Source organism: Streptomyces sp. NPDC029014 (assembly GCF_055564695.1).
This window is the reverse complement of record NZ_JBVHVT010000013.1, coordinates 73,651-129,546: the sequence shown is the minus strand read 5'-3', so window position 1 is coordinate 129,546 and position 55,896 is coordinate 73,651. Positions and strand designations below refer to the sequence as shown.

Sequence of the window (55,896 nt, the reverse complement as noted above, 5' to 3'; positions counted from 1 at the left end):
TGGCCCGCTCCAGCGCCGGGGCGAACCCCAGCACCTCCAGCATCAGCTCGATGCCGGGCCGGAAGCTCGCACCGAGCAGCAGCGCCCCGTAGCCGATGCCGCCCGCGCCGCCCGCGCCCGGCGAAGCCGCCAGCTCGGCGGCCTTCGGGCCGATCGCCTGCTCCAGTACCAGCGCGTAGTGCGCCAGCGCCGCGTCCAGCGCCGCCACGTCCTGCGGGGACGCGCCCTTCTGCGGGCCGTACACCGCCGCGCAGCCCTTCGGGCCCGTCAGCGGGTTGTCCACGTCGCTGGCCAGGACGAAGTCCACCTCCGCGAAGCGCGCGTCGACGCCGGACAGGTCCGCCGTGGCCAGCCGGGCCAGCGCGCCGCCGCCCGGGCCGACCGGTGCGCCGTCCGCGTCCAGGAACACCGCGCCGAGGGCGGCCAGCATGCCCGCGCCGCCGTCGGTGGTGGCGCTGCCGCCCACGCCGAAGACGATGGTGCGCGCACCCGCGTCCAGCGCGGCCTTCAGCACCTCGCCCGAGCCGTACGTCGTCGCCGTCAGCGGGGCGAAGACGCCCGGCGGCAGCAGCTGCAGCCCGGAGGCCTCCGCCATCTCGACCACGGCGGTGCCGTCGCGCAGCGCGAAGGCGGCCGTGACCTGCTCGCCGAGGGGCCCGGTGACCCGTACCTCCCGGCGCTCGAACCCGGCCGCGACGGCGGCCGCGACCGTGCCGTCGCCGCCGTCCGCGACGGGGAGGGTCTCGACCTCCACGCCCGGTACGGCCTCGCGGAGCCCGGCCGTCACCCGCTCGGCGACCTGAACGGCCGTGAGCGAGCCCTTGAATTTGTCCGCGGCGATGAGCACGCGCGCGGCACCAGTTACTGCTCCGTCCGTCACCTTGCTATCCCTTGCTTTCGAACGTGCAGTCGCGCCCCCATGAGCCTATCCGGAGGATCCTCTAATGCCCATGGGTGGCCTGCGCCACACCAGGCGCGCCACGCCCGTAAACGGGGACATTCACTCCCGTGTCGGACCGGCCGGCCGTGCTCCGACCCCGCGGAACCCGTCCCCCGCCACCGCCGTGATCCAGCCCACTCCGGCGCTCGATAGGGTGGCCGGGTGACCACCACGGATGACTACGCCACCTACATCGCGAGCCTGCCCCGGGTCCTGGCCGGCTCGGCCGCCCTCTTCCGGGACGTGCACGGACGGGTGCTGATCGTCGAGCCCAACTACCGTGAGGGCTGGGCGCTGCCGGGCGGGACCATCGAGTCCGACCGGGGCGAGTCCCCGCGGGCCGCCGCCCGCCGCGAGACCGCCGAGGAGATCGGCCTCGACGTGCCGCTGGGCCGGCTGCTCGCCGTGGACTGGACGCTCGGCCCGGGCCGGCCGCCGCTGGTCGCCTACCTCTACGACGGTGGTGTCCTCGACGAGGCGCAGCTCGCCGCGGTCCGGCTGCAGGAGGAGGAGCTGCTCTCCTGGCGCCTCGTCGAGCCCGCCGAGCTCCCCGCGCACCTCCTCGGCTCCCTCGGCCTGCGCGCCGTGGAGGCCTGCCGGGTCCTGGCGTCCGGCGAGGGCACCGTGGAGCTGGAGAACGGCCGTCGTCCCGACGCCTCCTGACACCGGGTCGGTGACACGGGGCTTACCCAGAGCAGGACACAATCATCTGATGATCACGATGTACGCCTGGCCGAGTACGGCCGACGGGCCGGACGCCCTGCCCATGGTCCACTTCACCACCGACAGCCAGGAGGGCGGCGAGGTCACCCCCGACGGGACGCCGGTGTGGCTGTTCGACAGCGCGATACGCGAGGGCGGCTGGGCCCTGTTCACCGACTTCGACGGCTGGGCCACCCCGGCCGAGGGCTGGCGGGCCCTCTACCGCCGCGAGGACGACCTGCTCGCCGTCTCCGGCCCCGGCCCCTGCGAGGGCTGGTACCAGGGCAACCTCGGGGCGGACACCGCCTGGGTGGAGGCGGCCGCCGCCCGGCAGAGCGTGGTCCTGCTCGCCGCCCCCGTCCAGCACCCCTCGCTGTTCCCGTACGCGGTCGAGGCGGGAGCCGCCTTCGCACTGCTGGTGCCCCTGGCCGTGGTCTAGCGCCGAGGCCGGCAACCCCTTCCGACCGCAGCACTGGCCGACCCCGCCAGCACTGGCCGACCCCGCCGCCGCGCGGATCACCCGCGGATCAGAACAGGCCCTGCGGCTCCGGCGCGGCGGTCGCCCCGCCGGACTCGAACTCCAGCAGGCGGACCTTGCGGTCGACGCCGCCGCCGTAGCCGGTCATGCCGCCCGAGGCGCCGATGACGCGGTGGCAGGGGACGATGATGCCGATCGGGTTCTTGCCGTTGGCCAGGCCCACGGCCCGCGAGGCGTTCGGCTTGCCGAGCCTGGCCGCGAGCTCCCCGTACGACCAGGTCTGCCCGTACGGGATCCGTACCAGCTGGTCCCAGACGCTGCGCTGGAAGTCGGTGCCCTCCAGGCGCATCGGCAGGTCGAACTCGGTGAGATCCCCCGCGAAGTACGCGGCGAGCTGCCGCGCCACCTCCGGGAACGGCTCCTCGGTGGCGGCGACCCGCTCCCCGAAGGACTCCTCGGCGGGGCGGTGCCGCTGCCCGGTCATGTACAGGCCGCCGAGGACCCCGTCGGTGGCGACGAGCGTGAGCTGGCCGTACGGGCTGTCGACGACGGTGTGCTGCTTGATGTGCGTCATGGTGCTGCGTGCTCCTCAGACGGGGAGGTGGTTGATCGGGTGGTCGTAGGTGGCCCACAGGTACTGGACGGCGTACGCGCGCCAGGGCCGCCAGCCGGCCGCACGGGCGGTCAGCGCCCCGGGGGTGGCCGGCAGCCCGAGCTCCGCGGCGGCCTTCCGCAGCCCCAGGTCGGACGGCAGGAAGGCGTCGGGGTCGCCCAGCGCCCGCATGGCGATGACCTCGGTGGTCCAGGGGCCGAAGCCGGGCAGGGCGGTGAGCCGGGCGCGGGCGGCCTCCCAGTCGCTGTCGACGCCGAGCGCCAGCGAGCCGTCGGCCAGGGCCCCGACCAGGGTCGTGAGGGTGGTGCGGCGGCTGCGCGGCAGGGCGAGCCGCTCCGGGTCCAGGGCGGCCAGCGCCTCGGGCGAGGGGAAGAGGTGGGTGAGCCCGCCCTCGGGGTCGGGGTCGGCCACGGGCTCGCCGTACGCGGTGACCAGCCGGGCGGCGTGCGTCCGGGCCGCCGCGGTGGACACCTGCTGGCCGAGGACCGCCCGTACGGCGAACTCGGCCGCGTCGACGGTCCGCGGGACCCGGCGCCCCGGGGCCTTGTCCACGAGCGGGGCGAGCAGCGGGTCGGAGCGCAGCTGCCCGTCCACCGCCTCGGGGTCGGCGTCGAGGTCCAGCAGCCAGCGGCAGCGGCTGATGGCGAGGGTGAGGTCGCGCAGGTCGGTGAGGGCCAGCTGGCAGCCGATGTGGTCGGGCTGCGGGGTCAGGGCGACGACCCCCGTGCCGTAGGGGAGCCGCAGGGTCCGGCGGTAGGCGCCGGCCCGCCACTCCTCGACGCCGGGGACGGCGGTGGCGGCGAGGTGGCCGAAGAGGTTGTCGGGGTTGAGCGGGGCCCGGTAGGGCAGCCGCAGGCTGATCGACCCGGGGATCCGCGGCTGCGACGGGCAGCCCCGGCGGCCGGCGGCCCGGGCGCGCAGCTCGCCGGGGGCGAGGGCGTACACCTCGCGCACGGTCTCGTTGAAGGTCCGGATCGAGGAGAATCCGGCGGCGAACGCCACGTCGCCCATCGGCAGGCCCGAGGTCTCGATCAGCAGCCGGGCGGTCTGCGCCCGCTGGGCCCGGGCGAGGGCGAGCGGCCCGGCCCCGAGCTCGGCGTTCAGCTGCCGCTCGACCTGCCGGGTGGAGTACCCGAGCCGCGTCGCGAGCCCCGGTACGCCCTCGCGGTCCACGACACCGTCCCGGATGAGCCGCATGGCCCGGGCGACGGCGTCGGCGCGGGCGTTCCACTCCGGGGAGCCGGGGGAGCTGTCGGGCCGGCACCGCTTGCAGGCCCGGTACCCGGCCTGCTGGCAGGCGGCGGCACTGGGCAGGAAGGTCATGTTCTCGACCTTCGGGGGCACGGCGGGGCAGCTGGGCCGGCAGTAGATCCCGGTGGTCCGGACGGCGGTGAAGAACCACCCGTCGAACCGGGCGTCCTTCGACTGCACGGCCCGCACGCAACGCTCGGTGTCGGTGTACATGGCTCCAGCATTCCGGCCCACGGCCACCCGGGCTGGCGGTTTTCCGACATCAACCTTACGCCGCCGCCCCCGGGGCCCCGTCCTCCCGCCCGGCCCGGGCAACGCGAAGGCCCCGGGTCGGGGACCCGGGGCCTTCGTCGCAGGAGCGGGGGCAGCGCTACGGCAGCTGGGCCGCCCGCGCCTCGCGCCGGTTGTGGCGGAACGTGTTCGCCCGGCGGGTGGTCGCGAACAGCGGGATGGTGGCCGCGAGCGCGATCTGCAGGGCGCAGCCGGTCTGGAGCAGCAGCTGGCCGCCGGGGGCGTCGAACGCCCAGGCCGCCAGCAGGCCCATCGCCGAGACGATCCAGCTGAGCATCGCCACCGCGAGGACGCCCCGCGGCTTGGGGTACTCGACCCGGCTCACCATCAGCCAGGCCACCCCGATGATCGCCAGCAGCGTCGGGACGAACGGCAGCTCCAGCAGCACGACCGAGACGACCGTGAGCGCACCGAAGGGGCTCGGCATGCCCTGGAACATGCCGTCCTTCATCGTCACGCAGCTGAACCTGGCGAGCCGCAGCACCACGGCCAGCAGCACCACGATGGCCGCGAGCGCGGACACCTTCTGGTGGGCGTCGTCGGCGACCATGCCGTAGACCAGCACGAAGTACGCCGGCGCGAGGCCGAAGCTGATCAGGTCGGACAGGTTGTCCAGCTCGGCGCCCATGGGGGAGCTGCGCAGCTTGCGGGCCACGATGCCGTCGAAGAGGTCGAAGACCGCCGCGAGCAGCATCAGTATCACCGCGGTCGCCGCGCTGTGCCGGGCCATGCCGGACTCGCCGCTGCCGGTGAGGTGCGGGATGAGGATCCCGGTGGTGGTGAAGTACACCGCCATGAATCCGCAGGTCGCGTTACCGAGGGTGAGGGTGTCCGCTATCGACAGCCGCAGCGAGAGCGGCATGTCGTCTTCGGCGGGCTCCTCCTCCGCGGCCTCGGGCACCCATCCACCCGACGGTGTGGTGGGAGTTTCAGGGTCAGTCACGGTCAATTCGGGTCACCCCCGCGGTGGTGGCCTGACCGACCTCGACCGCGACCTCGACGCCCTCGGGGAGGTAGATGTCGACGCGGGAGCCGAAGCGGATCAGACCGATGCGTTCGCCCTGCTCCACCTTGGTACCGGCCGGCAGGTACGGGACGATGCGGCGCGCGACGGCACCGGCGATCTGCACCATCTCGATGTCGCCGAGCTCGGTGTCGAAGTGCCAGACGACGCGCTCGTTGTTCTCGCTCTCCTTGTTGAAGGCCGGGACGAACCCGCCGGGGACGTGCTCCACGGACGTGATCGTGCCCGCCAGCGGCGCGCGGTTGACGTGGACGTTCAGCGGGCTCATGAAGATCGCGACGCGGGTGCGCCCGTCCTTCCACGGCATGATGCTCTGCACCACACCGTCGGCGGGCGAGATGACGCGGCCCTGGGCGATCTCCCGCTCGGGGTCGCGGAAGAACCACAGCATGCCCGCGGCGAGCGCGGTGGCGGGCACGGCCGCGGCGGCCCAGCGTCCGGACTTGCGGGCCCGGGCGAGGCTGAGCGCCGCGGTGGCGACGGTCGGCAGAAGCCACGGCGATGCTCCGCGCGCGAGGCGTACGCCCAGGAGGCTGTCGCGAGGTGCAGAGGTTTGGCTGTGGGGCATGGATGACCTTCGTAGCGGTGGGTTGCCGCGCCGCAAACAGGGGGACGGGACGGCGGCTTTACTGGAATGCTATCGGTTGCGCGCGACAACTGGGCAAGCCAGAAGACGAGTCGATGCCCGTCAGCCAGTCACTGCAAGTGATTCTTTTGCGGCGAACCCTTGGAGGATTCGCCGCAAAAGGGACCTTCAGCCCTGGAGTCGGTACTCCTCGAGCAGGCGTCGCCCGATGATCATTTTCTGGATCTCGGCGGTACCTTCACCGATCAGCAGCATGGGAGCCTCGCGGTAGAGGCGCTCGATCTCGTACTCCTTCGAGAAACCGTAACCGCCGTGGATACGGAACGCGTCCTCCACCACCTCCTTGCAGTACTCGGAGGCGAGGTACTTCGCCATCCCTGCTTCGAGGTCGTTTCGTTCCCCGGAGTCCTTTTTGCGTGCTGCGTTGACCATCATGGCATGGGCCGCCTCGACCTTGGTAGCCATCTCGGCCAGCTTGAACTGGATGGCCTGGTGCTGGGCGATCGGCTTGCCGAAAGTGTGACGTTGCTGGGCATAAGAGACGCCGAGCTCGAACGCACGCTGCGCAACGCCGCAGCCACGGGCCGCCACGTTCACGCGGCCGACCTCGACGCCGTCCATCATTTGGTAAAACCCTCGGCCGGTGACCCCGCCCAGGACCCGATTGGCCGGAATGCGCAGTCCGTCCATGATGAGCTCGGTCGTGTCGACGCCCTTGTAGCCCATCTTGTCGATCTTGCCCGGGATGGTCAGGCCCGGCCGGACCTCGCCGAAGCCCGGCTCCTTCTCCACCAGGAAGGTCGTCATCGACTTGTGCGGGGCCGTTCCCTCGGGGTGTCCTTCGTCACTCCGGCACAGCACGGCCACCAGCGTCGAGGTGCCGCCGTTCGTCAGCCACATCTTCTGGCCGTTCAGGACGTACTCGTCGCCGTCCTCGACCGCCTTGGACGTGATCGCCGACACATCGGAGCCCAGCCCCGGCTCCGACATCGAGAACGCGCCGCGGACCTCGCCCAGCGCCATCCGCGGGAGGAAGTGGTCCTTCTGCTCCTGCGTGCCGTGCTGCTTGAGCATGTACGCGACGATGAAGTGGGTGTTGATGATGCCCGAGACGGACATCCAGCCGCGCGCTATCTCCTCCACGCACAGCGCGTAGGTGAGCAGCGACTCACCGAGACCGCCGTACTCCTCCGGGATCATCAGCCCGAAGAGGCCGAGCTCCTTGAGCCCGTCCACGATCTGCTGCGGGTACTCGTCGCGGTGCTCCAGCTCGGTCGCGACCGGGATGATCTCCTTGTCCACGAACTCGCGGACGGTCTTGAGGATCTCCTGCTGGACGTCGGTCAGCCCGGCGGTCTGGGCGAGTCGTGCCATGGCTACTTCCCCTGTTCCTTCACGTTTCTAGTTGGACACCGTGGGCCGGCCGGGCTGCTCGCCGCCGCGCTCCTTGATGTACGTCTCGGTCGGGACCATCACCTTGCGCCGGAAGACGCAGACGAGGGTGCCGTCCTGCTTGTAGCCCTTGGTCTCGACGTAGACGATCCCGCGGTCGCTCTTCGACTTCGACGGGGTCTTGTCCAGGACCGTGGTCTCGCCGTAGATCGTGTCGCCGTGGAACGTCGGGGCGACGTGCCGCAGGGACTCGATCTCCAGGTTGGCGATGGCCTTGCCGGAGACGTCCGGCACGGACATGCCGAGGAGCAGCGAGTAGATGTAGTTGCCCACCACCACGTTCTTGCCGAAGTCGGTGGTGTTCTCCGCGTAGTTCACGTCCATGTGGAGCGGGTGGTGGTTCATGGTCAGCAGGCAGAAGAGGTGGTCGTCGTACTCGGTGACCGTCTTCCCGGGCCAGTGCTTGTAGACCGCCCCGACCTCGAACTCTTCGTAGGTGCGTCCGAACTGCATGACCTCAGGCCTCCGGGATCTCGAACTTGGTGGTCCGCTGCATGCCGGCCGCCCGGCCCTTGCCCGCGATGACCAGCGCCATCTTGCGGCTGGCCTCGTCGATCATCTCGTCGCCGAGCATCGCCGAGCCCTTCTTGCCGCCCGCCTCCGAGGTGCACCACTCGTACGCGTCGAGGATCAGCTCGGCGTGGTCGTAGTCCTCCTGCGAGGGGGAGAAGACCTCGTTGGCCGCGTCGACCTGGCCCGGGTGCAGCACCCACTTGCCGTCGAAGCCCAGCGCCGCGGCGCGCCCGGCGACCTCGCGGTAGGCGTCCACGTCGCGGATCTGGAGGAAGGGGCCGTCGATCGCCTGGAGGTTGTGCGTCCGGGCCGCCATCAGGATCCGCATGAGGATGTAGTGGTAGGCGTCCGCCGGGTAGCCGGGCGGCTGCATGCCCACGACCAGCGACTTCATGTTGATCGAGGCCATGAAGTCGGCCGGGCCGAAGATGATCGTCTCCAGGCGCGGCGAGGCGGCGGCGATCTCGTCGACGTTGACCAGGCCCTTGGCGTTCTCGATCTGCGCCTCGATGCCGATCTTGCCGACCTCGAAGCCCATCGTCTTCTCGATCTGCGTCAGCAGCAGGTCCAGGGCGACGACCTGCTGGGCGTCCTGCACCTTCGGCAGCATGATGCAGTCCAGGTTCTGGCCCGCGCCCTCGACGACCGTGATGACGTCGCGGTACGTCCAGTGGGTGGTCCAGTCGTTGACGCGCACGACCCGGGTCTTGCCGGTCCAGTCGCCGTTGTTCAGCGCGTCCACGATCGTGTGGCGGGCGCCCTCCTTGGCGAGCGGGGCGCAGGCGTCCTCCAGGTCCAGGAAGACCTGGTCGGCGGGCAGCCCCTGGGCCTTCTCCAGGAAGCGGGGGTTCGAACCCGGGACGGCGAGGCAGGAGCGGCGCGGGCGCAGCCGGTTCACCGGGGACGGGGACGTGGTCATGCGGGGACCTCCAGGGGGTCGAGCTTGTTCGCTTTCCGGATCTCGTCGACGATACGGCCGATGATCTCCGTGATACCGAAGTCTTTGGGGGTGAACACGGCGGCGACGCCGGCCGCCTTCAGTTCTGCGGCGTCGGCCTGGGGAATGATGCCGCCGAGGACGACGGGTATGTCACCCGCCCCCGCCGTGCGCAGTCGCTCCAGCACCTCGGGGACGAGCGCGCTGTGCGAGCCGGACAGGATCGACAGGCCGACGCAGTGCACGTCCTCGGCCAGGGCCGCGGTGGAGATCTCCTCCGGAGTGAGCCGGATGCCCTGGTAGACCACCTCGAAGCCGGCGTCGCGGGCCCGGACGGCGATCTGCTCGGCGCCGTTGGAGTGCCCGTCCAGGCCGGGCTTGCCGACGAGCAGGCGCAGCCGGCCGCTGCCGAGGTCCTGCGCGGTCCGGCTGACCTTCTCGCGGACGAGCGCCAGCGGCGTGCCCTCCTCGGCGGTGACGGCCACCGGCGCGGAGGAGACCCCGGTCGGGGCCCGGAACTCGCCGAACACCTCGCGCAGGGCGCTCGCCCACTCGCCCGTGGTGACGCCGGCCCGGGCGCACTCCAGGGTGGCCTCCATCAGGTTCTCGGTCCCGGCGGCGGCCTGCTTCAGCCGGTCCAGGGCCTGCCCGACGGTGGGGAAGACGAACGGGTCGCCGCCGCCCTGCCGGTCCGAGGACTCCTGCCGCTCGGCGCGCCAGCGCACGATCCGCTCGACGATGGTGTCCTCCACCGCCCCGTCCACCGTCATGATCGCGGTGTCCAGGTCGGCGGTGAGCGGGTTGGGCTCGGTCTGCTCGAAGCAGTTCACGCCCACGATCTTGTCCTCGCCGGTCTCGATCCGGGCCCGGCGCTCGGCGTGCGAGGAGACCAGCTGGGACTTGAGGTAGCCGGACTCGACGGCGGCCATGGCGCCGCCCATCTCCTGGATCCGGTCGATCTCGGCGAGGCAGTCGGCGACCAGCGCGTCGACCTTGGCCTCGATGACGTGCGAGCCGGCGAAGATGTCCTCGTACTCGAGCAGGTCGCTCTCGTGGGCGAGGACCTGCTGGATGCGCAGCGACCACTGCTGGTCCCAGGGCCGGGGCAGGCCCAGGGCCTCGTTCCAGGCGGGCAGCTGCACGGCGCGGGCCCGGGCGTCCTTGGAGAGGGTGACGGCCAGCATCTCGAGGACGATGCGCTGGACGTTGTTCTCCGGCTGGGCCTCGGTCAGGCCGAGCGAGTTGACCTGGACGCCGTAGCGGAAGCGGCGCTGCTTGGCGTTCTCGATGCCGTACCGCTCGTGGGTGATCTGGTCCCAGATGCGGCCGAAGGCGCGCATCTTGCACATCTCCTCGATGAAGCGGACGCCCGCGTTCACGAAGAAGGAGATACGGGCGACCACCTCGCCGAACCGGTCCTCGGGCACCTGGCCCGAGTCGCGCACCGAGTCCAGCACGGCGATGGCGGTGGCCATCGCGTAGCTGATCTCCTGGACCGGGGTGGCCCCCGCCTCCTGCAGGTGGTAGCTGCAGATGTTGATCGGGTTCCACTTGGGGATGTGGTTGACCGTGTACGCGATCATGTCGGTCGTCAGGCGGAGCGAGGGCCCGGGCGGGAAGACGTGCGTCCCGCGCGAGAGGTACTCCTTGACGATGTCGTTCTGGGTGGTGCCCTGGAGCTTGGAGATGTCCGCGCCCTGCTCCTCGGCGGCCACCTGGTAGAGCGCCAGCAGCCACATGGCGGTGGCGTTGATCGTCATCGAGGTGTTCATCTGCTCCAGGGGGATGTCCTGGAACAGCCGCCGCATGTCGCCGAGGTGGGAGACCGGGACCCCGACCCGGCCGACCTCGCCGCGGGCGAGGACGTGGTCGGGGTCGTAGCCGGTCTGGGTCGGCAGGTCGAAGGCGACCGACAGACCCGTCTGGCCCTTGGCGAGGTTGCGGCGGTAGAGCTCGTTGGACGCCTCGGCCGTGGAGTGGCCGGCGTAGGTCCGCATGAGCCACGGACGGTCTTTCTGGCGCTCTGTCATCTCAGGCTGTCCCTTTGGCCCTTGATCGGTCCGACGACGGTTCGGGTGTTTCGGAGTTTCGGTGAGTCAGGTGGGTCAGATGTTGCGGAAGCGGTTGATGGCGTCGATGTGCTTGTCGCGCATCTCCTGGTCGCGGACGCCCAGGCCCTCCTCGGGGGCGAGGCAGAGCACGCCGACCTTGCCCTGGTGCAGGTTGCGGTGGACGTCGTACGCGGCCTGGCCGGTCTCCTCCAGGGAGTAGACCTTCGACAGGGTGGGGTGGATCTTGCCCTTGGCGATGAGGCGGTTGGCCTCCCAGGCCTCGCGGTAGTTGGCGAAGTGGGAGCCGATGATGCGCTTGAGGGACATCCACAGGTAGCGGTTGTCGTACTCGTGCATGTAGCCCGAGGTGGAGGCGCAGGTGGTGATGGTGCCGCCCTTGCGGGTGACGTAGACGGAGGCGCCGAAGGTCTCGCGGCCCGGGTGCTCGAAGACGATGTCGATGTCCTCGCCGCCGGTCAGCTCGCGGATGCGCTTGCCGAAGCGCTTCCACTCCCGCGGGTCCTGGGTGCGCTCGTCCTTCCAGAACTTGTAGCCCTCGGCGTTGCGGTCGATGACCGCCTCTGCGCCCATCTTCCGGCAGATGTCGGCCTTCTCGGGGGAGGAGACGACGCAGATCGGGTTGGCGCCGCCGGCGAGGGCGAACTGCGTGGCGTACGAGCCGAGGCCGCCGCTCGCGCCCCAGATCAGGACGTTGTCGCCCTGCTTCATGCCGGCGCCGTTGCGGGAGACCAGCTGGCGGTACGCGGTGGAGTTGACCAGGCCGGGGGAGGCGGCCTCCTCCCAGCTCAGGTGGGCCGGCTTCGGCATCAGCTGGTTCGACTTGACCAGCGCGACCTCGGCGAGGCCGCCGAAGTTGGTCTCGAAGCCCCAGATGCGCTGCTCGGGGTCGAGCATCGTGTCGTTGTGGCCGTCGGAGGACTCCAGCTCGACCGAGAGGCAGTGCGCGACGACCTCGTCGCCCGGCTGCCAGGCGTTGACGCCCGGGCCGGTGCGCAGGACCACGCCCGCGAGGTCGGAGCCGATGATGTGGTACGGCAGGTCGTGGCGCTTGGTGAGCTCGCTGACGCGGCCGTAGCGCTCCAGGAAGCCGAAGGTGGACAGCGGCTCGAAGATCGAGGTCCACACGGAGTTGTAGTTGACCGAGGAGGCCATGACGGCCACCAGGGCCTCGCCCGGGCCGAGTTCCGGCACCGGGACCTGGTCGAGGTGCAGGGACTTGCGCGGGTCCTTCTCGCGGGACGGGAGTCCGGCGAACATCTCCGTCTCGTCCTTGTGCACGGTGATCGCGCGGTACGAGTCGGGGAGCGGAAGGGCCGCGAAGTCGGCGGTGGTGGCGGCCTGGGACTGGATCGCGTCCAGGATGTCCTTCACGGTGTTGCCTCCTGGGGGTCCTCCCGGGCGGGGCCGGGGGAGAGCGCTGGATGAGGGTGCGCTGAGGGGTGCGCGGGTGCGTTCGGATACGGGAGGGGCGGTGCTGTGGTGTTGCGGTGCTGTGGTGCCGTCGGTCCGGCGGAGCGGTGGTGCGGGGCGGCGCCGGTGGTGCGGCGCGCGGTGCCTGGTGACGCAGGCGTCCGGGGCGCGTTCCGTGCCGAGTGGGCGTGGACCGCGGGGACATCCGGACGAGATTCAACGTATGGCACCCCGTGTCACTCAGCAAGGCACCGCGTGCCAAAACTTTCTCTCATTTGCCGATTGACCTGCGCAGATGAGCGATGATCGATCAGAGTTACCGGTGAGTAGGGGCAACTCGGACAAACGGAAGCGGCCGCTCCCGAGAAGGGAGCGGCCGCTGTGACGAGCGTCGCTTCGTGTGGTTCTTCGTGTGGCTCAGGACCCCGCGCCGGGTGGCTGGCTGTTGCGCAGGGCCTCTTCGATGGTCCGCATGACCTCTTCCAGCGGGGCGTCCGTCCGCGCCACCGCCACCAGCACCTCGTCCTGCGCGCGGACCGCGGCCGCCGGAGCCGCCGCCGACGGGGCGGGCGCCGAGGTCAGCGCCCGGCCCGCACCGATACCCGTACCGAAGGTCTTGCGCACGATCGCGAAGGCGTGGTCGAGCTGCGCCTCCACGTCCCCCTGGCCGCCGGACCGCAGCCAGCGCCGCAGCACGTGGTTGTGGGCCGTCACCACCGCCGAGGCGGCCACCTCGGCCAGCAGCGGGTCGTCGTTGCCGTCGTGGGGCTCGGTCTCGTCGAAGTGGGCCAGCAGGTAGCGGGTGAAGAGCCGCTCGTACCGGGCGACCGAGGCGATCTCCCGCTCCCGCAGGGCCGGTACCTCCCGGGTCAGCCGGTAGCGCTCCACCGACACCGCCGGGGAGGCGGCGTACATCTTCATCACTTCCTTGATCCCGCGGCACACCGTGTCGAGCGGGTGCTCGTGCGCCGGGGCCACGTCCAGCACGGCCTCGGCCCGGATCAGCGTGTCGTCGTGGTCGGGGAAGATCGCCTCTTCCTTGGACCGGAAGTGCCGGAAGAAGGTCCGGCGCGCCACCCCCGCGGCCGCGGCGATCTCGTCGACCGTCGTGGCCTCGTACCCCTTCGTCGCGAACAGCTCCATCGCGGCGGCGGCGAGCTCGCGGCGCATCTTCAGCCGCTGCGCGGCCGCCTTGCTGCCGGCCGCGCTCTCCGGGGCGTCGGAGGCCGCAGCGGCGCGGGGTGAGGTCTTGGCGGACTGGGACATAGAGCGAAAGTACTTCATTCGCGCCGGGGCGCGCGCCTGAGGGGGGCGGTACGGGGATGGATGCGGGGGAGGGCCCGCACTGGGCTCGGAGGGAACGGTCCGCCGTGAGGGTGCGGCAGACCCGAGCAGCCCTCCCCACGCATCCGGATCGGGGGCCCCGTGGGCCGGGGGCGGCTTACCGGCGGGCGTACTCACGGAATCCGCGGCCGGTCTTGCGGCCCAGGCAACCCGCCGCCACCAGGTGCTCCAGCAGCGGGGAGGGGGCCAGGCCGGGCTCGCGGAACTCCTTGTGGAGCACCTTCTCGATGGCCAGGGAGACGTCCAGGCCGACCACGTCGAGCAGCTCGAACGGCCCCATCGGGTAGCCGCCGCCCAGCTTCATCGCCGCGTCGATGTCGTCGAGCGTGGCGTAGTGCTGCTCCACCATCTTGATCGCGTTGTTCAGGTACGGGAAGAGCAGCGCGTTCACGATGAAGCCGGCCCGGTCACCGCAGTCGACGGGGTGCTTGCGCACCTTCGTGCAGACCGCGCGGACCGTGGCGTGCACGTCGTCCGAGGTCAGGACGGTCCGGACCACCTCGACGAGCTTCATCGCCGGCGCCGGGTTGAAGAAGTGCATGCCGATCACGTCCTGCGGGCGCGAGGTCGCGCGGGCGCATGCGATCACCGGCAGCGAGGAGGTCGTGGTGGCGAGCACCGCGCCCGGCTTGCAGACCTTGTCCAGGGTCGCGAACAGCTCCTGCTTGACCGCCAGGTCCTCGGCGACGGCCTCCACGGCCAGGTCGACCTCGGCGAACGCCTCCAGCGACCCGGCCGGGGTGATCCGCGCCAGCGTCTCGGCCGCGGCCTCCTCGGTCAGCCGGCCCTTCGACACCGCGCGGCCCAGCGACTTCCCGATGGCGGCCTTCGCCGCCTCGGCCTTCTCCGGGCTGCGGGCGGCCAGCACCACCGCGTAGCCGGCCTGCGCGAAGACCTGGGCGATGCCGCTCGCCATGGTGCCCGAGCCGGCCACGCCGACCGAGGAGACCGGGCGGCCCTCGCCGAGCCGGCCCCCCTCCAGCGGGGTCTGCGCGTCACGGACGATCTCGGAGCTGCCCGGCTCCGCGTACGTGTAGAAGCCGCGCCCGGACTTCTGCCCGGTCAGCCCGGCCTCGGCCAGGTGGCCCAGGATCGGGGCCGGGGCGTGCAGCCGGTCGCCGGAGGAGGCGTACATGGCGTCGAGGACGGTCCGCGCGGTGTCCACGCCGATCAGGTCGAGCAGGGCGAGCGGGCCCATGGGCAGACCGCAGCCGAGCCGCATCGCCGCGTCGATGTCCTCGCGGGAGGCGTACTTCGACTCGTACATCGCGGCGGCCTGGTTGAGGTAGCCGAAGAGCAGGCCGTCCGCGACGAACCCGGGGCGGTCGCCGACCGCGACCGGCTCCTTGCCCAGGTCGCGGGCGAGGGCGGTGACGGCCTCCACGGCCGGCGGGGCGGTCAGGACGCTGGAGACCACCTCGACGAGCTTCATCGCGGGCGCCGGGTTGAAGAAGTGCAGCCCGAGGACGCGCTCGGGACGCAGCGACTCGGCGGCGAGCCGGGTCACCGACAGGGCGTTGGTGCCGGTGGCGAGGATCGCGTCGGGGCGGACGATCGCGTCCAGCTCGGTGAAGACCCGGTGCTTGAGCTCGTAGTCCTCGGGGACGACCTCGATGACGAGGTCGGCGCCGGCGGCGGCCTCCAGCTCGGTGTAGGTCCGCAGCCGGGCGAGGACGCCTTCGCGCTCCTCCTCGGTGAGGCGGCCGCGGGCCACCGAGCGGGCCGTGGCGGCCGCGAGGGAGGCGGTGGCCCGGCTGGTGGCGCCCTCGCTGCTGTCGATGCCGATGACCTCGCGGCCGGCCCGGGCGAGGACCTCGGCGATGCCGGTGCCCATCGTGCCGAGGCCGACGACGGCGACGGTCTGGAGGGTGGACTGACTGGACGTGGACGGAAGGTCCATCGCGGGACTCCAGTGGATGAGGGTGACGACTGGGGGCGGCGCGCGGCGCACGACGCGCGGCCGGAAGAACGGGAAAACGGGAGACGTCCGCACAGGGCGCCGTGATCGGGCGGGGCGGAGCGGAGAGCGGCGGACCCTGTCCCGGGGCCACGCCGTGCGTGAGCGCAGTGCGCGGACGGCTGGCGGCCGCGTGCTGCGAGTGGTACCTGGCGGTACGGGTGGTGCGAGCGGTACCTGGGTACCGGACCGACTGCACGAGGCGGCTGCGTCACCAGGCCGGCCCCGTACGTGTTGCAGTGAGACTAACTCGTCGGTAACTCCTTGGCCAGAGCCCGGAGGAGACGGCGGGTGTGACGTACGCCGCCCGCCGGAGCGCCCGTTCGCGCGACAGGTCCACCGGCACGCCGGTGGGGACGGTTCGGCCGGCGCGGCGTCAGACCCCCTCTGCTGCCCCGGCCGTGGGAGGGGAGCCCGTACGGGAGAACGCGCCCCGGGCCGGCCCGGCAGCCCCTAGGGTGGGCCGCGTGAGCGACGGACAGCACGGTCGGGACGTACTGGAACGCCTGCGGGCCGAAGCGGACGGCGCCCCCCGCTACCGGGAGCTGCTCGACGCGGACCCGGACGCGCTCGCGGCCTCGCTGCTGTCGGCCGGGCTGCCGCTGTGGGCCCGGGAACTGGCCGCGTACCGGCTGGGGCTGGCGGGCGACCGCCGCGCCTTTGAGCCGCTGGTCCTGCTGCTCAACCACCGCGACCCGGCGCGCTGCGAGGCCGCCGCCGAGGCGCTGGCCGCGCTCGGCGACCCGCGCACCGCCCGCGCGGCCGCCGCGCTGGCCACCAACGAGCTGCGCACCGCGTACGCCCTCCAGCCCGTCCGGCTCCTCGTGGCGCTCCGCGCGCCCGAATCCGCCCCGGCCCTGATCCGCACCCTGTCCCGGCGGCTCGTGCCGCACGACCCGTACTGGCGGGTGGCCCTGGCCTGCGTGGAGGGCCTGGGCGCACTGTCCGACCCGAACGCCCGCGAGGTCCTCACCCGCGCCCAGGCGCATCCCCGCCTGGCGGTGGCCGCCACCCGGGCCCTGCGCGCGCTGCTCTGACGGCGGCCGGGCGGGCCGGCCGCCGATGCCGGGCCGACTGCCGACGGCCCGGCGGCCGTCAGGGCCGGGCCGGCTCCGGGACGACGGCGAACGCCTCCACCTCCATGAGGAGGTCCGGGTGGACCAGGGCCGCGACCTGCACCGCCGAGGAGGCCGGCAGGCGGTCCGGGGCGATCACCGCGTCGCGGGCCGCCCGCAGGGCCGGGAGGTGGGCCATGTCCGTGACGAAGTAGGTCAGCTTCACGACGTCGTCGAAGCCGGCCCCGGCGGCGGCCAGGCACCGGCGCAGGTTCTCGAAGACCTGTCGGGCCTGCGCCGCGGGGTCGCCGGCCCCGACGACGCCGCCCTGCCCGTCGAACGCGCACTGGCCGGACACGGCGACGAACGTCCCGGTCCCCAGGACCACGTGGGCGTAGCCGGTGCCGGGGGCGACGCCCTCCGGCGTCGCGATACGGGTGAGGTGGTGGTCGGTCATGGTGGACGATCATGCCGGCAGCGGCGGGCCTCCGGCCAGCCCGCCCGCCCCGGCCGCCGGACGGGTCAGCTGCGGAAGCCGAGCAGCCCGTGCAGGGCCGCGCCGCCCGCCGAGGGCACCGCCGCCCGGCCGGCGGACGTCGGCTTCGGCTCGGGCTGGGCCGGGCAGGTCGCGTCCGCCGCCTTGCCCGTGCGCAGGTAGGCCGACACCTTCTCGTCCAGGCAGGTGTTGCCGCTCAGCGAGACCCCGTGGTTCCCGCCGCCCTCCTCCACCACCAGCGCCGCGCCCTTCAGCTTGTCCCGCATGGTCAGCGCACCGCCGAACGGCGTCGCCGCGTCCTGCGTGGCCTGGAGCAGCAGCGCCGGCGGCAGGTCGGCGTTGGTCACGTCCGGCGCGCCGAGCGGCTCCGTCTTCCAGAACGCGCACGGCGCGTTGTACCAGGCGTTGTTCCAGGTCATGAAGGGCGCCTGGGCGTGCGTCCGCCACATGTCGCCCCGCCAGGTGTTCCAGTCCTTCGGCCAGGCCGAGTCCCGGCACTGCACCGCCGTGTACACGCTGTACCCGTTGCCCGCCGAGGGCTCCACCGCCCCGAACCGTTCGTACGCGGCCACCAGCGGCTTGGCGTTCCCGTCCACGGTGTACGCCGAGAAGGCCTCGGCCAGGTTCGGCCAGTAGCCGTTGTAGTAGCCGCCCGGCATGTACGTGTCCTCCAGCTCCGCCGGCCCCACCTTGCCGCCCGCCGGCTCCTCGCGCAGCGCCGCGCGCATGGCGTACCAGCGCTGCTCGACCGCGGCCGGGTCGGTGCCCAGCCGGTACTCGGCGTCGTGCTCGGCCACCCAGGCGAGGAACGCCTTGTGGCGGGCGTCGAAGGCGCGGTCCTGCGCGAGGTTGTCGTCGTACCAGACGCCGCCCGGGTCGACGACCGAGTCCAGGACCATGCGGTGCACCCGGCCCGGGTGCAGCTTGGCGTACACCGCGCCCAGGTAGGTGCCGTACGAGTAGCCGAAGTAGCTGAGCTTCGGCGCGGCCAGCGCGGTGCGGATCGCCTCCATGTCGCGGGCGGTGGAGACGGTGTCGATGTACGGGAGCACGTCCGCGTGCTTGGCCTGGCAGGCCTCGGCGAAGGCCCGGGCCCGGTCCAGGTTGGCCTGCTCGGTCTGCCGGGTGTACGGCACGGAGTCGGGGCGCACGGGGTTGAAGTGGCCGGTCGCGCAGTCGAGGGCGGGCTCGCTCTTGCCGACCCCGCGCGGGTCAAAGCCGATCACGTCGTACTCGGCGGCCACGTCCTTCGGCAGGGCGGAGGCGATGTACGGGGCCAGGCCCCGGCCGCTGCCGCCGGGGCCGCCGGGGTTGACCAGGAGCGGGCCCTGGCTCTTGGCGGCGGTGTGCGGGACGCGCGTGAGGGCCAGGGTGATCTGCCGACCGGTCGGGCGGGCGTGGTCGAGGGGGACCTTGAGGGAGGCGCACTGCAGCGTCGGGTAGCGGCTGGTGGCGCAGCCGGTCCAGCGCAGCGCGGCCGCCGGAGCGGACGCGGCGGCGCGCGTGGTGGCGGCGGCCGCGGGGGCCGGCGCGGCCCCGAGCTGGCCGGCCACCGCGGCGGTGGTGGCGGTGGCGATCGACAGCAGGACGGCGGCGCGCTTCTTCGAAGGACGGGTCATGGGGCCTCCCAGCCGAGGGTTCTGGGCGGAATCGTCCCGGAAACACGGCCCGGAAGGCGGGATTGGGCCCCCGATTGGCCCGATGGGATGAGGTGGGGTTGACGGCTGCTCAGCTGCCACCGGAGCTCACAGCAGGGTGAGCTGCGCGGGACCGGCGTCCGCGGGCCCGGCCGGACGCTCCGGTATGACGATCTTCCGGGCCGAGCCCCGCCGGGCCGGGCCGATGCCGAATTCCGCCGCGAGCTCGTGGACTTGGCGGGTGATCCGGCGCTGGTACCAGGTGGGCGCGTACGCCCCGCCCGCGTACATCCGCGCGTACCGCCCGACCAGGTGCGGGTGGTGCCGGCCCAGCCAGGCGGTGAACCACTCGCGCGCCCCCGGCCGCAGATGGAGTACCAGGGGTGTCACGGAGGTCGCGCCGGACGCGGCGACGGCGGCGACGGTGGCCCGCAGCTGCTCGGCGGAGTCCGAGAGGAAGGGGATCACCGGCGCCATCAGCACGCCGCACTCGATCCCGGCGTCGGTGAGGGTGCGGACGGCCCCGAGCCGGGCGGCGGGGGAGGGGGTCCCGGGCTCGACGGTCCGCCACAGGTCGGGATCGGTGAACCCGACGGACACGCAGACGCCGACCTCGGTCACCTCGGCGGCCTGCCGGAGCAGGGGCAGGTCGCGCAGGATCAGCGTGCCCTTGGTGAGGACGGAGAAGGGGTTGGCCCGGTCGCGCAGGGCTTCGATGATCCCCGGCATCAGCCCGTAGCGGCCCTCGGCGCGCTGGTAGCAGTCGACGTTGGTGCCCATGGCGATGTGCGCGCCGGCCCAGCGGCGCGAGGCGAGCTCGCGGCGCAGCAGCTCGGGGGCGTTGGTCTTGACGACGATCTGCGAGTCGAAGCCGAGGCCGGTGTCGAGGTCGAGGTAGGCGTGCGTCTTGCGGGCGAAGCAGTACACGCAGGCGTGGCTGCACCCGCGGTACGGGTTCACGGTCCACTCGAACGGCATCCGCGAGGCGCCGGGCACCCGGTTGACGAGCGAGCGGGCGCGGACCTCGTGGAACGTGATCCCGCGGAACTCGGGGGCGTCGAAGGTGCGGGTGGTGACGGAGTCGGCACCGAACAGCGCGAGGGGGCCCGCGGGCCCGGCGGCCCCGTCCGTGCGGCCTCCCTCGTCCCCGGTCAGGTTGTCCCAGCGCATGGCACGCCTCCCTCGGTCGTTCCCGGCCCCGAGAATAGAACAAACGTTCCCATGATCGTGCGCGGGCGGGCTCCGGTCACCCCCGCGAGGTCCGGGCCCGGACCTCGCGGAATCCCCCCTGCCGTCGGCGTCCATCGCCTTCGATGGCCCGGTGGAGGGGTCACGCGAGGGGGCGGGGGTACGGGGATGAGCGTGACGGAATCCGGACCGGAGGACACCGGCGGCCGGCGGTCGGGGCGCCGGCCGGGAGAGGTGGCGGCGGTCGTCTCGGCGGCGACCACCGTCGCCGGGCTGCTGCTGGCCGTCTTCGGCCTGCCCGGATCGGTGGTCTCCTCCGGGGCCGGGCCCCCCGCCCCGGGGACCCCCGCCCAGCCCGCGCCCGGCGCCACCGCCCCGTCGGTCCCGGGCCGGCCCACGACGCCGGCGCCCGCACCCCCGGGGCCCACCCCCGGAACGTCCGCCCCCGACGCGCCCGGCACCGGACCGGGCAGCCCGGCACCGGGCGGCACCCCGGCACCCGCGGAGCCCGCACCCCTGCCGGCCGACTGGCACCGCTTCACCGAGCCGGGCCTCGGCCTCTCCGGCGCGGTGCCCGACGGCTGGCAGTCCGAGGCCTCCGACGACCTGCGCCGCAACTGGAAGTCCCCCGACGGCGCACACGTCCTCGGCTACAAGCGCGACAGCTACCACGGCACCACCGGATGGAGGGCTTCCAGGTGCAGCGCACCCGCACCGCCCACGACGGCAGGGACGCCGTCGTCCTCACCCTCGACTACCACTGGCGCGGCCAGAGCGCGCCCCGCAGACGGGTCGAGCTGTTCGTCGCCGGCGCCGCGGGGCAGGTCTACCAGCTGTTCGTCGACAGCGGGGCGGCCTCCGGCGGGCCCGCCGAACAGACCCGGCTGTTCGACACCGCACGCGCCCAGCTCCGCACGGACGTCCGGTGACCCCGGGGCCCGATTTTGGGCCGCCGCCCCCGAAGTGGTTGGCTTGCCGCCGACGAGGCAACACAACCGCTGGAGGAACAGCTATGGCGCAGGTCGAGGCCACCACGGAGCGCATCATCGCCGCGGACGCGGACACCGTGTTCGACGCGCTGGCGGACTACACCGGTACCCGGGGCAAGCTGCTGCCCGAGCACTTCAGCGAGTACGAGGTGCGCGAGGGCGGCGACGGCGAGGGCACCCTCGTCCACTGGAAGCTCCAGGCCACCAGCAAGCGCGTGCGCGACTGCCTGCTGGAGGTCACCGAGCCCACCGACGGCCAGCTCGTGGAGAAGGACCGCAACTCCTCCATGGTCACCACCTGGATCGTCACCCCGGCCGGCGAGGGCAAGGCCAAGGCCGTCGTCACCACCGTCTGGAACGGCGCCGGCGGCATCGGCGGCTTCTTCGAACGCACCTTCGCCCCCAAGGGCCTCGGCCGGATCTACGACGCCGTCCTGGAGAACCTGGCCCGCGAAGTCGAGTCCTGAGCCCCGCCGTTGCCGGTGGGGCCGGGGTACGGCCTCACCGGTTCGGGTGGATTCCGTGCGCCGCCGGTCCGGTGGCGCACGGGCGCGCCCGTCGGGCCGCGGAGGGCCCGGAAAGCTAGGGTGGAGACCCGCGTGGACGGGGTCGTACGCGTTCGTCCGCGCCGCCCGCCGCGCCGTGCGCGCACCCGACCTCCGGGGGCCCGATGAAGATCCTCATCTCCGCCGACATGGAAGGCGCCACCGGCGTCACCTGGCCCGCCGACGTCCTGCCCGGCACCCCCGAGTGGGAGCGCTGCCGCCCGATGTTCACCTCCGACGTGAACGCGGCCGTGCTCGGCTTCCTCGACGGCGGCGCCGACCGGGTCCTCATCAACGAGGCCCACTGGACCATGCGGAACCTGCTCCTCGAACAACTCGACGAGCGGGCCGAAATGATCACCGGTCGGCACAAGACCCTGTCCATGGTCGAGGGCGTCCAGCACGGCGACGTCGACGGGGTCGCCTTCATCGGCTACCACACCGGCGCCGGAACCGAGGGCGTCCTCGCCCACACCTACCTCCCCAACACCATCACCGGGGTCTGGCTGAACGGCGTCCGCGCGAGCGAGGGCCTGCTCAACGCCCACGTCGTCGCCGAGTACGGGGTCCCGGTCGTCCTCGTCACCGGGGACGACCTGACCTGCCGGGACGCCGCCGTCTACGCCCCGGACGCGGTCACCGTCGCCGTCAAGGACCACGTCTCCCGCTACGCCGCCGTCTGCCGCACCCCCGCCCGCACCGCCGCCGACATCCGGGCCGCCGCCAAGCAGGCCGCCGCCCTCGCGGTGCGCCGGGATCCCGTGCCCGGCGGCCCGTACACGGTGGAGCTGGAGTTCGACGCCGAGCACCTGGCGGCGTACGCCACCCTCGTCCCGGGCGTCGAGCGCAGCGCGGAGCGCCGGGTCGCGTACACCAGTGATGCGATGTACGAGGGGATCCGGACGTTCAAGACGGTCACGACGGTCGTCTCCTCGGCCGTGGAGGAGCACTATGGCTGACATGTCCGTAGCCACGCCCCCGCACCGGGCCGACGGGTCCCCGGTCGACCGGGCGGCCCTCGACGAGGTCGTCGACTTCACCTCCCGGCTCATCCGCATCGACACCACCAACCGCGGCGGCGGCGACTGCCGCGAGCGCCCCGCCGCCGAGTACGCCGCCGAGCTGCTGGCCTCCGCCGGGCTGGAGCCCGTACTCCTCGAACGCACCCCCGGCCGCACCAACGTGGTGGCCCGGATCGCCGGAACCGACCCCTCGGCCGAGGCCCTCCTCGTCCACGGCCACCTGGACGTGGTCCCGGCCGAGGCCTCCGACTGGAGCGTCGACCCCTTCTCCGGGGAGGTCCGCGACGGCGTCGTCTGGGGGCGCGGCGCCGTCGACATGAAGAACATGGACGCGATGGTGCTGGCCGTCGTCCGGGCCTGGGCGCGGGCCGGCGCGGCCCCCCGCCGGGACATCGTGATCGCCTTCACCGCCGACGAGGAGGACAGCGCGGCCGACGGCTCGGGTTTCCTCGCCGACCACCACCGCGACCTCTTCGAGGGCTGTACGGAAGGGCTCAGTGAAGCCGGCGCCTTCACCGTGCACACCGGTCCCCGGCAGCCCCTCTACCCCATCGCCGCCGGCGAACGCGGCACCGCATGGCTGAAGTTGACCGCCCGCGGCACCACCGGGCACGGCTCCAAGCCCCACCCGGCCAACGCCGTCACCCGGCTCGCCGCCGCCGTCGCCCGCATCGGCGAGCACCGGTGGCCGGTCCGCCTCACCGGCACCGTCGCCGCCTGCATCGCCGAACTCGCCGCCCTGCAGGGCCTGTCGGTCGACCCGCGCAACGGCCGCACCGACCTCGACGAGCTCCTGGCCAAGCTCGGCCCCGCCGCCGCCCTCGTCGAGGCGACCCTGCGCAACAGCGCCAACCCGACGATGCTGAGCGCGGGCTACAAGCTCAACGTCGTCCCGGGCACCGCCACCGCGTACGTGGACGGCCGGATCCTGCCCGGCGGCGAGGAGGAGTTCCTCGCCACCCTCGACGAGCTGACCGGACCCGACGTCACCTGGGAGTTCCACCACCGCGAGGTGGCCCTCGAAGCCCCCGTCGACGGGCGGACCTTCGCCGTGCTGCGCGAGTCCGTGGAGCGCTTCGACCCGGCCGGGCGGGTCGTGCCGTTCTGCATGGCCGGCGGCACCGACGCCAAGCAGTTCTCCCGCATCGGGATCACCGGCTACGGCTTCTCCCCGCTCAAACTGCCCCCCGGCTTCGACTACTGGTCCCTCTTCCACGGCGTGGACGAGCGGGTCCCCGTCGACGCCCTGCACTTCGGCGTCCACGTCCTCGACCACGCGCTGCGGACGCTGTGATGGCGAGCCGGTGAAGGCCTCCCGACCCGACCCGGCGGCCGGCGCCGCAGCCCCGGTCCCGGTCGCGGCCGCGCAGGAACCGTACGGGAGCTGGCCCTCGCCCCTCGACGCCGGGCTCGCCGCCTCCCTCGACGGCCGGCCCGAGTACGTCGGCACCGTCGGCCCCGAGGTGTGGTGGACCGAGCCCCGCCCCGCCGAGGGCGGCCGCCGCACCCTGGTGCGCCGGCCCGCCGGCGGCCCCCCGGCCGAGGCCCTGCCCGCCCCGTGGAACGTCCGCAGCCGGGTCACCGAGTACGGCGGCCGCCCCTGGGCGGGCACCGATCGGCCCGCCGGCGGCCCCCTGGTGGTCTTCGTCCACTTCGCCGACCAGCGGATGTACGCGTACGAGCCGGACGCCCCCGGCGGCCCCGCCCCGCGCCCGCTCACCCCGCTCTCCCCGGTCGGCGGCGGGCTGCGCTGGGCCGACCCGGTGCTGCGCGGCGCCGAGGTGTGGTGCGTCCTGGAGGAGTTCACCGGGCCGGGGCCGACCGACGTCCGCCGGGTGCTGGCCGCCGTACCGGTGGACGGGTCGGCCGCCGGCGACCGCTCCCGGGTGCGGGAGCTCACCGACGACCGGCACCGGTTCACCACCGGGCCCCGGCCGTCCCCCGACGGGCGGTACGCGGCCTGGCTGGTGTGGGACCACCCGCGGATGCCCTGGGACGGCACCGAGCTGCGGCTCGCGGCCGTCGCCGCCGACGGCGCCCTGACCGGCGCCCGCACCGTCCTCGGCGGGCCCGAGGAGGCCGTGGCCCAGGTCGAGTGGGGCACCGACGGCAGCCTCCTCGCGGTCAGCGACCGCAGCGGCTGGTGGAACACGTACCGGGTCGACCCGGACAGCGGCGCGGCCGTCAACCTGTGCCCGCGGGAGGAGGAGTTCGGCGGCCCGCTGTGGAAGCCCGGCCTGAGCTGGCTGGCCCCGCTGCCCGACGGGCTCGTCGCCGTCCTGCACGGGCAGGGCTCCTCCGTCCTCGGCGTCCTCGACCCGGAGAGCGGCGACCTGGTGGACGCCGCCGGCCCCTGGACCGCCTGGCAGCCCACCCTCGCCGCCCACGGCCACCGGGTCTACGGGGTCGCGGCCAGCCCGCGCAGCGCCTACGAGGTGGTGGAGCTCGACGCCGAGAGCGGGCACGCCCGCGTGGTCGGCGCCGCCGGCGTCGACCCGGTCGACCCCGCCCACTACCCCGAACCCCAGACCCGTACCTTCCTCGGCCCCGACGACCGGGAGATCCACGCCCACGTCTACCCGCCGCACCATCCGGCGCGCCGGGCCCCCGCCGACGAACTGCCCCCGTACGTCATCTGGGCGCACGGCGGCCCCACCGACCACGTGCCGCCCGTACTGGACCTGCACATCGCGTACTTCACCTCCCGCGGCATCGGCGTCGCCGAGGTCAACTACGGGGGCTCCACCGGCTACGGGCGCGCCTACCGGGAGCGGCTGCGCGAACAGTGGGGCGTGGTCGACGTCGAGGACTGCGCGGCAGTGGCCCGCGCCCTGGCCGCCGAGGGCACCGCCGACCCGGACCGGCTCGCCATCCGCGGCGGCAGCGCCGGCGGCTGGACGGCCGCGGCCTCCCTCGCCGCGACCGACCTGTACGCGTGCGCCGCCATCCGCTACCCCGTCCTGGACCTCCGGGGCTTCGCCGAGGAGACCCACGACCTGGAGTCCCGCTACGTCGAAGCCCTGGCCGGGCCGCCGCAGACCCTCGCCGTACGCGACCGCGAGCGGTCCCCGGTGGCCCTCGCCGACCGGATCACCGCACCGTTCCTGCTGCTCCAGGGCCTGGAGGACCCGGTCTGCCCGCCCGCCCAGGCGGAGCGGCTGCTCGCCGCCCTGCGCGGGCGGGGCGTTCCGTACGCGTACCTGGCCTTCGAGGGCGAGGGGCACGGCTTCCGTCGCTCCGACACCATGGTCCGCGCCCTGGAGGCGGAACTCGCCCTGTACGCCCGGGTGTTCGGCATCGAACGGACCGACGTGCCACCGCTCCGCCTGGACACCAGCTGACGGGCCCGGCCCGGGCCCGGCCGCCGCACGGCCGGGCGGTGCTCGCGCAGGGCGGTGCCGGTCGTAGGCCGGTGCTCGGCGCAGGGCGGTACCGGTCGTAGCCCGGTGCTCGGCGCCGGTCGGCGCTCAGGCCGTGTGCAGCCAGACGCGGAGCGGGCCCAGCGGGGTGAAGCCGTGCCGGAGGGCCGTGCGCAGGTCCTCCCCGTGCTCGTACCCCACGACCGGCAGCCCCGGCCACAGCTCCGCGGTCCCGGCGAGGGCGCCCGCCCAGGCCTCGTCGTCCCCGACCCCGTCGGCGGCGAACACGTTCGACACCCCGACCACGCCGGCGGCCGCGTTCGCGACGGCCCCGGCCAGGATCCGCCCGTCCGCGTCCCGCCCGGCGAGGAAGGCGATGTCCCCGGTCAGCAGCGCCGGGTGGAACAGCCCCGAGCCGCCCTCCCCGTCCCAGGCGGCCTCCCACCGCTCGAGCTCCGCGACGTCCCCGACCCGCGACCACGACAGCGCCGGCGCCGGCGCCGGCGTCCGGTCCGGCGCGGCCGCGGCCGCCGGGCGGTGGATCCACTGCGCCTCGAAGAGCACCTCGAAGCCCTGCGGGGCCAGGTCCAGCACGGCGAAGCTGTCCTTGACCGAGCAGCCGGGGGAGTCCGTGTCCAGGGCCGCGACCAGGGCGGCCGCCTGGAGGTCCCGGCTCAGGGTCACCGCGTCGGGGTAGTAGGGCGGGGTGCGGCGCGCACTGGTCCAGGCGTCCGCGCAGAACGCACCGCCGGCACTGACCGCCGCGCACCAGGCCGCGTTGTTGCGGGCGGCGGCGCGCAGGAGTTCTTCGGTGTTCGGAATGGTGATCACCGCGGGATGATCACACACGATCTAGCCTGGCACGATGCGAATTTCCACCTACGTCGCCGAGGGGGAGCGCGTCGGGCTGCGCCCCTTCCGGCCCGCGGACGGCCCCGAGTTCACCGCCCGGGTGCGCGAGAGCCGGGACCTGCACCAGCCCTGGCTGTTCCCGCCCGCCACCCTCGAGGAGTACGAGCCGTACGCGGCCCGGCTGGCCGAGGGCGACGGCCGCGCCGGATTCCTCGTCTGCGAGCTCGCCACCAGCGCCATCGCCGGATTCGTCAACGTCAACAACATCGTCCGCGGGGCCTTCCTGTGCGGCGCCCTCGGATACGGCGCCTTCGCGCACGCCGCCGGGCGCGGGCTCCTCGGCGAGGCGCTCGGCCTCGTCGTCGGCCACGCCTTCGCCGACGAGCCGTCCGGTCTGGGCCTGCACCGCCTGGAAGCCAACATCCAGCCCGGCAACGCCGCCTCCATCGCCCTCGTCCGGGGCCGAGGCTTCCGGCTGGAGGGGCTGTCGCCCGACTTCCTCTTCGTGGCCGGGGCCTGGCGCGACCACGAACGCTGGGCGATCACCGCCGAGATGACCCCGCCCGGCGCGGCCGGCACTCCTGCGCCCCTTCACCGCCATGGCGCAGGATGAGGAGATGCGAAACCTGGTACTCCTCGACGCCCCCTCCAACCTGGGGCTGCGCCCGCCCGTGCCCGGCACCGTGCCCGGCGTGTACAAGCTCGCCGGAGCCCTGCGCGAGCAGGGCCTGCTGGCCCGGCTCGGCGCCCGCGAGGGCGGGGTCGTCGTACCGCCCCGCTACGACCGCGGCGCCTGGCGGGAGGGCGACGGGGTGTTCCACGCCGCGCCGCTGGCCGCGTACACCGTCACCCTCGCCGACCGCATCGAGAAGCACCTGCGGGCCGGGGAGTTCCCCGTCGTGCTCGGCGGGGACTGCTCGATCCAGCTCGGCGCCTCCCTGGCCCTGCGCCGCCTCGGCCGCTACGGGCTCGCCGCGATCGACGGCTCAGCGGACTTCCGCCACCCCGGCAACGAGGCCGTCAACGGTCCGGTCGGGGCCGCCGGCGGGGAGGAGCTCGCCCTGGCCACCGGCCGCGGCCAGGCCGACCTCGCCGACCTGGAGGGCCTCGGCCCCTACCTGCGGGACGAGGACGTACGCCTCTTCGGGCTGCGCGACGGCGACGCGGACCTGTCCGAGCTGCGGGCCGCGGGCATCCGCACCGCCACCGTCGGCGCGATCCGCGCCCGCGGCGCCGAGGCCGTCGCCCGGGCCGCGCTGGACGGGCTGCACCCGCCGGTCACCGAGGGCTTCTGGGTGCACCTGGACGCCGACGTCCTCGACCCCGAGGTGATGCCCGCCGTCGACAGCCCCGACCCCGGCGGGCTCCTCCCCGGCGAACTGGCCGCGCTGCTGCGGGTGCTGGTGCGCTCCCCGCGGTGCGTCGGCCTCAACGTCACCATCTACGACCCGGACCTCGACCCCGACGCGCGGGCCGGCGCGCTGCTCGCCGACCTCGTCGCCGGTGCCTTCGAGTGACGGCCCGGGCCACGGCTTTGCGTAATCCTGACCGGTGGTGATCCGCGGAACCCCTGTGCACCGGCCGCCGTGGCGTGTTCCATTTCCTCCATGGCCACCACCGTCCGCCGTGCCGTACTGACCCTGCCCGCCGCCCCGTTGGGCCCCGAGAACCCGCTGCCCGCGCTCGGCGCGCCCGCCGGGGTCCACGTCCTGGACGAGCGCGCCCGGGCCGGTCTGCCGCGCGACATGGCCCGGCAGACCGGCTACGCGCCCCTGCGCTCGCTGCTGCCCGTCCGCATCCTCGACGGGTACGGACGGCAGCGCCGGGAGCGGGAGTTCGAGGCGATCGTCCTGGAGAACGCCCACCTGCGCGCCACCGTCCTGCCCGGCCTCGGCGGCCGCGTCCACTCCCTCGTCCACCTGCCCACGGGCCGCGAACTGCTCTACCGCAACCCGGTGTTCCAGCCCGCGAACTTCGCCCTCAACGGGGCCTGGTTCTCCGGCGGCATCGAATGGAACATCGGCGCCACCGGCCACACCACCCTCTCCTGCGCCCCGCTGCACGCGGCGACCGTACCCGCGCCGGACGGCGGGGTGATGCTCCGGTTGTGGGAATGGGAGCGGCTGCGCGACCTGCCGTTCCAGGTGGACCTGTGGCTGCCGGACGACTCCGCGTTCCTGTACGCCGCCGTCCGCATCCGCAACCCGCACGAGCGGCCCGCACCCGTCTACTGGTGGTCCAACACCGCCGTCCCCGAGGACCACGGCACCCGCGTCCTCGCCCCGGCCGACGAAGCCTGGTGCCACGGGTACGAGCGCGCCCTGCGCCGCGTCCCGGTCCCGGAATGGCAGGGCGCCGACCGCACGTACCCGCTGCGCAGCGAGTACGCGGCGGACTTCTTCTACGAGGTGGACGCCGCCGGCGGCGCCGGGACCCGCCCCTGGATCGCCGCCCTCGACGCCTCGGGCAGCGGCCTCGCCCAGACCTCCACCGCCGTGCTGCGCGGCCGCAAGCTCTTCGTGTGGGGCGCCGGAGCCGGCGGCCGGCGCTGGCAGGACTGGCTGACCGAGCCGGGCAGCGGCGGCTACGCCGAGATCCAGGCCGGGCTCGCCCGCACCCAGCTGGAACACGTACGCCTGGAGGCCGGGGCGGAGCTGAGCTGGCTGGAGGCGTACGGGCCGCTGGCCGCGGACCCGGCGGCCGTGCACGGCCCCGACTGGGCGGCGGCCCGCACCGAGGCGGGCCGGGCCCTGGACGCGGCCCTGCCCCGGGAACGGGTCGAGGAGGCGTACGCGGCCTGGCGCGACACGGCCGACGCCGAGCCGGGGGAGCGGCTGGCCCGAGGCTCGGGCTGGGGAGCCCTGGAGGTCCTGTGCGGCGGCCACAAGCTCCCCGGCACCCCCTTCGCGGAAGCCGACCTGGGCGAGGAGCAGCAGCCCTGGCTGGAGCTGTGGCGCAGCGGGGCCTTCCCCGCCCCGGACCGCGCGGCGCCCCCGGCGCCCCCGGGGCCCAGCCTCGTCGCCCCGCACTGGCGGGACACCCTGGAGACCGCCCCCGCCGACCCGCTGACCGAGTACCACCTGGGCGTGGCCCAGTGGCACGCGGGCGACGTGGCCCAGGCCGTCCGCAGCTGGGAGCGGGGCCTCCCCCGGGCCGCCTCGCGCTGGCCACTGCTGCGCTGCCTGGCGGCCGCCGACACCCTGTCCGGCGATCCCGTGCGCGGGGCCCGCCGTTACGCGGAGGCCTTCGCCGACCTGGCCCGGGAGAGCCGCGGCGACGCCGCCTGGGAGGCCGCCGAGTCCGCCCTCGGCCGGGAGGCGATGACCGCCCTGCTGGAGACGGGCCGCCCGGCCGAGGCCCGCTCGGTGTGGGACCGGCTGAGCCCCGCCCTGCGCGAACAGCCCCGCTTCCGCCTGCTGGCGGCGCTGCTGCTGGCGGCGGAGGGCCACATGGCCGCGGCCCGCCGCGTCTTCGAGGACGGCTTCGAACTCCCGGACCTGAGGGAGGGCGACGAGATCCTGGCGGAGGTCTGGTCCCGCATCACCGACCGCCCCCTCCCCCCGGCGTACAACTTCCGCATGCGCCCGCCGGGCTGACCGGTCGACGACGGCCCCCGCCGACGGCGCCCGGCGTCCCCGCCGCACCTCCGCCCGCAAGCCGCGCCGCGCCGCCCGCCCTTGGGTGGCGGGCCGCGGCGGGGGCGAGGAGAGTGGCTTGGAGGGGAGCACGCCCACGGCAGGAGGCGGTGAGACCCATGCCGGAGACGCTGCTCGAACAGCACGCCGCCGCGCTCAGGCTCTTCGGGGAACACGTGCGCGCCGTCGAGGACGACCAGTGGGGCGCCCCGACCCCGTGCACGGAATGGACCGTACGCGACCTCGTCAACCACGTCACCGGCGAGCAACTGTGGATCCCGCCGCTGGTCACCGACGGCAGCACCGTCGCCGAGATCGGCGACCGGTTCGCCGGCGACGTCCTCGGCGACGACCCGGTCGCCGCCTGGGAGCGGGCCGCCGGGGCCGCGCACGCCGCGTTCGCCGCGCCCGGCGCGCTGGAGCGCACCGTCACGCTGTCGTACGGGCCCACGAAGGGGACGGCCTACTGCTCGGAGCTGACCGCGGACTGCGTCGTGCACACCTGGGACCTGGCGCGGGCCATCGGCGCCGACGACCGGCTGCCCGACGGGCTCGTCGAGTTCTCCCTGAAGGAGGTCATGCCGTACGCGGACGGGCTCGCCGCCAGCGGCATGTTCGCGGCGCCGCTGGAGGTCCCGCCGGGTGCCGACGCCCAGACCAGGCTGCTGGCCCTGGTCGGTAGGAAGGGCTGACAGAACGGGCGCAAACCGGCGGAAAATCGTATAAAGGGCATGGTCGGTCTCAAGGGCATGGTCGGTCGGTCTGCGGAGCGGTACCGGCGCGTCAGGACGAGCCGGGGAAGGCAGGGCCAGGTGGAGGGGATGCGGCGCACGGCGGAGGGCCGGGGCCCGGTCCGGTTCGGGCCGCTCCCGCCCCCGCCCGGCCTGCCCGTGCCGCCGGAGCTGACCGCCGTGCTCGCCGCGGCCGCCGAGCGCTCCGCCCCCGAGCCCCCGGGCGGCGGCGCACCCGTGCACGAGGCCGCCTGCCGGCACTGGGAGCGCCGCGGCCTCGCCGTCGATCCGGAACACGTGGCCGCCGCGCCCGGCGGGCCCGCGCTGCTGCTCGCGCTGGTCGGCGCGTTCGGGGGCGACGTACTGCTGCCCCGGCCGTGCCCGGCCTGGTGGACCCCGCAGGTCCGGCTGCTGGGGCGGCGGGCGTACCACGTGCCGACGCCGGCCGAGTGCGGGGGCGTGCCCGACCCGTACGCCCTGCTCGAAACCGTGCGCCGGGTGCGGGCCGAGGGCGGCGACCCGCGGGTGCTGGTGCTGTCCGTCGCCGACGACCCGACCGCGACCGTGCCGCCGCCCGAGCTGCTGCTCGAAGCCTGCGAGGCCGCCGTCACCGCCGACCTCTTCGTCATCAGCGACGAGAGCTGGCGCGACACCGTGCACCGGCCGCACGACACCCTCGTCCTCAGCCCCGCCGAGATGCTGCCCGACCGGGCCGCCGTCCTCCTCGACCTGTCCGGGGCCCTGCTGCCCGCCGGCTGGCCCGCCGCCGTCGCCCGCTTCCCCGGCACCCCGCAGGGCACCTGGCTGCGGGCCCGCACCCTCGACGTCCTCGCCGCCACCGGCGCCCTGGTCGCCGCCCCCGTCGCCGCGGCCGCGGCCCACGCCCTCCGCGAACCCGCCGCCGTCGCCGAACGCGCCCGCGCGGCCGCCGCCCTGCACGGGACCGTCGCCGCCGCCGTCCACCGCCGTCTGCTCGCCGCCGGAGCCCTGGCCCGACCGCCGCAGGCCGGGCGGCACGTGTACGCCGACCTGACACCGCTGCGGTCGGGACTCGCCCGCCACGGCGTGAGCGACGCCATGGAGCTGGAGGACTGGCTCGGTGCCCGGCTCGGCGCCCCCACCCCCGGCGGCCAACGCTTCGCCGACGAGCTCGGCGAACTGCGGGTCCGCCTGTCCACCGGCCCGCTGCTCGGCGCCGACCCGCAGGAGCGGCTCGCCGCGCTCACCGCCCCCGACCCCCTCGAACTCCCGCACATACGCGCCTGCCTGGACCAGCTCGATTCGGTCCTGGCCGGGCTGGCCGGCTGACCGTGTCCCACGCCCACCGACACGACGAGCGGAGACTTCTCGATGAGGGACCACCCCCGCGCCGCCGCCCCGCCCCCCACCGCGTCGGCCGCTCCACCTCCTGCGCCGCCGGCCGCCCCGCCCCCCGCCCCTTCGGGCCCGACCGCGCAGGTGCCCGTCTCGCCGGCGGCCGGCGTCACGGCTCCCGCCGGGACGGGGGCGGCCGCGCGGCGCGGGGTCGGCGGGTTGCGGCCCGTGGGGGAGCGGCGGAGGTGGCCGCGGTCGTTCGCCGATCGGCTGACCACTCCGCTGCCCGGGCTGCGCGCCTACGCCCGGCTCGCCCGTGAAGGCGTCTTCCGGCCCGGCCCCGAGGGCCTGCGCGGCATCCCCGACCTGCCCTACGCGCCGGGCCCGCTGCCCGACCTCGCCCCCGGCACCGCCTGCGTCACCTGGGCGGGACACGCCAGCTGGGTGGTGCGGACCGGTGGGCTGACCATCCTCACCGACCCCGTCTGGTCCCGCCGGATCCTCGCCACCCCGCCCCGGATGACCCCCGCCGGGATCCGCTGGGAGGACCTGCCGCCCGTCGACGCGGTGGTGATCAGCCACAACCACTACGACCACCTCGACGCCCCCACCCTCCGGCGGCTGCCCCGGCACACGCCCCTCTTCGTCCCGGCCGGCCTCGGCCGCTGGTGCCGGCGCCGCGGCTTCACCCGCGTCACCGAGCTCGACTGGTGGGAGGCCGCGGAACTGCGCGGCGTGCGCTTGGACTTCGTCCCCGCCCACCACTGGTCGAAGCGGTCCCCCCTCGACACCTGCCGCACCCTGTGGGGTGGCTGGATCCTCACCGACACCCGGTCCGCGACCCCGCGCACGGTGTACTTCGCCGGCGACACCGGGTACGGCCACTGGTTCGCCGAGATCGGCCGCCGCCACCCCGGCATCGACCTGGCCCTGCTGCCGATCGGCGCCTACGCCCCCCGCTGGTGGCTGTGCGACGTCCACACCGACCCCGAGGAGGCCGTGCAGGCCTGCCGCGACGTCGGGGCCCGCCGGATGGCGCCGATGCACTGGGGCACGTTCGTCCTGTCCGCCGAGCCGGTCATGGAGCCCCTGCACCGCGCCCGCGCCGCCTGGGCCCGCGCCGGCCTGGACCGCGGCGACCTCTGGGACCTGCCCGTAGGGGCGTCCCGCGCCTGGTGACCACCCGCTACCTCGCCCCCCGCGGCCGCGCCCGCAGTCGCCGCCATCCCGCCGGCGCCGCGCTCACCAGCAGGGCCAGCGCGACCGCCGCCACCACGCCCTGCCACGGCTCCGTGAACAGCGCCCCGCCCAGGATCCCGATCAGCCCGTACGTCGCCGCCCACGCCACGCACGCCGGCAGGTCGCCCCGCGCGAACCGTCCCAGCGGCAGGTGCGCCAGGAGGCAGGCCACCATCACCGGGATGCGTCCCGCGGGTACCAGCCGGGACAGTACGAGCACCAGCACCCCGTGCTCGTCCAGCCGCCGCCGGGCCTGCTCCAGCCGCTCCGGCGCGGCCCGTGCGCGCAGCGCCTCCACCCACCGGGAGCCGCCGGGGGACCGCACCCCGCGCTGCCCGATCCAGTACAGGGCGACGTCCCCGGTGAACGCCGCCGCCGCGGCCACCGCGAACACCGCCAGCACCCCCACCGGCGGCTGCTGCTGATGGAACGCCACCACCGCCGCCGAACTCACCAGCGCCCCCGTCGGCACCACCGGCACCAGCGCTCCCAGGGCCACCAGCACGAACAGCGCCGGGTAGCCGACCGCCTGCTGCGTGGTCTCCGGCGGCACCCGCCCGACCGCCGTCACCGCCGCCGTCGTCACCGTCGCCGTTGCCGCCGCGAGCCCGGGCCCCGTCACGGCAGCCGCACCCGATCCCCGTGGCCCGGCACCCGGACCGCCACCTTCGGCGCCAGCCGCCCGGCGTGCCGCAGGAACTCCTCGCCCGGCGCATGGAACTCGTGCGGGCGCACCGCGTCCAGCCCGATCGGCCAGTACGTCCCGTAGTGCACCGGCACCGCCGCGGCCGGCGCCAGCGAGGCCAGCGCCCGGGCCGCCCGGCCCGCGTCCAGGTGCCCCGGCCCCAGGTACGGGCCCCAGCCACCCACCGGCAGCAGCGCCACGTCCACCGGCCCCACCTCCTCGGCCATCGACGCGAACAGCCCCGTGTCCCCGGCGAAGTACGTCCGCCGGGTGCCCTGCACCACGTACCCGAGCGCCGGTGCCAGGTGCGGCCCGAACGGCAGCCGCCGCCCGTCGTGCCGCGCGCTGACGGCCCGTACCGTCACCCCGGGGCCCACGCCCACCTCGTCCCCCGGGAGCACCTCCGTCACCGTCAGGGACCGCACCGCGGCCAGCCGCGCGAGCCCCGGCAGGGCCTGCCGCGCCCCGCGCGGCACGACCAGCCGGGTCCCCGGCGCCAGCCGGGCCAACGAGGGCAGGTGCAGGTGGTCGGCGTGCAGGTGCGACACCACTGCCACGTCGGCCCGGGCAGCCTCCGGGGGCGGCAGCGCCCCCCTCCGCCGGCGCAGGTGCGCCAGCCGCCGGGCGAACAGCGGGTCCGTCAGCACCCGCACCCCGGAATCCTCGACCGTGCAGGCGGCATGCCCCCACCAGGTGATCTCCACCGGCATCCGGCACCCCCGTCCCGTCGCGGCCCGGCACCGCACGAGCCGCACCCATGAGCCTAGATGCTGCCCGGCACCGGCGCCGGCAACCGAAAGCGTCCGCACCCCTCCTCCCGGGCCCCGGATCGGAGTAGGGTCGGGCGGCATGGATGAGCTGCGCGTGGCCGCGATCGCCAGCCTGGCCCCGCTCGAGGATCTGGACACCGACCCCTTCGCCGTGGACACCCGGAGCCAGCGCGCCATGTGCGACCGCTGGGCCGCCGACCAGGGCTACGTCGTCACCAGGGAGCTGCTCGTCTACGGGCTGCGCCCCGACCACTGCGCGTTGTGGTGCGACGTGGACGCCGGGCAGGTCGACCTGTTCGTCGCCCCCAACCACCGCGTGCTCGCCCGGGCGCTGCGCTCCGTCGAGGAGTTCGTCGCGGAGTGCCGGCGGCGCGGGGTGCGGCTGGAGACCTCGGGGCTCGACGAGCCGCAGTACACCGCGGCGATGAAGGCCGAGGTGCACCGCCGGCTCTCCATGCCGACGGCCGGATACGACGGCACCTGACCGGCCGGGCCGCACCTGACCGCAGGGGCCGCACCCCGGCGTCCCGCCCGGCCCCGACCCGCCCGCACCCCGGCCCCCGCTGTGCGACGCTGGACGAGGCGGCCAGGACCGCGGGCGGCGCGCGCGGGCCCGGGGTGCGTCCAGGCCGTGGCCGGGGGCGACACGAGGCGGGTGCGGCGTGCGGCGAGGACGGGTGCGGAGCACGGGCGGCGCCCTGCTCCGCGTGATCGTGGTCTGGGCGGTGTCCACCCTGACGATGCTGGCGCTGGCCGGCATCCTGCCCGATTTCCGGCTGCAGTCCGGCAACGGCGAGAGCATCACCCAGGTCGGGTTGACCGCGGCCTGGGGCGCCGGGGTGTTCGGCCTGCTGAGCGCGCTGGTGTGGCCGGTACTGGTACGGGCCCTGCTGTTGGTCCCGGCCCTGGTGCTGGGCCTGCTCGTGTTCTTCCTCAACGGCTCCCTGCTGCTGATGGCGCTCCGCCTGATCCCGTCCGGGCACGGTGAGGCCGCCCCCGAGACCGCGGTCGTGGTGGCCGCCGTCATGTCGGCCGTGGCCTCGGCGACCTCGACCGCCCTCGCGGTCCGTGACGACGACGCCTACCGGCGGCGCCTCCACCGGCTGGCCCGGCTCGCCGACCGGCGGCGCCGGCGCCGCCCCGGGGCGGGTGCGCCCGGCGCCCGGCCCACCCCGCCGGGCCTGCTCTTCCTCCAGCTCGACGGCGTCGGCCACCGGGTGCTGAGCGAGGCCGCGGCCGGCGGGGTGATGCCGACGGTGGCCGACTGGCTCGGGCGCAGCCACCGCATCACGTCCTGGCGCACCGACTGGTCCAGCCAGACCGGCGCCAGCCAGCTCGGCATCCTGCACGGCTCCACCTTCGACGTGCCCGCCTTCCGCTGGTACGAGAAGGAGAGCGGCGAGGTGATGGTCTGCAACCGGCCCACCAGCGCCGCTGAACTCCAGCGCCGGGCCGTCGCCCGCACCGGGGACGGCGGGCTGCTCACCCTGGACGGGGCCAGCCGCGGCAACCTGTTCAGCGGCGGCGCCGACCAGCTGGCCCTGGTGCTGTCGGTCTCGGCCCGCCGGGGCCGGGCGAACCGTTCGCGGGCCGGCTACTTCGCGTACTTCTCCGACCCGGCGAACGCCGTCCGCACCGCGGTCTCCTTCGTCGCCGAGGTCGGCCGGGAGATCGCCCAGTCGGTACGGGCGCGCTGGCGCGGCGAGGGGCCCCGGGTGTCCCGGGGCGGCCTGTACCCGCTGATCCGGGCCTTCGCGACGGTCGTCGAACGCGACGTGGTCGTGGCCGCGGTGATCGGCGACATGCTGGCCGGGCGCTCCGTGATCTACGCCGACCTGGTCGCGTACGACGAGGTCGCCCACCACTCGGGCCCGCGCGGCCGGGACACCGACCAGGTGCTGGCCCGGCTCGACCGCAGCCTCGCGCTCCTGGCGCGGGTCGCCGAGCACGTGCCGCGCACCTACCGGATCGTGCTGCTGTCGGACCACGGGCAGAGTCCGGGGGAGACCTTCCTGAGCCGGTACGGGCTGACCCTGAAGGACCTGGTCCGGGCGGGCTGCGGGCTGCCCGTCCCCCGCCGGGCCGGCACCACTCCCAGCGGGGCCGAGGCCCGGGCGGCGGTGCTGGCGGCCCTGCACCGGCCGGTGGAGGGCGAGGAGGAGCAGCCCCGGCCGGGGCGCCCGGACCCGGTGGTGCTGGCCTCCGGCAACCTCGCGGTGATCTCCTTCCCGGACGTTCCGGGCCGGGCGCGGCGGGACCGGATCGAGGAGGCGCACCCGGCGCTGCTGCCGACCCTGGCCAACCATCCGGGCATCGGGTTCCTGCTGGTGGACGGGGAGGTGCTGGGTCCGGGCGGGGCGACGGCCCGGCTGGCCGTGCCGGGGGAGGCGGAGGCCCTGCTGGCCCCGTTCGGACCGGGGGCGGCCGAGGCGGTTCGGCGCAGTGACGGTTTCCCGCACGCCCCCGACATCATGGTGAACTCGGCGTACGACCCGGAGACCGGGCAGGTGCACGCCTTCGAGGAGCAGATCGGCTCGCACGGCGGCCTGGGCGGGGAACAGGGGGAGGCGTTCCTGATGTGGCCGGCGGAGCTGTCGGAGCCGGACCCGCCGGACCTGGTGGGCGCGGAGGCCGTGCACCGTGTGTTGCGCGGCTGGCTGCGGGAGCTGGACGGCCCGGAGGTGCCCTTGGGGCTGGCAGTGCCCCTCGGTCCGGAGGTGCCTCTGGGGCCGGAGGCGCCTCTGGGTCCGGAGCCGTCCTCGGGGCCGGAGGTGAAGGATCGGCGGTCAACGGCCCCGCAGAACGGAATCCTTCCGTCCGCGGGGGTGTCCGCGCCGGACGAAAGCCGTTGATTTGGCGGGGTCCGCACCGTGCCGGAGCATGTGTCGACCTGTCCGGCATGTGAAACACCCGAGGCGCGACCCCTTGAGCACCACCCCTGCCATAGCCCCGGCCCCCGAGGCCTCCGCCCCCGCCCCCGAGACCGCGGAGGTGGGCACGGGCGACCCGCACGCCCGCCGCTTCGGCCTCCCGATCGCGACCTGCCTGGTCATGGGCAACATCATCGGCGGCGGCATCTTCCTGCTGCCCGCCTCCGTGGCCCCGTTCGGCACGATCAGCCTGGTCGCGTTCGGCGTGCTCACGCTCGGCGCGATCGCCCTGGCCCTGGTCTTCGGCCGGCTCGCCGAGCGCCTCCCGCAGACCGGCGGCCCGTACGTGTACGCCCGCGCCGCCTTCGGCGACTTCGCCGGCTTCCTCGCGGCCTGGACCTACTGGATCACCTCCTGGGTGTCGAACGCGGCCCTCGCCGTCGCCTCGGTCGGCTACCTGTCGGTCCTCTTCCCGGCCATCGGCGCGCACAAGTGGTCCATGTGCCTGGCGGCGCTGGCCATGCAGTGGCTCCCGGCGCTCGCCAACCTGGCCGGCACCCGCTGGGTGGGCGCCGTCCAACTCGTCTCCACCGTGCTGAAGTTCGCCCCGCTGCTGCTGGTGGCCGTGGGCGGGCTGTTCTTCTTCGACCCGGCCAACCTCGGCCCGTTCCAGGCCACCGGCCAGAGCCCGGCCGGCGCCCTCTCCGCCTCCGCGGCGATCCTCCTCTTCAGCTACCTCGGCATGGAGTCGGCCGCCGTCAGCGCCGGCGAGGTCCGCGACCCGGCCCGCAACGTCGGCCGGGCCACCATCCTCGGCACCATCGGCGCCGCCGTCGTCTACCTGCTGGGCACCCTCTCCGTGTTCGGCCTGGTCGCCCACGACCGGCTGGTCGACTCCGAGGCCCCCTTCACCGACGCCGTCAACGCCATGTTCGGCGGGACCTGGGGCGGCACCGTCGTCGCCTGCGCCGCCGTGATCTCGATGGCCGGCGCCCTGAACGGCTGGACCCTGCTCAGCGCGCAGACCCCGTACGCCGCCGCCAAGGACGGCCTCTTCCCGAAGGCCTTCGAGAAGAAGCAGCGGGGCGTCCCGGTGACGGGCGTGCTCGTCACCACTGCCCTGGCCTCCGCCCTGACCGTGTACAACTACACGGCCGGCTCCGGCGGCGTCTTCGAGGTCCTCGTCCTGGTCACCACCTTCACCGCCACCGTCCCCTACCTGCTCGCCGCCGCCGCGCAGATCCGTTTCCTGCTGGAGGGCAAGACCGAGCAGGTCGACCGCGGCCGCCTGGTCCGGGACGCCTCCCTCGCCATCGCCGCCTTCGGCTTCTCGATGTGGCTGGTCGCGGGCTCCGGGTACGCCGCCGTCTACCAGGGCACCCTGTTCCTCTTCGCCGGTGTCCTCGTCTACGCGGTGATCGCCGCCCGCAAAGCCCGCGCGGCCGCCTGACCTGCGGGCGTAGTTTGGAATGAGAGGACAAGCAGGGGGGCGCTAAGGGGTCGCCATGTCCGCGATCAGAGAGACCATCGACATTTCCGCCAGTCCTGAGGACGTCTACGCCTACGTGACGGACCCCAGACACCTCCCGGAGTGGCAGGAGAGCGCCGTCTCCGCCCGAGCGCTGGACGGCGCGCCGCCCCACGTCGGGCAGCGGGTCGCCGTCACCCGGAGGATGGGCAAGCGGGAATTCCCGATGACGATGGAGGTCAAGCAGCTCGACCCGCCCCGCAGTTGGCACATGGAGGGCGTCGACGGGCCCCTGCGCGGCCACGTCCACGGGGCCATCGAGCCGCTCGACGGCGGAAAGCGCTCCCGCCTGACCCTGGACCTCGAACTGGAGGGCCACGGCATCGGCAAGGTCATCGCCCCGCTCGTGGTCAAGCCCCACGTGCGCAAGGAGATGGCCCGCAACGAGGAGCGGCTGCGGAACCTCCTGGAGCACTGAACCCGCCGGTACGCGCAAGGCCCCCGTACCCCGCCCTCTCGGGCGGGGTACGGGGGCCGGCGTGTTTCCGGCTGACCCGAGGATCAGTCCAGGTAGTCGCGCAGCACCTGGGAGCGCGACGGGTGGCGCAGCTTCGACATCGTCTTCGACTCGATCTGGCGGATGCGCTCACGGGTGACCCCGTACACGCGGCCGATCTCGTCCAGGGTCTTCGGCTGGCCGTCGTTCAGGCCGTAGCGCATGGAGACGACGCCCGCCTCACGCTCGGAGAGCGTGCCCAGGATCGACTGCAGCTGCTCCTGGAGGAAGGTGAAGGAGACCGCGTCGGCCGGGACGACCGCCTCGGAGTCCTCGATCAGGTCACCGAACTCGCTGTCGCCCTCCTCACCCAGCGGGGTGTGCAGGGAGATCGGCTCACGCCCGTACTTCTGGACCTCGATGACCTTCTCCGGGGTCATGTCGAGCTCCTTGCCCAGCTCCTCCGGAGTGGGCTCGCGGCCGAGGTCCTGGAGCATCTGCCGCTGCACGCGGGCGAGCTTGTTGATGATCTCGACCATGTGGACGGGGATGCGGATGGTGCGCGACTGGTCGGCCATGGCACGCGTGATCGCCTGCCGGATCCACCAGGTCGCGTACGTGGAGAACTTGAAGCCCTTGGTGTAGTCGAACTTCTCCACGGCGCGGATCAGACCGACGTTGCCCTCCTGGATCAGGTCCAGGAAGAGCATGCCGCGGCCGGTGTAGCGCTTGGCGAGCGAGACCACGAGGCGGAGGTTGGCCTCCAGCAGGTGGTTCTTGGCCCGGCGGCCGTCCTCGACCAGGATCTCCAGCTCGCGCCGGTACGCGGGCTTGAGGTCCTCCTCCTCTTCGAGCTTGTACTCGGAGAACAGGCCGGCCTCGATGCGCTTGGCGAGCTCGACCTCCTGCTCGGCGTTGAGCAGCGGCACCTTGCCGATGAGCTTGAGGTAGTCCTTGACCGGGTCGGCGGTGGCACCGGCCACCATGACCGTCTGGGCCGGGGCGTCGTCCTCGTCCTCGTCGGACAGCACGAAGCCCTGGGCTCCCGGGGTCTCCTCCTCGACCTCGTCGACGAGCTCCTCGGTCTGCCAGTCCTCACCCTCGACGGACGGGTTCTCGGCGTCGTCGCCGTCCTTGGCGGTGGTCTTCTTGGCCGCCGCGGTGGTCTTCTTCGCGGCGGTCTTCTTCGCCGCGGCCTTCTTGACCGTGCGCTTCTTCGGCTCGGCGGCGGCCTCCGCCGCCTCGGCCTGCGGTGCGGCGGCCGACGTGGCGGATATTGCCGCGGCCGGGACGGTGGCGGCCGAGGCAGCGGCCTGCGCCGCAGCGGCGGCGGCAGCAGCAGCGGTCGCGGCCTTGCTGCGCGCGCCGATCGGACGCGGCGCGGCGACCTTCTTGGTCACGGTGCGGGCCGGGGCGGCGGCAGCCTTGCGGGGCTTCTTGGCGGCAGCCTTGGTGGCGGGGGCCGCGCTGACGTGGAGGGCGACACCCTCCTCGTCCAGGACCTGGTTCAGGCTGCGCAGGACCCGCTTCCACTGGTCCACCGGGATGCGGCCGGCCTCGAAGGCCTGGCGCACATCGTCACCGTTGATGTGACCCTGCTCGCGGCCGCGCTCGACGAGCGCGACCAGGGCCTCGGAATCGGCGATCTCCGGAGGGAACGTACGGGACGGGCTGAGCGACACAAGAAGCCTCTCGTTGCGAACAGATAAGGAGTGGGCGGACATCATCGCGCGGACTCGGGAAACAGACCGTGAGGGGGTCTGTATTCCGGGGCCGCGCGAGGACACCTGTCGGTTCATCGCATGCCCGAGTCGATTCGTTACGCGCTGAATTGAGTGACCTGCGCCACGCTGTGGACGCGCAACCGATCGGCCGGAAATCCGTCCGCGCGCCCGCGTCCCCGACACCGGCCCTCGACTCAGTCCGGTTTGCGGGCTTCGATGAGGAATCGAGCGGTATGCGCCACGAAAGAGCCGTTCCGCTCGATCTCCTCGTGCAGCTCCTGCAGGCGGTCACGGTAGTGGGCGATCGTGAAACCCGGAACCATCCAGATCACCTTCCGCAGGAAGTAGATCACCGCCCCGATGTCGTGGAACTCCGTCCGCAGCCGCTCGGAGCGCAGGTCGACGACCTCCAGCCCCGCCTTCGTGGCGTCGGCGACCGCGTCGTCGGGGTGCCGGGCCCGCCGGACCTCCTCCGGCTGCGGCCCGAGGAAGTACTCGACGAGCTCGAAGACGCTCGACGGCCCGACCTGCTGCGAGAAGTACGTGCCGCCCGGGCGCAGCACCCGCGCGATCTCCTCCCACCAGATGGTCACCGGGTGCCGGCTGCACACCAGCTCGAACGCTTCGTCCCCGAACGGCAGCGGTGGCTCGTCGGCGTCCGCGACCACCACCGCGCCCAGCGGGTGCAGCAGCCGGGTGGCCCTGTCGATGTTCGGCGGCCAGGACTCGGTCGCCGCCGTCAGCGGCGGCAGCGGCCCCGCCCCGGCGAGCACCTCGCCCCCGCCGGTCTGGACGTCGAGCGCGGAGCCGACCCGGGCGAGCCGCTCGCCCAGCAGGCGCTGGTAGCCCCAGGAGGGCCGCTGCTCGGTGGCCCGGCCGTCGAGCCAGGAGAAGTCCCACCCCTCCACGGAGACGGACTCGGCCTCCGCCACCAGATGATCGAATGTGCGTGTCATGTCCCACATCGTTCCAGGGTCGGCGCCGGTGATCCACCGGTTTGCCCGGGTCCCCGGCCCCGCAGCGGGCCCCCTCAGGCCGCCCGGGCCCGTCGACTACAGTGGACGCGGGCCGTGACTGGCGTTCGGGTGGATCACCACCGGGGAGCGGCCCGGCGTACGGCACACCCGTCGTGCGTCCGGCGTACCGCGCGTACGCCGACTGCCGCGCGCCTGGGCGAACCGCGATCCGCAGCGACGCCCAGGAGACCCCTATGACGACTGCCACCGCCCGCCTCATGGACGGCACCGCCCTCGCCCGCCGCATCACCGAGCAGACCGCCGCGCACGCCGCCGCCGTCACGGAGCGCACCGGGAAGGCGCCCTGCCTCGCGACCGTCCTGGTCGGCGAGGACCCGGCCTCCGTCACCTACGTACGGATGAAGCAGAACCGCTGCGCCAAGGCCGGCATCACCTCCCGCCACGTGGAGCTGCCCGCGCAGACCACCACCGAGGAACTGGTCGCCGTGATCACCGGCCTTTCCGAGGACCCCGAGATCAGCGGCATCCTGCTCCAGCACCCGGTCCCGCACCACATCGACGAGCGCGCCGCCTTCGAGGCCATCGCCCCGGGCAAGGACGTCGACGGCGTCACCATGCACTCCTTCGCCGCCATGGGCTTCGGCCTGCCGGGCTTCGTCTCCTGCACCCCCGGCGGCATCATGCGCCTGCTGGCCGCGTACGACGTCGACCTCACCGGCAAGCACGCCGTGGTCGTCGGCCGCAGCGCCATCCTCGGCAAGCCCGCCGGCATGCTGCTGCTGGAGCAGAACGCCACCGTCACCTACTGCCACTCCCGCACCCAGGACCTGTCGTCGATCGTCCGCCAGGCCGACGTCCTGGTCGCCGCCGTCGGCAAGGCCGAGTTCATCCGCGGCGAGGACATCAAGCCGGGCGCCGTGGTCCTGGACGCCGGATACAACGAGGGCAACGTCGGCGACGTCCACTTCGAGTCCGCCGCCGCCCGCGCCTCGCTGATCACCCCGGTCCCCGGCGGCGTCGGCCCGATGACCATCGCCGTACTGCTGGAGCAGACCGTGCAGGCGGCCGCCGCGCAGGCCGGCCTCGCCCTCGCCGACCTCTGACCGGCACCTCCTCGCGCATCCCGAACGTCCCGAGCGCCCCGGGCCGCCCCGCCCGGGGCGCTCCGGGGCGCCGCGCGTTCGCGGCCACCGCCACCGCCGCCGGCCGCCGCCGTCCCGGCCGGCAGGGGACTGACGCTTCTCGGACAGGTGGCGGTATCTTGTCGGCCGGATACGGATGACACGTGCCACACGCGGTCCGGGGGGAGCGCAGATGGACCTCTTCACGCCACTCGACCTGCCCCACGGCGGTCGACTGCCGAACCGACTGGCGAAGGCCGCGATGGAGGAGAGCCTCGCCGGGCCCGGCCAGCTGCCCGACGGGCGCATCGAGCACCTGTACCGCCGGTGGGCGCAGGGCGGCGCCGGACTGCTGATCACCGGGAACGTGATGGTGGACCGCCGGGCCCTGACCGCCCCCGGGACGATCGTCCTCGACGCGCACGCCCCGCTCGGCCCCTTCCGCCGCTGGGCCCGGGCGGCCTCGTCGGGCGGCGGTCAGGTCTGGATGCAGATCAACCACCCCGGCCGGCAGGTGGGAGCGGAGATGCCCGGCACCGCCTGGGCGCCGTCCGAGGTCGGGGTGAGCCTCGGCAGGCACACCAAGCGGTTCGCCCGCCCCACCGCGATGACCGAGGCCGAGATCCTGGCCACCGTGCACCGCTTCGCGGTCACCGCCCGGCGGGCCCGGGAGGCCGGCTTCCACGGCGTGCAGATCCACGCCGCCCACGGCTACCTCCTCAGCCAGTTCCTCTCCCCGCTGGTCAACCGGCGCACCGACGGCTGGGGCGGCAGCCTCCCCAACCGGGTCCGGCTGCTCACCGAGGTCGTCCGGGCCGTCCGCGCGGAGGTCGGGAACGACTTCGCGGTCGCGGTCAAGCTGAACACCGCCGACTTCCAGCGCGGCGGCTTCGACACCGAGGACGCCGCCCGGGTCCTCGACGTCCTCGGCGGGCTCGGAGTCGACCTCGTCGAACTGTCCGGGGGCAGCGTCGAGAGCCCCGCCACCCTGGGCCGCACGGCCGACCTGCGGACCCTGGAGCGCGAGGCGTACTTCCTCGCCTTCGCCGAACAGTTCGTCGAGGCGGCCACCCTGCCGCTGATGCTGACCGGCGGGATAGCCCGCAGCCAGACCGCGGGCCGGGTCCTGGACCGCGGCTTCGCGGTGGTCGGCCTCGCCTCCGCCCTGGCGTTCCGCCCCGACCTGCCGGCCCGCTGGCGCGCCGGGGAGGACGTGCGCGTCATCGTGGAACGGCTCCCGTGGAAGGACCGGGACCTGGCCGGCGCCGGGTTGCTGGCCTTCGTACGCTTCCAGCTGCACCGGTTGGCCCGCGGCCTGGAACCGCGGCCGCAGGCTTCGGCCCGGGCGGCGTTCGCCCTCGACCAGCTCAAGCACTGGCGCCGGGTACGCGCCTACGGGGCCTGGCTCGCCAGCAACCCCGAACCCGGCCCGGAGGAAGCCCTGGCCGCCTGACGCCTGACGCCCGCTCGGCCCGCGCCCCGCTGCTCGGCCAGCCGCCCGCCAGCCGCCGCCCGCTCGGCCCGCGCCCCGCTGCCCCGGCCGGTCGCCGCCCGGCTCAGGCCGGACACCCGTCGTGGCCGCCGCGCACGGCCGCCACGATCGGCGACGAGCTGAACTCCCGGGCCAGCGCCGCCAGCGGTGTCGAGTCCAGCCGGTACGGGTCGGGCGGCCCCTGGTCGGCGCCCTCCCGGTGCTCCCCGACGCAGCCCGCCAGCTCGGCGGCCTCCCGGCGCCGCACGGCCGCCGCGAGCATGGCCGCGTCCGCCACCAGCAGCGCCCGCGGCTCGGCCATCCCCTGGGCGCGCGCGGCCTCGTACGCGGCGCACCGCACCCCGGGGTCGAACCAGCAGCCCAGCGCCAGGATCCCGTCGTCGATCACCGACTCGCGGTGGATCAGCCGGATCCCGATCGGCGACCACCACGTCAGCGGTACCGTCCGCACGCTCGGCGAGGCGAAGCCGCGCAGCGCCTTCCACAGCGGGCGCAGCCGCCGGTAGCGGCTGTAGTCCCGCCAGGCGTCCGAGCCGCCCACCAGCGGCACGATGAACCCCGCTCCCACCATCAGGGCCGCCGACGCCGCGAGCGGCGGCGCCGCGTACGTGGACAGCCCGTCCCAGTCGCGGCCCGCCCACCGGGCGCCCACCGCCGCCCACTTCGCCCCCAGGTAGCCCAGGTCGAGCACCCCGCCGAGCACGATCAGTCCCAGCCCGGTGCGCAGCGGCCGCAGCGAGTGGTCGGCCCGCAGCAGCCACTTCCAGGCCAGGCCGGTCAGTGCCGAGCTCCCCGCCATGTGCGCCAGCAGGTAGCAGACGATCATCTCGCGCAGCCAGGGCGTGTTGGCGTAGTACGTGTCCAGGTCCCGCAACCGCTCGACCGGTGCGTCCCCCATCACGAACAGGAAGACGATGAGCAGGGCGACGGCCCCGAACACCGCCGCGGTGAGCCGGGTCGTCCGGCGCAGTACCGCGGGCGGGCCGCCGCCCCAGTGCAGCACCAGGGCGACGCACGAGCCCGAGAACGCGGTCAGCACCGCGTACACCAGCGGCGCCGAGAAATTGGTGATGCCGGTCAGCCGGTTCACCGCGGAGATCGTCGGCGGTGCCGCCAGGAACATCACGAGGCAGCCGACCACCAGCAGGGTGCACACCGCCCGCATCAGCGGCTGGTCCCAGTTCCTCCGCAGGGTCGGCGCCTTGATCAGCAGCGCCAGGATCAGCACCGACCCCGGGACGTACAGGATGAGCCCGTCGTTCATCGCGCCTGGCCGACAGGGCCCACGGGATCGACGGGCCCGCCCGGCCCGGGGGCGGCCGCCGGTCCGGCCGCCGGTCCGGCCCGCCCGGACACCGGGTCGAGCCCCGCGACGGCCCGCTCGGCCGCGGTCAGCGGCGGCGCCTGCAGCGCACCCCGGTCGGAGGCGCGCAGCACCTGCCACACCACCGAGGGGCGCAGCCAGGAGGTGGGCGGGCTGCTCATCGTGATGACCTGCAGGAACGCCGCCGTCAGCGCCTCCCGGGTCGTCGCGCCCGTCATCAGCCGGTTGACGTACGCGTTCAGCAGGCCGACCCCGGCCCGCGGCCGCATCCCGGTGGCCCCGGGGTAGAGGATGTCCTGGGACGTGGCCAGCTCCCAGGCGGTGGCCACCATCGGGGCGAGCGCGCGCTGCGCCTCGCGGCCGAACGACGGGTGGGCGATCCCCTTGGTGCGCAGCAGCGCCCGTACGGCCAGCAGGCCCTGGGCGGCGACGGTCATGCCCTGCCCGTACAGCGGGTTGAAGGTGGCCACGGAGTCCCCGACGGCGAAGAACCCGTCGGGGAGGTCGGCCTTCTCGAAGTAGACCCGCCGGTTGGCAGTGCCCTGGGTGACGGCGACGTCGGTGAGCGGCTTGCGGCCCTTGAGGAGCACGCCGACGATCGGGTCCCGGATGCCCTCGGCGAACGGGATGAACCGGTCGGGGTCGCCGGTGGGCTGGCCGCCACGGGTGCCCGACAGGGTGACCTGCCACTGGCCGTTCTCGATGGGCACGATCGTCGCGGTCTGCCCGGGCACCGGAACCCGCGGGTCGGACTGCACGTTGACGATGGGGAAGCCCATCTCGTGCGCCCCGGGGGGTGCTTCGAAGATCCGGGTCGCGTACACCAGCCCGGAGTCCACCTGGGCCTGCCTGATCCCGCTCACCCCGAGCTGCTGGAGCCAGGCCCGGGCGCGGGAGCCGCGCCCGCTGGCGTCGACCACCAGGTCGGCGGTGACCAGCAGCCCCTCCTGCCCGGGGGTGTCGACGCGGACGCCGGTGACGCGGGCCGCCGTCCCTTCCAGGGCCCGCACCCGGCTCTGCTGCAGGGTGGTGACCCCGTCCAGGCCCGTGACGCGGGCGCGGACCACAGCGTCGAGCAGGTCGCGGCTGCACGAGATGTTGAACTGCTTCTCGCCGCAGCGGGGGATCCAGCCCTGTGCCGTCTTGGTGACCAGGTCGGTGGGCAGGCTCCGGCGGATGGCGCCCGCCGCCGTCCAGGCCCCGGTGATGCCCGGCAGGATCCTCTCGATGGCGCGCGCCCCGCCCGACCACATCACGTGGACGTGCCGGGCCTGGGGGAGTCCGCGCCGCGGCGCCGGGCTGTCGGGCAGCGTGTCGGCGTCGATGATCGTGACCTTCGCGTGCTCGGCGAGCACGGCCGCCGCGAGCAGGCCGGCCATGCTGCCGCCGATGACGACGGCGTGGCGGGGCGGGGTGGACTGGGTCATCGCGTGTGGTGGGCTCTCTGTCGGGGCCGTGCGGGGGCAGCGGCGCGTGAGGTGCGTCGGCGGGGCGGCGGGGCGGGCGGCCCGGTGGCCGCCGCGACGCCGGTCCGCGCCGCAGGGGGTGCACTCAACGGCCCCAGCCGAGCGAGGTCTTGATGCGCTCGATCGCCTCCGGGAACTGCTCCTGGCGGGGCGGCTGCAGGAAGGTCTTGAGGATCTTGCCGAGGTGCAGGCCGAAGGTCTCCGCGCGGATCTCCGCCGGGTCCTCCCGGTCGGCGCGGGCGGCTGCCTGCCGTACGACACTGCCGAGGCCGTTCTCGGAGTGCAGCAGGTCCGCGAGGTCGCCATGGCGTCCCGCGAGGCGGGCGGCCACCGCCATGCCGGGCCCGTGACTGTCGCAGGTGCCTTCCTCGAGGTGCCATAACTCGTGGCAGGCGATGACAAGTTGGTGCTCGGGCCGGGTGCGTTCCTCGATGATGAGCAGGTCCCGGTCGGCGAGCTCCAGCCACAGCCCGCTGGCCGTGTCCGGCGGGAACCCGGCGAACCGGAAGTCCACGGGCCGGCCGCCGCGCCTGCGGCTGTACGCCTCGCAGAGGCTTCCGACGATCGCGGCGGCATCGGCCGGCGGCGCCAGGCGCACCTCCGCCAGCAGATCCGCGCCGAGCTTCCGCATGGTCCGTGTGGTCCTCATGGCGCTCCCCCCTCGGCGGTGTCCGCACGGCCCCGTGCCGTGCGGGCGGGGTGTTCACGGTGTGCGGCCGGGCCCTCGATCAGGCCTTCGCGTGCCAGCAGGTCGTCCAGGTGGTCGGCGAGCGACTTCCAACCCGCCGCGGACAGGCGGCCGGCCCGGGTGACGATGCTGCGGACGTCGTGCGCCCGCAGGACGGCGAGCATCGGGTCCTGCGCGTCCTGTTCGGCGGACCGCAGCTCGTACTCGATGCCGGCGAGGGCGGTGGCGAGGGCCTCGGTGTCGTCGGCCAGCAGGTAGCCGCCCTCGACCCCGTAGAAGCGCTGGATCCCGGCGGCCGCCGCGAGGTTGGGTAATCCCTCGCCGCGGGCCAGGCGGGTCAGCGACTGGCCGGACGCGTCGAAGGAGTGGGCGATGGCGGTCAGCGCATGCGCCTGCCCGTCGGGCCGCCGGCGGGTGCGGCGCAGGTGTGTGAAACGCTGGTGGACCTGTTCCTTGAGCGGGAGCCGGGGCGGCCGGCCGTCGAGGGTCTGTGCGACCGCGTGCGAGGGCATGCCCGTCAGGTACGACAGGTGCTCCAGGTCGTCCGCGGCCCCGGATCCGGTCACCGGGGCGCCCGCCGCGGCCCTGGTGCAGGCCTCGGCGGCGGTGGCGGCCAGTGCCCGCTCCACCGCGCTCTTGCTGTCGGCGAGGAGGAAGCCCGCGTACACCCCGAAGAACCGCTGCACACCGGCGGCGTGGCCCAGCCGGGGCAGCCCCGTGCCCGCGTTGAGCGGGCCTAAGGAGGCCCCGGGCGCGTCGAACTCGTCGGCGATGGCCGCCAGCGGCCACTCCCGGCCGTGCCGGTCGCGGCGCGTGGACCGCAGCCGCAGGAACCGCCGGTGCACCCGGTCGCACAGCGGGACCGGCGGCGCCGTCCCCGCCACGACGGCGGGAATCAGCTCCGGCTCCACCCCGCACAGCCGGCTCAACCGCTCCGCGTCCAGCACCTCGGCCGGGTCCTGGCCGCGCCCCTCCGCCAACGCCGCGACGCGCGACCAGGTCGCGGCGAGGTCGGGCCGGGCGGCGGGTGTCACCGTGAGGTTCTCCGTGGGTCGACTGGACGTTCGAGAGCTTCGGCAGTGTGAAGCCTAGCCCTCCGGGTCGCAGCGGAACATAAGAACCCCAACGTTTCTTGCGATGTGAGTCAAAGAAGGTTGGCCCGCCCGTCCCCGCCCGCCGCCGACCGCCATGACCTCCGAGGTAATCGACCGCGCCGTCGGGCGCGGGGCACAGTGGTCGCACCGGTCCGGGAAAGGGCGCGGGGCATCCGCCGCCCTCCCGGCCGGTCCGCCGCCGGCGCGCGCCGGCATCCCACCCCGACGCTTCCGGAGGCTGATCCGCCGTGTCCGCAACCCTGATCGCCGGCCTCGCCCGCACCACCGCCCCGCAGACCGCGCTGCGCCGCTTCCTCGCCCTCGACGCCGTCGTCACCGGCGCCAACGGCCTGGCGTACGCCGCCTTCAGCGGCCCCGCCGGCCGGCTGCTCGGCATCGGGCCGGCCACCCTGTTCGAGCTCGGCCTCTTCCTCACCGCCTACGCCGCCGGCGTCGGCTGGCTGGCCTCCCGCCGCCGGCCGCCGGTCCTCGGCGTGCAGCTCGTCGTCGAGGCCAACTGCGCCTGGGTCCTGCTCAGCCTGGCCTCGCTCTTCCTCTGGGACGCGCCCACCGCGGCGGGACTGGCCTGGATCCCGGCCCAGGCCCTCACCGTCGGGACCTTCGCCCTGCTCCAGCAGCTGTCGCTGCGCGCGGCCACGGCCGGGTCCGGGGCGTCACAGTCCCAGTGAGCGCAGGTACTTCACCGTCGCCGGGTCGGCCGGGAGCAGCGTCTCGATGGCCAGCTCGGCGACGGTCACGTCCATCGGGGTGTTGAACGTCGCGATGGAGGACACGAACGACAGCCGGTGCCCGTCGTGCTCGATGACCAGCGGCAGCGCGACGTACGCAACGGGCTCGGCCGGTTCGGCGTCGCCCGGGCGGTCGGCCACCGGGTACGCGGCGACCTCCTCGTACAGCGCGCGCAGCGGGGCGGAGCGGGCCAGCGCGATCTGCCGCTCCATCTGGGCCAGCAGGTGGCCCCGCCACTCCTTGAGGTTGTGGATCCGCGGTGCCAGCCCCTGCGGGTGCAGGGTGATCCGCATCGCGTTCAGCGGCGGGGTCAGCAGGTGCTCCGGCAGCCCGTCGAGCAGCATGGCGACGCCCCGGTTGGCGGCGACCACGTCGTACACCGCGTTCACGACCAGCGCCGGGTACGGCTCGTAGCCCGTCAGCAGCCGCTCCAAGGCCTCGCGCAGGGTGCCCATCGCCGGGTCGTCCAGCGGGGTCTGCGCGTACCGGGGGGCGTACCCGGCGGCGAGGAGCAGCGCGTTCCGTTCGCGCACGGGGACGTCGAGGCGGTCCGCGAGCCGCAGCACCATCTCCTGGCTGGGCCTGGACCGGCCGGTCTCGATGAAGCTGATGTGGCGCGCGGAGGAGTCGGCGCGGCCCGCCAGCTCCAGCTGGCTCATGCCCCGCCGCTCGCGCCAGGCACGCAGGAGGGAACCGACCGACCCGCTGTCCGCCCGTGTCGTCGTCGCCATGCGCATGACGCTACCTCAGGAAGCCTTCCCGCAGGTCGACCGGCATTCCGCCGAGCGGGACCCGGCCGTCGCGGAAAGGGGCCGCGACCGGCCGCGCGCACCCTTCCCCGCGGCACCGGTTGTGGGAACCTTGACCCCACGTCAGGAGTTCGTCCCGTACGGGGAAGGAGCATGCCGATGGCAGCCGAGCCGCTTTCGCAGAAGGAGATCGAGGACCGGTTGCGGGAACTGCCCGGGTGGGCGTTCGAGGACGACCGGATCATCCGCACGTACCGGCTGGGCTCCCACGTCGCGGCGAGCGCGCTCGTCGCCCACATCGCCGCCGTGCAGGACGAGCTGAACCACCACTCCGACCTCACCCTCGGCTACAACACCGTCCGCCTGTCCATGAACACCCACAGCGCCGGCGACTCCGTCACCGAGACCGATTTCGCCCTCGCGGAGCGCGTCGAGGCCCTCGCCCCCGCCCACGGCGCGAGCTGACACCGCCCGCAGCCCCGGGGCCCGCCCCGGGGCGGGGCAGCGGTCAGACGGGCTCCAGCCGCCACCACTGCGCGGGCGAGTCGGTGTCCTCGCACTGCCGGGCGAGTCCCTCCTCGTCCGCCTCCAGCGACAGCCCGCTGATACAGGCGACCAGGGACACGACCCCCGGATCGTCGAGGTGCTCCTCGACGATCCACTCCTGCGCACCGAAGGCGTTCGGCCGCCACACCTGGACCCTGGCCCCGCTCTCCGTCGACGCGTTCGCCACGTCCAGCCGCCTGTCGCTGTGCACGTTCACGACGTGGACGATCCCGCCGCCGCTGTGCACGGGCGAGATCCGCCACTCCAGCGCAGCCGCCGGCGCCGGCGGGCCCTGCGGTCCCACCCCCACCCGGTTGCCGCTCTCCTCCCGCAGCAGCAGCCCGCTCGCCACGTTCCGTACCCGGTACACCCCGTCGGGGACACCCATCGCGGCCCCCGCTCAGAGGTCGCAGACGGCCGGGTCCGGCCCGAGCCGCCCCGCTTGCGGACCCTCGGCGAGGGCGTCGAGCGCGGCCATGTCGGCGGCGTCCAGCTCGAAGCCGAACACGTCCAGGTTCTCCCGGATCCGCGACGGCGTCACCGACTTCGGGATCGCGACGTTCCCCAGCTGCAGGTGCCAGCGCAGCACCACCTGGGCCGCCGAGCGGCCGTGCCGGGCGGCGACCTCGGCGACCGCGGGCAGCCCCAGCAGCGCCGGCCCCTGGCCGAGCGGCGACCACGCCTCGGTGACGATGCCGCGGCGCGCGTGCTCGGCACGCAGTTCGGCCTGCGGGAACAGCGGGTGCAGTTCGACCTGGTTCACGGCCGGCACCAGCGAGCTGCGCCCGGCCAGCCGGTCCAGGTCCACCGGACGGAAGTTGGACACGCCGACGGCCCGGGCCCGCCCGCCCGCCGCGATCTCCTCGAACGCCTCCCAGATGTACAGGAAGTCGTCGCGCATCGGACGCGGCCAGTGGATCAGGTACAGGTCGACGTAGTCGAGGCCGAGCCGGGAGAGCGAGTCCTCGAATGCGCGCAGCACCTCCTTCCGGCGCCACCGCCGCTTCGCGCTGTTCCACAGCTTGGTGGTGACGAACAGCTCCTCGCGCGGCAGCCCGGACGCGGCGACGGCCTTCCCCGTGCCCGGCTCGTTGCGGTACACGGACGCCGTGTCGATGCTGCGGTAGCCCGCCTCCAGCGCGGTCCCGACCGCGCGTTCGGCCTCGTCGTCGGGGATCTGCCAGACACCGAAGCCGAGCTGGGGCATCGAGCTGCCGTTGTTGAGCGTGATCGCGGGGACCTGGTTCACGTGCTGTCGTTCCCTCGGGGGTCGCCGGGCGCCGCCGCAGGGGCGTCGCCGGATCTCATCGGATGTCGTCGGGAACCGGCCGCCGCACCGCCGTATTCCCGCTGCGCGGCCCGAATGCCCCGGGCGCGGCGTCGGGCCCGTACAGGGCGGCGACCTCCTGCGCGTACGCCTTCTCGATCGCCCGCCGCTTCAGCTTCAGAGAAGGCGTCAGCAGCCCCCGCTCCTCCGTGAACTGCTCCTCCAGCACACGGAACGCCCGGATGGCCTCCGCCTGGGACACCAGCGTGTTCGCCGCCACCACCGCCCGCCGCACCTCCGCCTTCAGGTCCGGGTCGTGGACCAGCTGGGCCGGCGGCCGCTGCGGCAGCCCGCGCATCGACAGCCAGTGCGCGATGCCCTCCGGATCCAGGGTGACCAGCGCGGCCACGTACGGCCGGTCGTTGCCGACGAGCACGCACTGCGCGACCAGCGGATGGGAACGCACCCGCTCCTCCAGGGCGGCCGGCGCGACGCTCTTGCCGTTGGAGGTCACCAGGATCTCCTTCTTCCGCCCGGTGATGGTGAGGTAGCCGTCCTCGTCCAACCGCCCCAGGTCACCGGTCGCCAGCCAGCCGTCGCGCAGCACGGCCTGCGTGGACCCCGAATCGCCCAGGTAGCCGGAGAAGACGTGCGGCCCGTGCAGCCATACCTCCCCGTCCTCGGCGATGTGCACCGCACTGCCCGGGATCGGCCGGCCCACCGTGCCGTACCGGACCGCCCCCGGCGGGTTCGCGGTCGCCGCCGCGCAGGACTCCGTCAGCCCGTACCCCTCGAACACCGTGATCCCGGCCCCGTCGAAGAACAGCCCGAGCCGGCGCGACATCGCCGACCCGCCCGACATGGCGTGCCGCACCCGCCCGCCCAACGCCGCCCGGACCTTCCCGTACACCAGCCGCTCGAAGAGCCGGTGCTCCACGCGCAGCGCGGCCGACGGGCCCGGCCCCGTACCGAACGCCTTCTGCTCGCGCGCCTCCGCGTACCGCACGGCCGTCTCGACGGCCCGGTCGAAGGGCCCGACGCGCCCCTCCGCCTCCGCCGTGCGGCGGGCCGCCGCGAACACCTTCTCGAAGACGTGCGGGACGCCCAGGACGAACGTCGGCCGGAACGCGGCGAGGTCCGGCAGCAGCTCGGCCGCGGCCAGCACCGGCTGGTGCCCCAGCTTGACCCGGGCCCGGACGGCCGCCACCTCCACCATCCGTCCGAAGACGTGCGCGAGCGGCAGGAACAGCAGGGTGGACGGCTCCTCGCCGGGCCCGGCCCGGAACACGGACTCCCAGCGGGCCACGAGCGTGTCCGCCTCGTACATGAAGTTGCCGTGCGTCAGCACGCAGCCCTTGGGGCGCCCCGTCGTCCCGGAGGTGTAGATGACGGTCGCGACGGCGTCGGGCGTGACCGCGGCGCGGTGCCGGTGGACCACGTCCTCGGCGACCCCGCGGCCGGCGACGAGGAGCGACTCGACGGCCCCGGCGTCGAGCTGCCACAGCCGGCGCAGCTGCGGCAGCCCCTCGACGACCGAGCCGACGGTCATGGCCTGGTCCTCGTTCTCCACGACGCACGCCGTGCACCCGGAGTCGGACAGGATCCACTGCACCTGCTCGGCGGAGGAGGTCGGATACACGGGGACGGGCTGCGCGCCGACCGCCCACAGCGCGAAGTCGAACAGCGTCCACTCGTACCGGGTACGGGACATGACGGCGACCCGGTCCCCGAACCGGACGCCCTGCGCCAGCAGCCCGCGCGCCAGCCCGAGCACCTCGGCGGCGAACTCCCCGGAGGTCACGTCCTGCCAGCCGCCGCCCCGCTTGCGCCCCAGCACCACCCGGCCGGGATCTTCGAGGGTGTACCGAAACACGCAGTCGGCGAGCCCGCCGACGGGTGCGTCCGTGACGACCGGTGGGACCGTGACCTCGCGCATGCCCCGCTCCTCTCCCCGCAGCGCGGCGACGCTACCCGACCCCTCCGCCGCGGTGATCACCCCCGAAGGACCTCCACAACACCTCCCCACCGTCCCGCACCCCCGAACCCGGAAGCCCCCTGCAAAGACAAGGGCCCTCCGGGGCCCTCCGGGGCCCTCCGGGCCGGGCCGCGTCAGTCGATGGGCTGTTCGTCGTGCTTGCCGCCCACGCAGATGAACCTGCCGGTGCCGGAGTCGTATTCCACGCTGCCGCCACCGACCTCACAGTTCTCCGGGAGGCGCCTCGGGCAGCTCGGGAAGGACGGCAAGGACGGCAAGGACAAGGACCCGCAGGGGCCGCCGGGGGACTGCGTCAGATACCAATCAGGGGTCTCTCGCAACCCCGACGCGAACAAGGACGTCATGGACCGCTACGGCCTCGGTCAGGTGCGCGGCTCCATGACGCAGGCCGTGTTCCTCGAACTGCTGAAGAAGGCCGCGGCGGGCCGCCCCATCCAGTGACGCCCTGGGCGGTCCGAACGCAGAAGGCCCCCGCTTTCGCAGGGGCCTTCCCGATGTGTCCGAGGGGGGACTTGAACCCCCACGCCCGATAAAGGGCACTAGCACCTCAAGCTAGCGCGTCTGCCATTCCGCCACCCGGACTAGGTGATCCGCCCCGGTCTCCCGCGGCGACATGGACAACAATAGCAGCAGTTCGGCGTGGTTCCGACCAGGTATTCGGCCCGGGGTGCGCGCTGACCTGCGGGCATGCCACCGGGGGGGGGGGGGGGGGGGGGGGGGGGGGGGGGGTGGTGTGGGGGGGGGGGGGGGGGGGGGGGGGGGGGAGGGGGGGAGGGGGGGA

51 protein-coding genes, 1 tRNA gene and 1 riboswitch (1 of these 53 only partly in view) are annotated in these 55,896 nt (G+C 74.1%); of the genes, 23 read left to right on the top strand and 29 right to left on the bottom strand.

Annotated elements, in window-relative coordinates:
- Nucleotides 1–880: the 5' portion of a glycerate kinase gene (locus ACZ4VL_RS10000; RefSeq protein ID WP_468197939.1), read on the bottom strand. Its footprint begins 269 nt before the window's first position; 880 of the gene's 1,149 nt are visible here — the first part of the coding sequence; the start codon lies at nt 878–880; the stop codon falls past the left edge of the window.
- A gap of 222 nt (nt 881–1,102) precedes the next feature.
- Between ACZ4VL_RS10000 and ACZ4VL_RS09995 the strand changes: the two genes are divergently transcribed.
- Both ACZ4VL_RS09995 and ACZ4VL_RS09990 read left to right on the top strand, forming a co-directional pair.
- Nucleotides 1,103–1,603, top strand: coding sequence for an NUDIX domain-containing protein (locus tag ACZ4VL_RS09995; RefSeq protein ID WP_468197938.1), 501 nt, complete (start codon nt 1,103–1,105; stop codon nt 1,601–1,603).
- Between the two features lie 49 nt (nt 1,604–1,652).
- The gene (locus ACZ4VL_RS09990; protein WP_468197936.1) at nt 1,653–2,081 is read left to right on the top strand and encodes a hypothetical protein; all 429 of its coding nucleotides are present in this window, start codon (nt 1,653–1,655) and stop codon (nt 2,079–2,081) included.
- An 88-nt stretch (nt 2,082–2,169) separates the two neighbouring features.
- Here the strand turns inward: ACZ4VL_RS09990 and ACZ4VL_RS09985 are convergent, their stop codons facing one another.
- The 11 genes from ACZ4VL_RS09985 to ACZ4VL_RS09935 all read right to left on the bottom strand — a co-directional run bounded on the left by ACZ4VL_RS09985 (nt 2,170) and on the right by ACZ4VL_RS09935 (nt 15,513).
- Entirely contained in the window at nt 2,170–2,694 is a 525-nt protein-coding gene (locus tag ACZ4VL_RS09985) for a methylated-DNA--[protein]-cysteine S-methyltransferase (protein ID WP_468197934.1), read from the bottom strand.
- 15 nt (nt 2,695–2,709) lie between these two features.
- Nucleotides 2,710–4,197 carry an AlkA N-terminal domain-containing protein gene (locus ACZ4VL_RS09980; protein WP_468197932.1) on the bottom strand — a complete coding sequence of 496 codons (1,488 nt, stop codon included), beginning with the start codon at nt 4,195–4,197 and terminating at the stop codon, nt 2,710–2,712.
- A 157-nt stretch (nt 4,198–4,354) separates the two neighbouring features.
- Entirely contained in the window at nt 4,355–5,176 is an 822-nt protein-coding gene (gene pssA, locus ACZ4VL_RS09975; protein ID WP_361092013.1) for a CDP-diacylglycerol--serine O-phosphatidyltransferase, read from the bottom strand.
- A 34-nt stretch (nt 5,177–5,210) separates the two neighbouring features.
- Nucleotides 5,211–5,867, bottom strand: a complete 657-nt coding sequence (locus ACZ4VL_RS09970) for a phosphatidylserine decarboxylase (RefSeq protein WP_385804906.1) — start codon at nt 5,865–5,867, stop codon at nt 5,211–5,213.
- 186 nt (nt 5,868–6,053) lie between these two features.
- The gene (locus ACZ4VL_RS09965) at nt 6,054–7,259 is read right to left on the bottom strand and encodes an acyl-CoA dehydrogenase family protein (protein WP_468197929.1); all 1,206 of its coding nucleotides are present in this window, start codon (nt 7,257–7,259) and stop codon (nt 6,054–6,056) included.
- A 27-nt stretch (nt 7,260–7,286) separates the two neighbouring features.
- Entirely contained in the window at nt 7,287–7,790 is a 504-nt protein-coding gene (locus tag ACZ4VL_RS09960) for a MaoC family dehydratase (RefSeq protein ID WP_468197926.1), read from the bottom strand.
- 4 nt (nt 7,791–7,794) lie between these two features.
- Nucleotides 7,795–8,769: an HpcH/HpaI aldolase/citrate lyase family protein gene (locus tag ACZ4VL_RS09955; protein ID WP_468197924.1), complete on the bottom strand. Its 975-nt coding sequence runs from the start codon at nt 8,767–8,769 to the stop codon at nt 7,795–7,797.
- Nucleotides 8,766–10,817: a protein meaA gene (locus ACZ4VL_RS09950; RefSeq protein WP_468197922.1), complete on the bottom strand. Its 2,052-nt coding sequence runs from the start codon at nt 10,815–10,817 to the stop codon at nt 8,766–8,768. Before ACZ4VL_RS09950 ends, ACZ4VL_RS09955 begins: the two co-directional genes overlap by 4 nt.
- 75 nt (nt 10,818–10,892) lie before the next feature.
- On the bottom strand, nt 10,893–12,230 hold the full coding sequence (gene ccrA / locus ACZ4VL_RS09945) for a crotonyl-CoA carboxylase/reductase (protein WP_468197919.1): 1,338 nt from the start codon (nt 12,228–12,230) through the stop codon (nt 10,893–10,895).
- A 456-nt stretch (nt 12,231–12,686) separates the two neighbouring features.
- Nucleotides 12,687–13,535 (bottom strand): TetR family transcriptional regulator, encoded by an 849-nt coding sequence (locus ACZ4VL_RS09940; RefSeq protein WP_468197917.1) that lies wholly within the window; start codon nt 13,533–13,535, stop codon nt 12,687–12,689.
- Nucleotides 13,536–13,710: 175 nt separating this feature from the next.
- The gene (locus tag ACZ4VL_RS09935; RefSeq protein WP_468197916.1) at nt 13,711–15,513 is read right to left on the bottom strand and encodes a 3-hydroxyacyl-CoA dehydrogenase family protein; all 1,803 of its coding nucleotides are present in this window, start codon (nt 15,511–15,513) and stop codon (nt 13,711–13,713) included.
- Nucleotides 15,514–16,037: 524 nt separating this feature from the next.
- On the opposite strand from ACZ4VL_RS09935, the gene ACZ4VL_RS09930 reads away from it, so the two are divergent.
- On the top strand, nt 16,038–16,607 hold the full coding sequence (locus ACZ4VL_RS09930) for a HEAT repeat domain-containing protein (RefSeq protein WP_468197913.1): 570 nt from the start codon (nt 16,038–16,040) through the stop codon (nt 16,605–16,607).
- Between the two features lie 58 nt (nt 16,608–16,665).
- Here the strand turns inward: ACZ4VL_RS09930 and ACZ4VL_RS09925 are convergent, their stop codons facing one another.
- The 3 genes from ACZ4VL_RS09925 to ACZ4VL_RS09915 form a co-directional block, all read right to left on the bottom strand.
- Entirely contained in the window at nt 16,666–17,082 is a 417-nt protein-coding gene (locus ACZ4VL_RS09925) for a RidA family protein (protein WP_468197910.1), read from the bottom strand.
- 65 nt (nt 17,083–17,147) lie between these two features.
- On the bottom strand, nt 17,148–18,740 hold the full coding sequence (locus tag ACZ4VL_RS09920; RefSeq protein ID WP_468197908.1) for an alpha/beta hydrolase: 1,593 nt from the start codon (nt 18,738–18,740) through the stop codon (nt 17,148–17,150).
- A gap of 126 nt (nt 18,741–18,866) precedes the next feature.
- Complete coding sequence (locus ACZ4VL_RS09915) at nt 18,867–19,928, bottom strand: Rv2578c family radical SAM protein (protein ID WP_468197906.1); 1,062 nt, start codon at nt 19,926–19,928, stop codon at nt 18,867–18,869.
- Nucleotides 19,929–20,644: 716 nt separating this feature from the next.
- Between ACZ4VL_RS09915 and ACZ4VL_RS09910 the strand changes: the two genes are divergently transcribed.
- From ACZ4VL_RS09910 to ACZ4VL_RS09890, 5 genes are all read left to right on the top strand, one after another.
- A complete protein-coding gene (locus tag ACZ4VL_RS09910) occupies nt 20,645–20,875 on the top strand; it encodes a hypothetical protein (protein ID WP_468197904.1) in 231 nt (76 codons plus the stop codon).
- Nucleotides 20,876–20,958: 83 nt separating this feature from the next.
- On the top strand, nt 20,959–21,402 hold the full coding sequence (locus tag ACZ4VL_RS09905) for an SRPBCC family protein (RefSeq protein WP_468197901.1): 444 nt from the start codon (nt 20,959–20,961) through the stop codon (nt 21,400–21,402).
- A gap of 203 nt (nt 21,403–21,605) precedes the next feature.
- Entirely contained in the window at nt 21,606–22,439 is an 834-nt protein-coding gene (locus ACZ4VL_RS09900; protein WP_468197899.1) for a M55 family metallopeptidase, read from the top strand.
- Nucleotide 22,440: 1 nt separating this feature from the next.
- On the top strand, nt 22,441–23,796 hold the full coding sequence (locus ACZ4VL_RS09895) for a M20/M25/M40 family metallo-hydrolase (protein WP_468197896.1): 1,356 nt from the start codon (nt 22,441–22,443) through the stop codon (nt 23,794–23,796).
- 10 nt (nt 23,797–23,806) lie between these two features.
- On the top strand, nt 23,807–25,843 hold the full coding sequence (locus tag ACZ4VL_RS09890) for a S9 family peptidase (protein WP_468197894.1): 2,037 nt from the start codon (nt 23,807–23,809) through the stop codon (nt 25,841–25,843).
- A gap of 126 nt (nt 25,844–25,969) precedes the next feature.
- Here ACZ4VL_RS09890 and ACZ4VL_RS09885 read toward each other — a convergent pair whose 3' ends face one another.
- Complete coding sequence (locus tag ACZ4VL_RS09885; protein ID WP_468197952.1) at nt 25,970–26,689, bottom strand: hypothetical protein; 720 nt, start codon at nt 26,687–26,689, stop codon at nt 25,970–25,972.
- 37 nt (nt 26,690–26,726) lie between these two features.
- On the opposite strand from ACZ4VL_RS09885, the gene ACZ4VL_RS09880 reads away from it, so the two are divergent.
- From ACZ4VL_RS09880 to ACZ4VL_RS09855, 6 genes are all read left to right on the top strand, one after another.
- A complete protein-coding gene (locus ACZ4VL_RS09880; RefSeq protein WP_468197892.1) occupies nt 26,727–27,326 on the top strand; it encodes a GNAT family N-acetyltransferase in 600 nt (199 codons plus the stop codon).
- A gap of 4 nt (nt 27,327–27,330) precedes the next feature.
- Entirely contained in the window at nt 27,331–28,230 is a 900-nt protein-coding gene (locus ACZ4VL_RS09875; protein WP_468197890.1) for an arginase family protein, read from the top strand.
- Between the two features lie 90 nt (nt 28,231–28,320).
- Nucleotides 28,321–30,309 carry a DUF5107 domain-containing protein gene (locus tag ACZ4VL_RS09870; protein WP_468197887.1) on the top strand — a complete coding sequence of 663 codons (1,989 nt, stop codon included), beginning with the start codon at nt 28,321–28,323 and terminating at the stop codon, nt 30,307–30,309.
- Between the two features lie 158 nt (nt 30,310–30,467).
- Complete coding sequence (locus tag ACZ4VL_RS09865; RefSeq protein ID WP_468197885.1) at nt 30,468–31,040, top strand: TIGR03086 family metal-binding protein; 573 nt, start codon at nt 30,468–30,470, stop codon at nt 31,038–31,040.
- Between the two features lie 129 nt (nt 31,041–31,169).
- Nucleotides 31,170–32,387 carry an aminotransferase class I/II-fold pyridoxal phosphate-dependent enzyme gene (locus ACZ4VL_RS09860; protein WP_468197883.1) on the top strand — a complete coding sequence of 406 codons (1,218 nt, stop codon included), beginning with the start codon at nt 31,170–31,172 and terminating at the stop codon, nt 32,385–32,387.
- Between the two features lie 42 nt (nt 32,388–32,429).
- Nucleotides 32,430–33,572 (top strand): MBL fold metallo-hydrolase, encoded by a 1,143-nt coding sequence (locus tag ACZ4VL_RS09855; protein ID WP_468197881.1) that lies wholly within the window; start codon nt 32,430–32,432, stop codon nt 33,570–33,572.
- A gap of 7 nt (nt 33,573–33,579) precedes the next feature.
- Here ACZ4VL_RS09855 and ACZ4VL_RS09850 read toward each other — a convergent pair whose 3' ends face one another.
- Nucleotides 33,580–34,203: a DedA family protein gene (locus tag ACZ4VL_RS09850; RefSeq protein ID WP_468197950.1), complete on the bottom strand. Its 624-nt coding sequence runs from the start codon at nt 34,201–34,203 to the stop codon at nt 33,580–33,582.
- 47 nt (nt 34,204–34,250) lie between these two features.
- Nucleotides 34,251–35,027, bottom strand: a complete 777-nt coding sequence (locus tag ACZ4VL_RS09845; RefSeq protein ID WP_468197879.1) for an MBL fold metallo-hydrolase — start codon at nt 35,025–35,027, stop codon at nt 34,251–34,253.
- 139 nt (nt 35,028–35,166) lie between these two features.
- Here ACZ4VL_RS09845 and ACZ4VL_RS09840 point away from each other — a divergent pair, with 139 nt between their 5' ends.
- The 4 genes from ACZ4VL_RS09840 to ACZ4VL_RS09825 all read left to right on the top strand — a co-directional run bounded on the left by ACZ4VL_RS09840 (nt 35,167) and on the right by ACZ4VL_RS09825 (nt 39,903).
- Nucleotides 35,167–35,571: a recombinase family protein gene (locus ACZ4VL_RS09840; protein ID WP_468197876.1), complete on the top strand. Its 405-nt coding sequence runs from the start codon at nt 35,167–35,169 to the stop codon at nt 35,569–35,571.
- Between the two features lie 178 nt (nt 35,572–35,749).
- Entirely contained in the window at nt 35,750–37,939 is a 2,190-nt protein-coding gene (locus ACZ4VL_RS09835; RefSeq protein WP_468197874.1) for a phage holin family protein, read from the top strand.
- 73 nt (nt 37,940–38,012) lie between these two features.
- Entirely contained in the window at nt 38,013–39,407 is a 1,395-nt protein-coding gene (locus ACZ4VL_RS09830; RefSeq protein ID WP_468197872.1) for an amino acid permease, read from the top strand.
- A gap of 55 nt (nt 39,408–39,462) precedes the next feature.
- Nucleotides 39,463–39,903: an SRPBCC family protein gene (locus ACZ4VL_RS09825; protein ID WP_468197869.1), complete on the top strand. Its 441-nt coding sequence runs from the start codon at nt 39,463–39,465 to the stop codon at nt 39,901–39,903.
- A gap of 83 nt (nt 39,904–39,986) precedes the next feature.
- On the opposite strand, the gene ACZ4VL_RS09820 is transcribed toward ACZ4VL_RS09825, so the two are convergent.
- Entirely contained in the window at nt 39,987–41,645 is a 1,659-nt protein-coding gene (locus ACZ4VL_RS09820) for an RNA polymerase sigma factor (protein ID WP_468197948.1), read from the bottom strand.
- Between the two features lie 194 nt (nt 41,646–41,839).
- The gene (locus tag ACZ4VL_RS09815; RefSeq protein WP_468197867.1) at nt 41,840–42,601 is read right to left on the bottom strand and encodes a class I SAM-dependent methyltransferase; all 762 of its coding nucleotides are present in this window, start codon (nt 42,599–42,601) and stop codon (nt 41,840–41,842) included.
- A gap of 104 nt (nt 42,602–42,705) precedes the next feature.
- Nucleotides 42,706–42,792, top strand: a riboswitch (ZMP/ZTP riboswitch).
- A gap of 63 nt (nt 42,793–42,855) precedes the next feature.
- On the opposite strand from ACZ4VL_RS09815, the gene ACZ4VL_RS09810 reads away from it, so the two are divergent.
- Nucleotides 42,856–43,725 carry a bifunctional 5,10-methylenetetrahydrofolate dehydrogenase/5,10-methenyltetrahydrofolate cyclohydrolase gene (locus ACZ4VL_RS09810; RefSeq protein ID WP_468197864.1) on the top strand — a complete coding sequence of 290 codons (870 nt, stop codon included), beginning with the start codon at nt 42,856–42,858 and terminating at the stop codon, nt 43,723–43,725.
- A 211-nt stretch (nt 43,726–43,936) separates the two neighbouring features.
- Nucleotides 43,937–45,196: an NADH:flavin oxidoreductase/NADH oxidase family protein gene (locus ACZ4VL_RS09805; protein ID WP_468197862.1), complete on the top strand. Its 1,260-nt coding sequence runs from the start codon at nt 43,937–43,939 to the stop codon at nt 45,194–45,196.
- Nucleotides 45,197–45,299: 103 nt separating this feature from the next.
- Here ACZ4VL_RS09805 and ACZ4VL_RS09800 read toward each other — a convergent pair whose 3' ends face one another.
- The 4 genes from ACZ4VL_RS09800 to ACZ4VL_RS09785 form a co-directional block, all read right to left on the bottom strand.
- Nucleotides 45,300–46,499, bottom strand: coding sequence for an MAB_1171c family putative transporter (locus tag ACZ4VL_RS09800; RefSeq protein ID WP_468197860.1), 1,200 nt, complete (start codon nt 46,497–46,499; stop codon nt 45,300–45,302).
- Nucleotides 46,496–47,986 carry an NAD(P)/FAD-dependent oxidoreductase gene (locus ACZ4VL_RS09795; RefSeq protein WP_468197858.1) on the bottom strand — a complete coding sequence of 497 codons (1,491 nt, stop codon included), beginning with the start codon at nt 47,984–47,986 and terminating at the stop codon, nt 46,496–46,498. The genes ACZ4VL_RS09800 and ACZ4VL_RS09795 overlap by 4 nt, the downstream gene beginning before the upstream one ends.
- Before the next feature lie 124 nt (nt 47,987–48,110).
- Nucleotides 48,111–48,674 carry a toxin-antitoxin system, toxin component gene (locus ACZ4VL_RS09790; protein WP_468197855.1) on the bottom strand — a complete coding sequence of 188 codons (564 nt, stop codon included), beginning with the start codon at nt 48,672–48,674 and terminating at the stop codon, nt 48,111–48,113.
- Nucleotides 48,671–49,747 carry a hypothetical protein gene (locus ACZ4VL_RS09785; RefSeq protein ID WP_468197853.1) on the bottom strand — a complete coding sequence of 359 codons (1,077 nt, stop codon included), beginning with the start codon at nt 49,745–49,747 and terminating at the stop codon, nt 48,671–48,673. Before ACZ4VL_RS09785 ends, ACZ4VL_RS09790 begins: the two co-directional genes overlap by 4 nt.
- A 308-nt stretch (nt 49,748–50,055) precedes the next feature.
- Between ACZ4VL_RS09785 and ACZ4VL_RS09780 the strand changes: the two genes are divergently transcribed.
- Entirely contained in the window at nt 50,056–50,496 is a 441-nt protein-coding gene (locus ACZ4VL_RS09780; RefSeq protein ID WP_468197851.1) for a hypothetical protein, read from the top strand.
- Here the strand turns inward: ACZ4VL_RS09780 and ACZ4VL_RS09775 are convergent.
- Complete coding sequence (locus ACZ4VL_RS09775) at nt 50,482–51,288, bottom strand: helix-turn-helix domain-containing protein (RefSeq protein ID WP_468197848.1); 807 nt, start codon at nt 51,286–51,288, stop codon at nt 50,482–50,484. The two genes, ACZ4VL_RS09780 and ACZ4VL_RS09775, sit on opposite strands and share 15 nt — an antisense overlap.
- 177 nt (nt 51,289–51,465) lie before the next feature.
- Between ACZ4VL_RS09775 and ACZ4VL_RS09770 the strand changes: the two genes are divergently transcribed.
- Nucleotides 51,466–51,771 (top strand): 4a-hydroxytetrahydrobiopterin dehydratase, encoded by a 306-nt coding sequence (locus ACZ4VL_RS09770; protein ID WP_468197846.1) that lies wholly within the window; start codon nt 51,466–51,468, stop codon nt 51,769–51,771.
- 43 nt (nt 51,772–51,814) lie between these two features.
- Here the strand turns inward: ACZ4VL_RS09770 and ACZ4VL_RS09765 are convergent, their stop codons facing one another.
- From ACZ4VL_RS09765 to ACZ4VL_RS09755, 3 genes are read right to left on the bottom strand one after another with little or no spacing between them, the layout of a single operon-like run.
- Nucleotides 51,815–52,240, bottom strand: coding sequence for an RICIN domain-containing protein (locus ACZ4VL_RS09765; RefSeq protein WP_468197843.1), 426 nt, complete (start codon nt 52,238–52,240; stop codon nt 51,815–51,817).
- Between the two features lie 12 nt (nt 52,241–52,252).
- Nucleotides 52,253–53,101, bottom strand: coding sequence for an aldo/keto reductase (locus ACZ4VL_RS09760; RefSeq protein ID WP_468197841.1), 849 nt, complete (start codon nt 53,099–53,101; stop codon nt 52,253–52,255).
- A gap of 55 nt (nt 53,102–53,156) precedes the next feature.
- On the bottom strand, nt 53,157–55,055 hold the full coding sequence (locus ACZ4VL_RS09755) for an AMP-dependent synthetase/ligase (protein ID WP_468197838.1): 1,899 nt from the start codon (nt 55,053–55,055) through the stop codon (nt 53,157–53,159).
- 225 nt (nt 55,056–55,280) lie between these two features.
- On the opposite strand from ACZ4VL_RS09755, the gene ACZ4VL_RS09750 reads away from it, so the two are divergent.
- Nucleotides 55,281–55,556, top strand: a complete 276-nt coding sequence (locus tag ACZ4VL_RS09750) for a hypothetical protein (protein WP_468197836.1) — start codon at nt 55,281–55,283, stop codon at nt 55,554–55,556.
- 56 nt (nt 55,557–55,612) lie between these two features.
- On the opposite strand, the gene ACZ4VL_RS09745 is transcribed toward ACZ4VL_RS09750, so the two are convergent.
- A tRNA-Leu gene (locus tag ACZ4VL_RS09745) sits at nt 55,613–55,697 on the bottom strand.
- Nucleotides 55,698–55,896 lie beyond the last annotated feature (199 nt).

Coding starts and splice junctions, on each gene's coding strand:
- ACZ4VL_RS09960 (WP_468197926.1), bottom strand. CDS start 7,790: ATGCAGTTCGGACGCACCTACGAAGAGTTCGAGGTCGGGGCGGTCTAC.
- ACZ4VL_RS09965 (WP_468197929.1), bottom strand. CDS start 7,259: ATGGCACGACTCGCCCAGACCGCCGGGCTGACCGACGTCCAGCAGGAG.
- ACZ4VL_RS09970 (WP_385804906.1), bottom strand. CDS start 5,867: ATGCCCCACAGCCAAACCTCTGCACCTCGCGACAGCCTCCTGGGCGTA.
- ACZ4VL_RS09935 (WP_468197916.1), bottom strand. CDS start 15,513: ATGGACCTTCCGTCCACGTCCAGTCAGTCCACCCTCCAGACCGTCGCC.
- ACZ4VL_RS09955 (WP_468197924.1), bottom strand. CDS start 8,769: ATGACCACGTCCCCGTCCCCGGTGAACCGGCTGCGCCCGCGCCGCTCC.
- ACZ4VL_RS09895 (WP_468197896.1), top strand. CDS start 22,441: ATGTCCGTAGCCACGCCCCCGCACCGGGCCGACGGGTCCCCGGTCGAC.
- ACZ4VL_RS09905 (WP_468197901.1), top strand. CDS start 20,959: ATGGCGCAGGTCGAGGCCACCACGGAGCGCATCATCGCCGCGGACGCG.
- ACZ4VL_RS09775 (WP_468197848.1), bottom strand. CDS start 51,288: ATGGCGACGACGACACGGGCGGACAGCGGGTCGGTCGGTTCCCTCCTG.
- ACZ4VL_RS09900 (WP_468197899.1), top strand. CDS start 21,606: ATGAAGATCCTCATCTCCGCCGACATGGAAGGCGCCACCGGCGTCACC.
- ACZ4VL_RS09870 (WP_468197887.1), top strand. CDS start 28,321: ATGGCCACCACCGTCCGCCGTGCCGTACTGACCCTGCCCGCCGCCCCG.
- ACZ4VL_RS09855 (WP_468197881.1), top strand. CDS start 32,430: ATGAGGGACCACCCCCGCGCCGCCGCCCCGCCCCCCACCGCGTCGGCC.
- ACZ4VL_RS09790 (WP_468197855.1), bottom strand. CDS start 48,674: ATGAGGACCACACGGACCATGCGGAAGCTCGGCGCGGATCTGCTGGCG.
- ACZ4VL_RS09755 (WP_468197838.1), bottom strand. CDS start 55,055: ATGCGCGAGGTCACGGTCCCACCGGTCGTCACGGACGCACCCGTCGGC.
- ACZ4VL_RS09920 (WP_468197908.1), bottom strand. CDS start 18,740: ATGACCCGTCCTTCGAAGAAGCGCGCCGCCGTCCTGCTGTCGATCGCC.
- ACZ4VL_RS09875 (WP_468197890.1), top strand. CDS start 27,331: ATGCGAAACCTGGTACTCCTCGACGCCCCCTCCAACCTGGGGCTGCGC.
- ACZ4VL_RS09980 (WP_468197932.1), bottom strand. CDS start 4,197: ATGTACACCGACACCGAGCGTTGCGTGCGGGCCGTGCAGTCGAAGGAC.
- ACZ4VL_RS09810 (WP_468197864.1), top strand. CDS start 42,856: ATGACGACTGCCACCGCCCGCCTCATGGACGGCACCGCCCTCGCCCGC.
- ACZ4VL_RS09860 (WP_468197883.1), top strand. CDS start 31,170: ATGCGGCGCACGGCGGAGGGCCGGGGCCCGGTCCGGTTCGGGCCGCTC.
- ACZ4VL_RS09770 (WP_468197846.1), top strand. CDS start 51,466: ATGGCAGCCGAGCCGCTTTCGCAGAAGGAGATCGAGGACCGGTTGCGG.
- ACZ4VL_RS09805 (WP_468197862.1), top strand. CDS start 43,937: ATGGACCTCTTCACGCCACTCGACCTGCCCCACGGCGGTCGACTGCCG.
- ACZ4VL_RS09940 (WP_468197917.1), bottom strand. CDS start 13,535: ATGTCCCAGTCCGCCAAGACCTCACCCCGCGCCGCTGCGGCCTCCGAC.
- ACZ4VL_RS09865 (WP_468197885.1), top strand. CDS start 30,468: ATGCCGGAGACGCTGCTCGAACAGCACGCCGCCGCGCTCAGGCTCTTC.
- ACZ4VL_RS09800 (WP_468197860.1), bottom strand. CDS start 46,499: ATGAACGACGGGCTCATCCTGTACGTCCCGGGGTCGGTGCTGATCCTG.
- ACZ4VL_RS09990 (WP_468197936.1), top strand. CDS start 1,653: ATGATCACGATGTACGCCTGGCCGAGTACGGCCGACGGGCCGGACGCC.
- ACZ4VL_RS09880 (WP_468197892.1), top strand. CDS start 26,727: ATGCGAATTTCCACCTACGTCGCCGAGGGGGAGCGCGTCGGGCTGCGC.
- ACZ4VL_RS09840 (WP_468197876.1), top strand. CDS start 35,167: ATGGATGAGCTGCGCGTGGCCGCGATCGCCAGCCTGGCCCCGCTCGAG.
- ACZ4VL_RS09795 (WP_468197858.1), bottom strand. CDS start 47,986: ATGACCCAGTCCACCCCGCCCCGCCACGCCGTCGTCATCGGCGGCAGC.
- ACZ4VL_RS09950 (WP_468197922.1), bottom strand. CDS start 10,817: ATGACAGAGCGCCAGAAAGACCGTCCGTGGCTCATGCGGACCTACGCC.
- ACZ4VL_RS09985 (WP_468197934.1), bottom strand. CDS start 2,694: ATGACGCACATCAAGCAGCACACCGTCGTCGACAGCCCGTACGGCCAG.
- ACZ4VL_RS09815 (WP_468197867.1), bottom strand. CDS start 42,601: ATGACACGCACATTCGATCATCTGGTGGCGGAGGCCGAGTCCGTCTCC.
- ACZ4VL_RS09825 (WP_468197869.1), top strand. CDS start 39,463: ATGTCCGCGATCAGAGAGACCATCGACATTTCCGCCAGTCCTGAGGAC.
- ACZ4VL_RS09915 (WP_468197906.1), bottom strand. CDS start 19,928: ATGCGCTGGGACAACCTGACCGGGGACGAGGGAGGCCGCACGGACGGG.
- ACZ4VL_RS09820 (WP_468197948.1), bottom strand. CDS start 41,645: ATGTCCGCCCACTCCTTATCTGTTCGCAACGAGAGGCTTCTTGTGTCG.
- ACZ4VL_RS09845 (WP_468197879.1), bottom strand. CDS start 35,027: ATGCCGGTGGAGATCACCTGGTGGGGGCATGCCGCCTGCACGGTCGAG.
- ACZ4VL_RS09925 (WP_468197910.1), bottom strand. CDS start 17,082: ATGACCGACCACCACCTCACCCGTATCGCGACGCCGGAGGGCGTCGCC.
- ACZ4VL_RS09765 (WP_468197843.1), bottom strand. CDS start 52,240: ATGGGTGTCCCCGACGGGGTGTACCGGGTACGGAACGTGGCGAGCGGG.